Consider the following 56542-nt stretch of genomic DNA (forward strand, 5'->3'; position numbering starts at 1 on the left):
GTTTGAAACCAAAAAACGGAAAAACGGAACGTAGAATTAATAAGTGTACTATGTTGTGTTGTTAGTCGGTTCCGGTTCGGTACGGTAAAGGGGTTAAGAACCGACCCGTTCCCTTTTACCGACCGGGTAACCGGTAACCGGTACCGGGGTTAACGAACCGTTACCCCGGGTAACCGGTACTATTAATTACGTCCCGGACAAGTAGCCTACGTAGGGTTTAGGGTTAAGGTACGGCCGACTAGTACGTACGTTAAGTTAACTACTAAGTAGTAAGTTCGGTTACGGGTTACGGGTTACGTACGTACCTACGCGGACGGTTAAGGTTAAGTAAAACTAAAAGAAGAATTACTTTCTCGTGTTTTTTATGTTTTAAAACGAGGATAACATGCAACAAGAATAATCAATTAGTACATGACAATAAATTTAAAGAAACAAATACCGAACAACGTCCAAGAAAACTAGGATCTTTGATAGATTAATAGGTGAGGATATATCCTCTAAAACCAAAAGAAAGGACAAGTCAATGAAATTTGAGGAGGTATACAAACAAGTTGAAGGGATAGTCAAGCGCTGTTATAAAGATTATTATCTGCACTTATGGGAGTATGCAGATTGGAGGCAGGAAGGAATGTTGGTGTTGTACGAATTATTAAAAAGTCATCCCAACCTACTGGAAGATCATCCACGCCTGTACCGTTACTTCAAGACCAAGTTTCGGAACAGAATTCATGATTTGATTCGCCGACAAGAGAGTCAAAAACGCAAATTGGACAGGCAACCCTATGAAGAGGTCAGCGAGATAGGCCATCGATTAAGAATGAAGGATCTTTATCTAGATGAACTGGTAGCCTTTAGAAGTGCCATGACAGAGTATAGAAGCCGTCTCAGTCCAGAAGAGACAAAACAATACGAGAGGCTGATGGCAGATGAAAGATTCAAAGGACGTAAGGCAATGCTCAAAGATTTGTCCTATCACTTAAGGGATTTCAATCCCCGTTTAGATTAAAAAGAAGGGAGAGGCAATCTCCCTTTCGTTCTGTAATCACGTTTCACGCTCAAAAAAAGACTAAGAAGAGAATCGGAATAAAAAAAGCTAAAAAAAGTTAAAAAAAGTAGTTGACAGGAGAGGTAGTAGATGATATACTAAGATAGTTGTCTCGGAGGGAGGCAAAGACCTTTGAAAACTGAACAAGACGAACCAAGTGCAGGGTGACATAGAGATATGTGACCTGTCAAAGAACGAAAAATAAATCTGTCAGTGGACAGAAATGAGTAAGACTCAAACGCTTAAATGAGAGTTTGATCCTGGCTCAGGACGAACGCTGGCGGCGTGCCTAATACATGCAAGTAGAACGCACAGTTTATACCGTAGCTTGCTACACCATAGACTGTGAGTTGCGAACGGGTGAGTAACGCGTAGGTAACCTGCCTGGTAGCGGGGGATAACTATTGGAAACGATAGCTAATACCGCATAATATTAATTATTGCATGATAATTGATTGAAAGGTGCAAATGCATCACTACCAGATGGACCTGCGTTGTATTAGCTAGTAGGTGAGGTAACGGCTCACCTAGGCGACGATACATAGCCGACCTGAGAGGGTGATCGGCCACACTGGGACTGAGACACGGCCCAGACTCCTACGGGAGGCAGCAGTAGGGAATCTTCGGCAATGGACGAAAGTCTGACCGAGCAACGCCGCGTGAGTGAAGAAGGTTTTCGGATCGTAAAGCTCTGTTGTAAGAGAAGAACGGGTGTGAGAGTGGAAAGTTCACACTGTGACGGTATCTTACCAGAAAGGGACGGCTAACTACGTGCCAGCAGCCGCGGTAATACGTAGGTCCCGAGCGTTGTCCGGATTTATTGGGCGTAAAGCGAGCGCAGGCGGTTAGATAAGTCTGAAGTTAAAGGCTGTGGCTTAACCATAGTACGCTTTGGAAACTGTTTAACTTGAGTGCAGAAGGGGAGAGTGGAATTCCATGTGTAGCGGTGAAATGCGTAGATATATGGAGGAACACCGGTGGCGAAAGCGGCTCTCTGGTCTGTAACTGACGCTGAGGCTCGAAAGCGTGGGGAGCGAACAGGATTAGATACCCTGGTAGTCCACGCCGTAAACGATGAGTGCTAGGTGTTAGGCCCTTTCCGGGGCTTAGTGCCGCAGCTAACGCATTAAGCACTCCGCCTGGGGAGTACGACCGCAAGGTTGAAACTCAAAGGAATTGACGGGGGCCCGCACAAGCGGTGGAGCATGTGGTTTAATTCGAAGCAACGCGAAGAACCTTACCAGGTCTTGACATCCCGATGCCCGCTCTAGAGATAGAGTTTTACTTCGGTACATCGGTGACAGGTGGTGCATGGTTGTCGTCAGCTCGTGTCGTGAGATGTTGGGTTAAGTCCCGCAACGAGCGCAACCCTTATTGTTAGTTGCCATCATTCAGTTGGGCACTCTAGCGAGACTGCCGGTAATAAACCGGAGGAAGGTGGGGATGACGTCAAATCATCATGCCCCTTATGACCTGGGCTACACACGTGCTACAATGGCTGGTACAACGAGTCGCAAGTCGGTGACGGCAAGCTAATCTCTTAAAGCCAGTCTCAGTTCGGATTGTAGGCTGCAACTCGCCTACATGAAGTCGGAATCGCTAGTAATCGCGGATCAGCACGCCGCGGTGAATACGTTCCCGGGCCTTGTACACACCGCCCGTCACACCACGAGAGTTTGTAACACCCGAAGTCGGTGAGGTAACCTTTTAGGAGCCAGCCGCCTAAGGTGGGATAGATGATTGGGGTGAAGTCGTAACAAGGTAGCCGTATCGGAAGGTGCGGCTGGATCACCTCCTTTCTAAGGAAAAACGGAATGCACGATGGAGTCTTGTTTAGTTTTGAGAGGTCTTGTGGGGCCTTAGCTCAGCTGGGAGAGCGCCTGCTTTGCACGCAGGAGGTCAGCGGTTCGATCCCGCTAGGCTCCATTGGAACGGAAGTTCCAAACTAGTCCATTGAAAATTGAATAACTATATCAAATAGTAACAAGAAATAAACCGAAACGCTGTGAATATTAATGAGTTTAAGACTGAAAGGTCAAAAATAAGGTTAAGTTAGTAAGGGCGCACGGTGGATGCCTTGGCACTAGGAGCCGAAGAAGGACGTGACAAACGACGAAATGCCTCGGGGAGCTGTAAGTAAGCGACGATCCGTGGATGTCCGAATGGGGGAACCCAACAGGTAGATGCCTGTTACCCATATCTGTTAAGGATATGAGGAGGAAGACGCAGTGAACTGAAACATCTAAGTAGCTGCAGGAAGAGAAAGCAAAAGCGATTGCCTTAGTAGCGGCGAGCGAAGAGGCAGGAGGGCAAACCGAAGAGTTTACTCTTCGGGGTTGTAGGACTGCAATGTGGACTCAGAATTTATAGAAGAATGACTTGGGAAAGTCAGCCAAAGAGAGTAAGAGCCTCGTATTTTAAATAGATTCTGTACCTAGCAGTATCCTGAGTACGTCGGGACACGAGAAATCCCGTCGGAATCTGGGAGGACCATCTCCCAACCCTAAATACTCCCTAGTGACCGATAGTGAACCAGTACCGTGAGGGAAAGGTGAAAAGCACCCCGGGAGGGGAGTGAAATAGAACCTGAAACCGTGTGCCTACAACAAGTTCGAGCCCGTTAATGGGTGAGAGCGTGCCTTTTGTAGAATGAACCGGCGAGTTACGTTATGATGCGAGGTTAAGTTGAAGAGACGGAGCCGTAGGGAAACCGAGTCTGAATAGGGCGCATTAGTATCATGACGTAGACCCGAAACCATGTGACCTACCCATGAGCAGGTTGAAGGTGCGGTAAAACGCACTGGAGGACCGAACCAGGGCACGTTGAAAAGTGCTTGGATGACTTGTGGGTAGCGGAGAAATTCCAAACGAACTTGGAGATAGCTGGTTCTCTCCGAAATAGCTTTAGGGCTAGCGTCGACATAAAGATTCTTGGAGGTAGAGCACTGTTTGGGTGAGGGGTCCATCCCGGATTACCAATCTCAGATAAACTCCGAATGCCAATGAATTATGGTCGGCAGTCAGACTGCGAGTGCTAAGATCCGTAGTCGAAAGGGAAACAGCCCAGACCACCAGCTAAGGTCCCAAAATAATTGTTAAGTGGAAAAGGATGTGGGGTTGCACAGACAACTAGGATGTTAGCTTAGAAGCAGCTATTCATTCAAAGAGTGCGTAATAGCTCACTAGTCGAGTGACCCTGCGCCGAAAATGTACCGGGGCTAAAACAATTTACCGAAGCTGTGGATCCCTTAGGGGATGGTAGGAGAGCGTTCTATGTGTGGAGAAGGTGTACCGTGAGGAGCGCTGGAACGCATAGAAGTGAGAATGCCGGTATGAGTAGCGAAAGACAGGTGAGAATCCTGTCCACCGTAAGACTAAGGTTTCCAGGGGAAGGCTCGTCCGCCCTGGGTTAGTCGGGACCTAAGGAGAGACCGAAGGGTGTATCCGATGGCCAACAGGTTGATATTCCTGTACTAGAGTATGAAGTGATGGAGGGACGCAGTAGGCTAACTAAAGCAGACGACTGGAAGAGTCTGTCTAAGCAGTGAGGCGTGGTATGAGTCAAATGCTTATACCTATAACGTTGAGCTGTGATGGGGAGCGAAGTTTAGTAGCGAAGTTAGTGATGTCACACTGCCAAGAAAAGCTTCTAGCGATGTATCATACTCTACCCGTACCGCAAACCGACACAGGTAGTCGAGGCGAGTAGCCTCAGGTGAGCGAGAGAACTCTCGTTAAGGAACTCGGCAAAATGACCCCGTAACTTCGGGAGAAGGGGTGCTGATTTAGGTCAGCCGCAGTGAATAGGCCCAAGCAACTGTTTATCAAAAACACAGCTCTCTGCTAAATCGTAAGATGATGTATAGGGGGTGACGCCTGCCCGGTGCTGGAAGGTTAAGAGGAGTGCTTAGCGGTAACGCGAAGGTATGAATTGAAGCCCCAGTAAACGGCGGCCGTAACTATAACGGTCCTAAGGTAGCGAAATTCCTTGTCGGGTAAGTTCCGACCCGCACGAAAGGCGTAATGATTTGGGCACTGTCTCAACGAGAGACTCGGTGAAATTTTAGTACCTGTGAAGATGCAGGTTACCCGCGACAGGACGGAAAGACCCCATGGAGCTTTACTGCAGTTTGATATTGAGTGTCTGTGCCACATGTACAGGATAGGTAGGAGCCTATGAGATCGGGACGCCAGTTTCGATGGAGGCGCTGTTGGGATACTACCCTTGTGTTATGGCCACTCTAACCCGGATAGGTGATCCCTATCGGAGACAGTGTCTGACGGGCAGTTTGACTGGGGCGGTCGCCTCCTAAAAGGTAACGGAGGCGCCCAAAGGTTCCCTCAGACTGGTTGGAAATCAGTCGCAGAGTGTAAAGGTATAAGGGAGCTTGACTGCGAGAGCTACAACTCGAGCAGGGACGAAAGTCGGGCTTAGTGATCCGGTGGTTCCGTATGGAAGGGCCATCGCTCAACGGATAAAAGCTACCCTGGGGATAACAGGCTTATCTCCCCCAAGAGTTCACATCGACGGGGAGGTTTGGCACCTCGATGTCGGCTCGTCGCATCCTGGGGCTGTAGTCGGTCCCAAGGGTTGGGCTGTTCGCCCATTAAAGCGGCACGCGAGCTGGGTTCAGAACGTCGTGAGACAGTTCGGTCCCTATCCGTCGCGGGCGTAGGAAATTTGAGAGGATCTGCTCCTAGTACGAGAGGACCAGAGTGGACTTACCGCTGGTGTACCAGTTGTCTTGCCAAAGGCATCGCTGGGTAGCTATGTAGGGAAGGGATAAACGCTGAAAGCATCTAAGTGTGAAACCCACCTCAAGATGAGATTTCCCATAACGCAAGTTAGTAAGAGCCCTGAGAGAAGATCAGGTTGATAGGTTAGGAGTGGAAGTGTGGTGACACATGGAGCGGACTAATACTAATAGCTCGAGGACTTATCCAATTTTCATTGAGCGCAGCGTTCGCAAAGTCTTGTTAGAAATGAGTAGTTATTCAATTTTGAGTAGATTAGATACTCAATAGTTAAGTGACGATAGCCTAGGAGATACACCTGTACCCATGCCGAACACAGCAGTTAAGCCCTAGAACGCCGGAAGTAGTTGGGGGTTGCCCCCTGTGAGATATGGTAGTCGCTTAGCAAGGATAGGAAGTTAGGATTAACTTCCTTTTTGGGAGTTTAGCTTAGTTGGAATTGAGAGGCATTCGAGATTCCAATCGGCGGATAAGAGAAACGCAGTTTCTCACCGTTGGCTGAGTTAAACGACCTCTTGGGAGTTTAGCTCAGCTGGGAGAGCATCTGCCTTACAAGCAGAGGGTCAGCGGTTCGATCCCGTTAACTCCCATAGGTCCCGTAGTGTAGCGGTTATCACGTCGCCCTGTCACGGCGAAGATCGCGGGTTCGATTCCCGTCGGGACCGTTGGAATCGGAAGAAGATTTCAAAGAAGACTCGTTAGCTCAGTTGGTAGAGCATTTGACTTTTAATCAAAGGGTCACTGGTTCGAGCCCAGTACGGGTCATAAGCGCGGGTTTGGCGGAATTGGCAGACGCACCAGATTTAGGATCTGGCGCTTAACGGCGTGGGGGTTCAAGTCCCTTAACCCGCATAAGAAATAGGCCGGCTTAGCTCAGTTGGTAGAGCATCTGATTTGTAATCAGAGGGTCGCGTGTTCAAGTCATGTAGCCGGCATTAAGAGAGTAGAGGCGTATGCGAACGTAGTTCAGTGGTAGAACACCACCTTGCCAAGGTGGGGGTCGCGGGTTCGAATCCCGTCGTTCGCTTAGAGGCCGGGGTGGCGGAACTGGCAGACGCACAGGACTTAAAATCCTGCGATTGGAAACGATCGTACCGGTTCGATTCCGGTCCTCGGCATATATAATAATGAGCACCCTTAGCTCAACTGGATAGAGTACCTGACTACGAATCAGGCGGTTAGAGGTTCGACTCCTCTAGGGTGCATATAGTGATAGGAGATATTCGATCACGACGGGAAGTAGCTCAGCTTGGTAGAGTACTTGGTTTGGGACCAAGGTGTCGCAGGTTCGAATCCTGTCTTCCCGATTGTATGGCGGTGTAGCTCAGCTGGCTAGAGCGTCCGGTTCATACCCGGGAGGTCGGGGGTTCGATCCCCTTCGCCGCTATAATGATCTTGTTGGACCTTTAGCTCAGCTGGTTAGAGCTCTCGGCTCATAACCGAGTGGTCGTAGGTTCAAGTCCTACAAGGTCCATGTTTTTTTGTATACTGGAGGATTACCCAAGTCCGGCTGAAGGGAACGGTCTTGAAAACCGTCAGGCGTGTAAAAGCGTGCGTGGGTTCGAATCCCACATCCTCCTTTTTGTTGAATAATAGTATCGCGGGATGGAGCAGCTAGGTAGCTCGTCGGGCTCATAACCCGAAGGTCGTAGGTTCAAATCCTGCTCCCGCAATAAGGCTCGGTAGCTCAGTTGGTAGAGCAATGGATTGAAGCTCCATGTGTCGGCGGTTCGATTCCGTCTCGCGCCATATTATTGAATAAGCGGGTGTAGTTTAGTGGTAAAACTACAGCCTTCCAAGCTGTTGTCGCGAGTTCGATTCTCGTCACCCGCTTTGAACGAAAGGTTCATACCAAGTTTGTAATAACTTGGGCGCGTAGCTCAGGTGGTTAGAGCGCACGCCTGATAAGCGTGAGGTCGGTGGTTCGAGTCCACTCGTGCCCATTTTATAGTTGGAGAATTACTCAAGAGGCTGAAGAGGACGGTTTGCTAAATCGTTAGGTCGGGTAACTGGCGCGGGGGTTCGAATCCCCCATTCTCCGTCAATAGGGAGTTTAGCATTTGCTATCTCCTTTTCTTGTATTTTGTTGTGATTTTGTAGGTATTGTGATGAAAAAATTTAAAAAATCAAGATTAATTGTAATGATCATTGTTTTAATTTTAACTGCTTCAGCTTTGTTACTTTCTACCTATTCTACTTGGTTTGTAAATGGGACATCAAATGCTTTAAGCCTTGTTGATAATGTTTTGTCAAAGCCATTCCACTTACTTACTGATGTGAAAAGTGATTTGGAGCATTTGGTTAATACTTATCATGAAAATGAAGAGTTAAAAGCTACTTTAAATGAAATTGATTCAGCGTCAAATGAGGTTTCTGATTTAAAAGAAGAAAATGCCCAACTTCGAGAAATGCTGGATATGAAGAATTCTATTAATAGTAATGTGAAACTATCTGCTGATGTTATTGCTCGCACTCCTGCTTCATGGTCTAATGAGTTGACAGTTAATGTAGGATCAGAAAATAAAGTAGCTTCAACCATGCTTGTTGTTGGCAATGGTGGCTTGATTGGGAGTGTTGATCAAGTGAATGAACATTCTAGTAGAATTAGTCTATTAACGAATAAAAAGAATAGCGAAAATATATCTGTTAGAATACAAAGCGGCTCAAAAACTATTTATGGTATTATTGTAGGGTATAGTGAAAAAAAGTCAGCCTTTATTGTTAGTCAGCTGAATACTTCTGATGAGATTAAAGAGGGATCAAAAGTTGTTACAAGTGGCTTAGGATCTTATCCCGTTGCAAATATTTCTGTTGGGAAAGTATCTTCTGTAGCTTCAAGTAGTGACTATTTGACAAAAGAAGTATATATTAAACCAAGTGCTGATTTTTCTGACATTCGTGTGGTAACTTTGGTGGGGAATTGATATGCGACTTTTTAAACAATATGTGGGAATACCGTTGTTATTGCTTTTTTTAATGTTATTAGATGGCCAGATTTCAACCTTAATTGCTTCCTTTTTACCTATAAGTTTCCATTTAGTTTGCCATTTGGTGTTGATCTTTCTGCTATTTATTTCAGTAGAAGTGTCTGATGTAACAGCATTTACAATATTCTTAGTGATAGGTATTCTTTATGATGCTTACTATTTTCATGTAATTGGAATTGCCACATTATTACTTCCTCTATTGAGTGTATTAGTCAATAAATATAATACAATTATGATGGGCAATAAAATCACTAGATTCTTGTCCGTTTTAATACTGGTATTCTTGTTTGAATTTGTTTCTTTTTTATTAGCTAATCTAGTTTCTTTAACTAGTATGGAAATAAGTAGTTTTATAGTGTATAGTTTAGCTCCGACAATGGTTCTTAATTCCCTGCTTTTACTAATTTTGCAACCAGTTTTGGAAAAAGTTTATTTATGATAAAAAAGAAGAAATAAAAATGTAATAAAGGCGTAACATATTCTACGTCTTTTTCTGTTATACTTATTATTGTCTTATTGGATAGGAGTAGAATTATTTATGAAGAAAAAAATTATCACTTCGATGTTATTAAGTGCTTTGGTTCTTACTCAAGGTGCTAGTCTAGTGAATGTGCATGCCGATACAACAGATGACAAGATCGCTGCACAGAACAATAAAATTAATAGCTTAAATGCTCAACAACAAGCTGCACAAGCTCAAGTTGATCAAATTCAAAGTCAAGTATCAGCAATTAAATCACAACAAGAAAAGCTTCAGGCTGAAAACGAAAAGTTAACAGCAGAATCTGAAAAACTTTCAGCTGAAATCGATGAATTGTCAAAAAACATTGTAGCACGTAATGAGTCATTAGCAAACCAAGCTCGTAGCGCTCAAACAAGTGGAACTGTTACAAGCTATATTAATACGATTGTTAACTCAAGCTCTATCACTGAAGCAATTTCACGTGTGACAGCTATGAATGAAATCATCTCCGCAAACAATAAAATGTTGGAACAACAAAAAGCGGATAAAGAAGCAATTGCTGAGAAACAAATTGCTAATAACGAAGCAATCAACACAGTTATTGCTAACCAACAAACCTTGGCTGATGATGCTCAAGCGTTGTCAACTAAAGAAGCTGAACTGAAGGTTGCACAAATCAATCTTGCAGCTGAAAAAGCAAGTGCCGAAGGTGAGAAAAATTCTCTTTTAGAACAAAAAGCAGCAGCACAAAAAGCAGCTGAAGCAGCGGCAGCAGCTGAAGCTGCTTACCGTTCACAACAAGCTTCTCAACTTCAAGCAATTCAAGCATCTGGTAATACAAACCTCTCAGCACAAATACAAGCTGTTTCTGGAGGTACTCCTGCTGCAGCAGCACCTGCACCAGCAGCGACGGTGTCTAATGTATCTTATTCTTCAGACGCTTCTACTTACCCTGTTGGACAGTGTACTTGGGGAGCTAAAACATTGGCACCTTGGGCTGGTAACTACTGGGGTAATGGTGGTCAATGGGCAGCAAGTGCAGCAGCGGCAGGCTTCCGTGTAGGTTCTCAACCACAAGTTGGAGCGATTGCATGTTGGACTGATGGTGGTTATGGACACGTGGCTGTAGTAACAGCAGTTCAGTCTTCAACTAGCATTCAAGTATCAGAAGCTAACTATCTTGGTCAACAATCAATTGGTAACTACCGTGGTTGGTTTGACCCAACAACTGCACAAGGTACAGTAAGTTACATTTATCCAAATTAATAAATTTAGAAGGTTGGAATTTCCAACCTTTTTATATTTAGCACAAGATTAAGTATTTGTAAGACTATTCAAATATTTTTTGTAAAACGCTTTATTCTAAATTGAAATATTCCTTAAAAAGGGTTAAAATGTAAATGGAATAAATTTTCGGAGGCAAACATGTCATTTTCTGATTTAAAGCTCTTTGCTCTTTCTTCTAACCAAGAGTTGGCCAAGCGGGTAGCCAAAGGGATAGGAATGGAGCTTGGAAAGTCGACGGTACGTCAGTTTTCGGATGGGGAGATTCAAGTAAATATTGAAGAATCAATTCGAGGCAAGCATGTTTTTATTTTGCAGTCTACGAGTTCGCCTGTTAACGATAATTTGATGGAGATTTTGATTATGGTGGATGCACTTAAACGAGCAAGTGCAGAATCTATCAATGTGGTTATGCCTTACTATGGTTATGCTAGACAAGACCGTAAGGCCCGTGCTCGTGAACCAATTACTTCAAAATTAGTAGCAAATATGCTAGAAATTGCTGGTGTTGATCGTTTGCTGACAATTGATTTACATGCTTCACAGATTCAAGGTTTCTTTGACATTCCAGTCGATCATTTAATGGGAGCGCCTCTCATTGCTAATTACTTTGAACGTCGTGGAATGATTGGAAGTGACTATGTTGTTGTGAGCCCTGACCATGGTGGTGTCTCACGTGCTAGAAAATTAGCGGAATTTCTAAAAACACCGATTGCTATTATTGATAAACGTCGTAGTGTAGATAAGATGAACACTAGTGAAGTCATGAATATTATTGGTAATGTTAAGGGCAAAACCTGTATTTTGATCGATGATATGATTGATACTGCAGGAACCATCTGTCACGCAGCAGATGCTTTAGCTGAAGCAGGTGCAGTTGATGTTTATGCTAGTTGTACTCACCCAGTCCTATCTGGTCCTGCAATGGAAAATATTCAGAAATCTGCTATCAAGAAATTAGTTGTTTTGGATACAATTTATCTTCCGCAAGAACGTTTAATAGATAAGATTGAGCAGATTTCTATTGCTGATCTTCTTTCAGAAGCAATTATTCGTATCCATGAAAAACGTCCACTTTCTCCTTTGTTTGAGATTGGAAAAAATTAATATTATAAAAGTGTTACAATGTTACACTTTTCTGAAATGCTTCCCCCTGACCACAAGATAAGGGGGATTTTTTATTGAAACGAAGCCGTTTCTACCATATGATGAATTTCAAAATAATAAAAAAAACTATTGACAAAAATAGGGCAAATATATATAATATAGGTAGTAACTCCGAGTTACGAATAATTTTTTTAAAAAGAAAAAGGAGATAAAACGATGAAAAAAGTTTTATTGTCAAGCGTGGTAGCACTTACATTATTTGCAGCTGCAGCACCAGTTTTCTCTGCTGATGAAGCTACTGATGCAGCTCGTAACAACGACGGCGCATACTACCTTCAAACTCAATTCACAAATGCTGATAAAGTAAACGAATACTTGGCTCAACATGATGGTGAAATCCGTGCAGAAGCTGCTGCAGATCCAGCAGTAGTAGCTGCTAAAGCTGCTCTTGATGCAGTTGAAGGTGGAAGCCACAATTATGGTGAAGTTAAAGCAGCTTATGAAGCAGCATTCAACAACGCTTTCAACGCTGTACGTAACAAATATGTACAACAATTCCAAGCTACATACAACAACGCTACAGAACAAGAAGGCAAAACATACATCCAAGGTGAAACTCCTGAACAAGCTAACGCTCGTTACTTGAAACGTGTTGGTGCAGCTAACAACCAAAACCCAGCTGCAGAAGACAAAGGAGCTACTACTCCTGCTTCTAAAGAAGAAGCTAAAAAATCAGAAGCTGCTGCTAAAAACGCAGGTAAAGCTGCTGGTAAAGCACTTCCAAAAACTTCAGCAGTTAAATAATTCTTTATTGATACTGATGTAAACAATATCACTGGGCCATTGGTTCAGTGATATTTTCTTAGAAAAAATGGGGAATACTTAAATATTATGAGTCAAAATGCAAAAAGACAAACTAAGAAGGCTCCAAATAAGAATTTAAAACTATTTGGTGCTTTATTAGGTATCATTGTTGTTGCTGTTGCAACTGCAATGCTGATTTTTAATCCATTTAAGTCAGCGCCTAAGTCGAATACGACTTCTTCTACTAGTCAAGTAACAAAAAGTTCTACAAAGAATACTTATCAACCAAGCAAGGAAGAAAAAGAGTATTTAGCCAAGCGCTTTGCAGATTTAAAGGCTATTAATAGTGAAGCTATTGCTTATGTTTATGCTCCAGGTACAAAATTAGATGAACCTGTTGTACAGACGAAAGACAATTCTACTTATCTTGATAAAACCTTTGAAGGCGGGAATGAGCCTTACATGGGGACAGTCTTTATGGACACAGATAATAAGAAAGATTTTAGTGATCGCTTGACTTGGCTCTTTGGTCATGCTCGTGGAAGTAAAGTAGCGGACAATCGTATGTTTAACGATGTCAACTTCTATGATAATCAGGAATTTTTCGATCAGCACAAGTATGTTGTTGTTGAAACACCTGAGCGTAAGTTCTACTATGAAGCAATGGGCTTGGTTATTGTACCAGAGGAGACTGCTTTTTATAGAACTAGCTTCGATGGAGATAAGGACTTTACAGATCAGCTGAGCAGTATCTATGAAGCGTCTAGGACAAAGAATAAGGACATTAAGGTAAAAGCAAGCGACAAATATCTTGTGCTATCAACCTGTCGTGAAGAGGATGAGACAATTCGTTCTAACCTCTACTTACGTCAGATTCCAGATTCTGAAATGAGTGATTTCCTTGCGAAACATGGGTCAGAATTGACATATACTCCTACTAGATAGGCTATTAAAGAGGCGGAATTTGTTTTCGCCTTTTTTATATTTTTTAAACATGTTATAATGAAAGCAGAGGTGGACACTATGATTAAAAATTTGGTTTTTGATTTAGGAAATGTTTTGATTGAGTGGAATCCAGATAAGATATTCAGGCATTTTGAAGCGGATGAAATGCGACGACAATCCCTGAGAGAAGCGATTTTTGATTCACACCTATGGCACCAAACGGATTGGGGGTCCTTGTCTTTGTCGGAAGCTTGCAAATTAGCTCAACAGAATCTAGATCCATCTTTTGAAGCTGTAGTTGAAACAATATTTTTTCACTGGTATGAGGCTGTGGATGTCTACCAAAATTTGCAAGAAAAAATAGAGCAATGGTCAAAGTTAGGCTATCATATTTACATTTTATCAACAACCTGTGAGATATTTTATAGGATTGAACAGGCAGGATTATTGCCAATTTTTCCTCTTTTGTCAGGTTATATTCTCTCTTCAGAAGTTAAAGTAGTAAAACCTTACAAAAAAATATACCAGGAACTCCTTGAGAAATATAATCTTAAACCAGAAGAGTCGGTCTTTATGGACGATATTCAGGTCAATCTAGATACGGCAAGGGAAATGGGCTTTGAGACAATATTGGCCAAGAGCGAATTGGAAAATATTGAGGCGCTGGATTGTTTATTAGTTTCTAAGGGGATGTTTGGTTCAGTGGGATTAAGCACAAATCTTGACATAGAGTCCTGATTGCGCTATCATAATATACATATATGGGAGTCTGTGTACAGTCTGAGAGGAAGTGTAAACTTCGACCGCACCTGATCTGGGTAATGCCAGCGTAGGGAAAAGTATTTGTAAAAACCTTGTGGTTTTACTAAAAGTGGCGAGCGATTCGCCTATCTTTAGGATACTGATGCATGCTACACCTTTTCCATATTGGAGAAGGTGTTTTTGTATGAAGTGCAAGGTTTTTATAAAGAGAGCTTGCGATCTCTTTCATTAGGGAAAGAACGGTCTGGTTAGTAAATGGAATCGTATCTGTATGCATCATTCTCAGATAGAGTTTGAATGCAGGGAGGTGAAGAGATGAAAGCGAGCATTGCTTTGCAAATTCTGCCTTTGTCAATTGATAAAGGAAGGTTGGCAGTCATTGAAGACGTGATTGAGTATCTGCAGAAACAGCCCGTGAGGCAGTTGGTAACTCCTTTTGAAACAGTTTTAGAAGGAGAATGGGAAGATTTGTTTCCTATATTGGGAAAGGCAATAGAATTGGCTGGCAGTCAAGCAGATAATGTATTTGCAAATGTTAAGATAAATTATGGAGAGATTTTGTCTATTGATGAGAAACTTGAAAAATATTCTGCGCCAGCAGATTAGTCTTTTAGGGATGGTGGGTTTACTTGCCGTTTGGCAGGTCATGGGCTGGCTCAAGCTCTTGCCTAAGTTTATTCTGCCAACACCTCTGGAAATATGTCAGGCTTTTGTTAGGGATGCAGAATTGTTGGCTATACACAGTTGGGCGACCTTAAAAGTAGCCTTGTTGGGTTTGCTGCTAGGAGTTATTATAGCTTGCTTGCTGGCAGTGCTCATGGATAGTCTGAGCTGGCTCAATGATTTGATTTATCCCATGATGGTTGTGGTGCAGACGATTCCGACCATTGCGTTAGCGCCAATTCTGGTTCTCTGGCTGGGTTATGGGATTTTGCCCAAGATTGTGCTCATTATTCTGACGACAACTTTCCCAATTATTGTCAGTATTCTGGATGGTTTTCGGCATTGCGATAGAGATACCTTGACTCTCTTTGAACTCATGCAGGCCAATCGATGGCAGATTCTTTGGCATTTTAAGATTCCAGCTAGTTTACCTTATTTCTATGCGGGTCTGAGGGTCAGTGTTTCCTATGCTTTTATCACGACCGTAGTTTCCGAATGGCTGGGTGGTTTTGAAGGTCTGGGTGTCTATATGATCCAGTCTAAGAAGCTTTTCCAGTACGACACCATGTTTGCCATTATCGTTTTAGTATCAGTTATCAGTCTTCTGGGTATGAAGCTGGTGGCTATTAGTGAAAAATTTGTCATCAAGTGGAAATAGGGGCTTAGCTCTGCTATTTTCCAAAAAAGAAAAGAGGATTATGATGAAAAAAAGTTGTAAATTGTTCCTTGCAGGTTTGGCTGCAGTATCACTCTTTGGTCTAGCGGCCTGCGGTCAGTCGAAATCTACGTCTGAGAGCAAGGACAAAAAGATTGATTTTATTCTGGATTGGTCACCCAATACCAATCATACAGGGCTTTATGTAGCTAAGGAGAAGGGTTACTTTAAGGAAGCAGGTGTGGATGTTGATATTAAGTTGCCACCAGAAGATAGCACTTCTGACCTGATTATTAATGGCAAGGCTCCTTTTGGAATTTATTTCCAAGATTCTATGGCTAAAAAACTGGATAAGGGCGCAGAAATCACAGCTGTTGCGGCTATTGTAGAACACAATACTTCAGGTATCATTTCTAAGAAATCTGCAGGGATTAATGGTCCCAAGGATCTGGCTGGGAAGAAATATGGCACCTGGAATGACCCTGTGGAGTTGGGCATGCTGAAGACATTGGTAGAAAGCCAAGGTAGCAAGTTTGATGATGTAGAGAAGGTTCCAAATAACGATTCCAACTCTATCACACCAATTGAAAATGGTTTGTTTGATGCGGCATGGATTTATCATGGCTGGGATGGTATCATGGCACAGACTCAGGGCATGGACACTAATTTCTTTTATATGAAGGACTATGTCAAGGAGTTCGACTATTATTCTCCAGTCATCATTGCTAATAATGACTATCTGAAGAAGAATCCGGACGAGGCAAAAAAGGTCTTGCAAGCTATTAAAAAAGGCTACCAATATGCTATGGAGCACCCTGAAGAAGCAGCAGACATTTTAATTAAGAATGCACCAGAGCTAAAAAACAAACGTGACTTTGTCTTGGCTTCTCAGAAATATCTGTCTGAGCAATATGCATCAGATAAGGATAAGTGGGGTCAGTTTGAGGCTAGCCGTTGGAATGCCTTTTACAAATGGGCCAAGGATAACGGTCTTGTAAAAAATGACTTGAGTGACAAGGGATTTAGCAACGATTATATAAAATAATGACAGTAATTAAACTTGAAAATATAAGCTATGCTTATGATGAACAGCAAATTTTAAAAGATATCAACCTAGAGGTGGAAGCTAGCCAAGTAGTGGCAATCTTGGGTCCTAGTGGCGTTGGGAAATCGACTCTTTTTAACCTCATTGCTGGGATTTTGGAGGTCCAGTCGGGCAGGATTGTCCTAGATGGGCAGGAAAATCCTAAGGGTCAGGTGAGTTATATGCTACAGAAGGACTTGTTGCTGGAGCATAAGACGGTGCTGGGTAATGTCATCTTGCCCCTATTAATCCGAAAAGTATCCAAAAAGGAAGCGATGGAGCAGGCAACTCAGATTTTGAAGGAGTTCGGGCTCTTTGATGTGGCAGACAAGTATCCACATGAGCTGAGTGGGGGGATGCGGCAGCGCGTGGCTCTGTTACGGACCTATATGTTCGGCCACAAGCTATTTCTTCTAGACGAGGCTTTTAGTGCTTTGGATGAGCTGACCAAGATGGAGCTGCACGCTTGGTATCTGGACATTCATCGTAGGCTGGGTCTGACGACTCTTCTCATCACGCATAGCATTGAGGAGGCTCTGGCTCTCAGTGATCATATCTATATTCTGAAAAATCGTCCAGGGCAAATCGTTGCGAATCTCCAGCTTATCTGGTCAGACAGCGAGGATAAAGAACTGCAGAAGCTGCGATACAAGCAGGAGATTTTGAAGATTTTGGGAGTGTGAAGTAGCCACCTGAATTCCTTTACTTTCAAGAAACAACCTCAATCAAGCCTTTTGGCTTGATTTTTTGTATGAGGCCCTTTACTTTTGACTTTATTCATGGTACAATAGCCTTTGTGTGAAATAGCAGCAGGAAAGCATGAAGCTCGTCAACAGGTGTCTTATGACAAGTAACCTTGGCTGTTTAGGCGAAGGGCATCTGCACGAATCAGGGCTTTCTAAGTGACTATTTCCACCGAAATATTATTTATATCAGGAGGACATACACATGTCACGTTATACAGGACCATCTTGGAAACAAGCTCGTCGTTTGGGTCTTTCTCTTACTGGTACAGGTAAAGAATTGGCTCGCCGTAACTATGTACCTGGTCAACATGGACCAAACAACCGCAGCAAATTGTCAGAATATGGTTTGCAATTGGCTGAAAAACAAAAACTTCGTTTCACTTACGGTGTAGGTGAAAAACAATTCCGTAACTTGTTCGTTCAAGCTACTAAGATCAAAGAAGGAATTCTTGGTTTTAACTTCATGCTTCTTTTGGAACGTCGTTTGGATAACGTTGTTTACCGTCTTGGTCTTGCGACTACTCGTCGTCAAGCTCGTCAATTCGTAAACCACGGTCACATCCTTGTTGACGGCAAACGCGTTGATATCCCATCATACCGCGTAACTCCAGGTCAAGTGATCTCAGTTCGTGAAAAATCATTGAAAGTGCCTGCAATCCTTGAAGCTGTTGAAGCAACTCTTGGACGTCCAGCATTCGTATCATTTGATGCTGAAAAATTAGAAGGTTCACTGACTCGCTTGCCAGAACGCGATGAAATCAACCCAGAAATCAACGAAGCACTTGTCGTTGAATTCTACAACAAAATGCTTTAATTTTAAGATATATCTTACGAAAAGCCTACTACAGTGGGCTTTTTGTTTTGTCTTAAATCCTTGATTCCTGGGTTTGTTCCCCTTTTTGCTCCCCTTAGAGTGCTTTTAGTGCCGTTTCGTAGAAAGATACGGCTTTTTGGGTTCTCTTTTGAGAGGTATGTATCCATAGTCATGGGTAAGGTGAGGTTACCTATAAATGGATGTTTAAGAAGCATTTCCATTAGCTGATAAATGTGTTAGGAGTCGAGTCATGCCGGAGTGATTTTTAAGAATCTAGTGAGAAAGCCAGCTGTCATCTGACAAAAAGCTCATGACATTTTAAAAAAGAGCAATTAAAAATGAGGAACATCTGAGAAAAAAAGTTTGGCAAGTCGCCAATAGACTATCATTCAGGTAGGTTTTTTTATTATCATAAATTCATCAAGTATAAATGCATATGGAGAAATGGTTTTAATGAAATTTAGGAAACAGCATTACAGAGCACAAGTTGACACTAGGGATTGCGGTGTTGCAGCTCTGGCTATGATTTTTGGTTATTATGGATCGTATTTTTCCTTGGCTACACTACGAGAAAAGGCAAAAACGACTAATGATGGGACAACTGCTTTGGGTTTGGTAAAAGTTGCTGAAGGACTGAACTTTGAGACGCGAGCTTTTAAAGCAGATATGAGCTTATTTGATCTGGAAGAGGTCTCTTATCCTTTTATAGCGCATATCCTTAAGGATGGGAAGCTTCTGCATTATTATGTTGTAACGGGACAAGATAAACACACGATTCATATTGCAGACCCAGATCCTCAAGTTAAGATGACAAAGATTTCGCGAGAGCGTTTCGAACAGGAGTGGACAGGAATTACCATTTTCCTGGCTCCTAGTCCGGCCTATAAGCCTAGTCAGGAAAAGAAAAATGGGCTTTTAGATTTCATTCCCTTATTGATCAAGCAGAAGGGATTGATTGCTAATATTGTACTTGCAACTTTGCTGGTAACGGTAATCAATATTGTTGGATCCTACTACCTTCAATCGATTATTGATACTTATGTGCCTGATCATATGAAAACGACGCTGGGTATGATTTCTATCGGCTTGATTATTGTCTATATTTTGCAGCAATTTTTGTCTTACGCCCAAGAATATTTGCTTTTGGTTTTAGGGCAGCGCCTATCGATTGATGTGATCTTATCCTATATCAAGCATGTTTTTCAGCTACCTATGTCATTTTTTGCGACAAGGCGGACAGGAGAAATCGTCTCTCGTTTTACGGACGCCAATCGGATTATTGATGCCTTGGCCAGTACAATCTTGTCTATTTTCTTGGATGTATCGATTGTGTCGATCATTGCAATTGTTCTTTTTTCACAAAATAGCAGTCTTTTCTTTTTGACCTTGCTAGGAATCCCAGTTTACGCTCTCATTATTTTTCTCTTTATGAAACCTTTTGAAAAGATGAATCATGAGACGATGGAAGCAAACAGTCTGTTGTCGTCTTCCATCATTGAAGATATCAATGGGATTGAAACGATCAAGTCTTTGACCAGCGAAAAACAACGTTATCAGAAGATTGACAAGGAATTTGTGACTTATCTGAAAAAGTCTTTTGCTTACGGGCGTTCTGAGAGCCTACAAAAAGTCTTGAAAGCAGCAGCTCGTTTGATTTTAAACGTCTTGATTTTATGGCTAGGAGCTACACTTGTCATGGATCAAAAAATCAGCCTTGGTCAGCTCATTACTTATAACACACTTCTAGTCTACTTTACTAATCCTTTAGAAAATATTATCAATCTGCAAACGAAGTTACAGTCTGCACGAGTGGCCAATGAGCGTCTCAATGAGGTCTATTTAGTCCAGTCTGAATTTGAAGAAGAGAAGCTTATTAAAGACTTGAGCCACTTTCAGGCTGACATTGATTTTCGTGGAGTCAGTTATAAGTATGGCTATGGGGCCAATGTATTGTCAGAAATTGACTTGCATATTCCTGCTGGAAGTAAGACCAGCTTTGTTGGTGTATCCGGTTCAGGAAAAACAACCTTAGCCAAGATGATGGTGCATTTCTACGCACCAAATCAAGGAGATATTTGTCTGGGTGGAGTCAATCTCAATCAGCTGGATAAGCAGGCACTGCGCCAATATATCAACTATCTTCCCCAGCAACCTTATGTTTTTAATGGAACTATTTTGGAAAATTTACTCTTAGGCGCGCGTGAAGGCACGACTCAAGAAGATATTCTGCGGGCGGTAGAGTTGGCGGAAATTAGGTCGGATATTGAGCAGATGCCCCTCAATTATCAGACAGAGTTGTCTGCAGATGGTGCAGGAATCTCGGGTGGTCAACGTCAGCGTATTGCTCTAGCAAGGGCGCTCTTGACAGATGCGCCAGTGCTTATCTTGGATGAAGCAACAAGTAGTCTGGATATTCTAACGGAGAAGCGGATCATTGATAATCTGATGGCGCTTGATAAGACGATTATTTTTATTGCGCATCGTTTGACTATTGCGGAACGTTCGGAGCAGGTGGTTGTTTTGGATCAAGGTAGGATTGTCGAGAGTGGAAGTCATAAGGAGCTGATCGAAAGAGAAGGCTTTTACCACCATTTGGTCAATAGTTAGGGAGAAAATATGAATGAACAATTTTTAGAAAGTGCAGAGTTTTATCAGAAACGTTATCATAATTTTGCTAGTTGTTTAATTGTGCCAAGTCTTATTTTACTAGTATTTCTAGTTGGCTTTTCCATGCTGGCTAAAAAGGAAATTACGATTTCTAGCCGTGCTTCTGTAGAAGCTAGCCGAGTGCTAGCTCAGATTCAGTCGACTAGTAACCAGCCTATCATTGCGAATCATTTGTCAGAAAACAAGGAGGTCAAAAAAGGGGACCTGCTAATCCAGTATGCAGTAGAAGGAGAGGGGGCTCAGGAACAGAAGTTTTCCAGCCAACTTGACTTACTCAAAGATCAAAAGGGCAAACTAGAAACTTTGCGTTCCAGTTTAGAAAGCGGGCGTAATCAATTCACTGAACCAGATAGTTATGGCTATGAACAAAGCTTTAAAGACTACCAGAATCAAGTAGCGAGTATGACTAGTTCTGTGAATCAGCAAAATGCTACGATTGCTTCACAAAATGCAGCGGCCAGTCAGTCTCAGGCGGAACTGGGCGGTGTTATCAGTGATGTGGATAGCAAACTAAATGACTATCGAAACTTGAAAAATGCCATTCAAAGTGGGGTAGGTATAGATGCATCGCACCCTCTTTACTCCTTGTATCAGTCCTATCGTGATCAGTTGAGTTTGGCAGAGGATAAGACTACAGCTCAAAGTCAGATTGTAGCTCAATTAGATGGGCAAATCTCTCAATTAGAAGCAACAGCTGCGACTTATCGTGTCCAATATGCTGGTGCAGGCGCCCAACAAGCCTATGCTAGCAATTTATCCAGTCAGTTAGCTTCACTGAAAGCCCAGTATCTGGTCAAGGTAGGACAAGAATTGACCACTCTGACTCAGCAAATTTTGGAAGCCGAGAGCAATCTTAAACTTCAAGAAACAGTCTCTAAGCGAGGTCAGATTTTGGCTGAAATGGATGGCTTGCTTCACTTAAATCCAGAAGTACAAGGATCTACTCTGGTGGCAGAAGGAACTGCTTTGGCTCAGATTTACCCCAAAATCACTAATGAAAGAAAAATCAAAATTGTCACATATGTTTCTTCCAAGGATGTATCTACTATTAAAAATGGAGACAAGGTGCGCTTTATTACTGCTGATGACGCTAACAAACAAATGATTTTGACATCCCAAATTTCCAGTATTGACGCCAATGCTACTCAGACCAAGCAAGGAAATTTCTTTAAAGTAGAATGCGAAATGGCTGTTAGTAAAGATCAAGCTAAGAAGCTCCGCTATGGCTTGGAAGGTAAATTCGTCATGGTAACTGGGCAAAAGACTTATTTCAGCTATTATATGGAGAAGTTTTTTAATCTTGGTTGAAGAACGCAGTTTAGTTTATGATAAAAGATGGGCGAAAGCCCTTTTTTGTGCTTAGCTGGATGTTTTACAGTAATATAAAAAAGCCCTCCGAAATAAGGGAGGTGCTAAATGATAGGGTTAATTTGGGTAGATATAGGAAACCGTGCCCTGAGCGATGGTTGGGTCAAACCAGCCACGGAAATTAGCGATATAGCGCTGTCCAGCGTAGTTGGATTCCTGAATTTGGATACGCTTATGTGAATCAACATGCGTGACGACGCCGACATGTCCGTATCCACCATCAGTCCAGCAGGCAATAGCTCCTACCTGAGGTGTGGATCCTACACGGAATCCTGCTCGGCGGGCACTGTCTGCCCAGTCTCCACCATTTCCCCACCAGTTTCCTGCCCAAGGAGCGAGAGCCTTGGCGCCCCATGTACATTCGCCAATAGGGTAGGTGTTACTTGGGTCGCTTGTATGGTTAAGAGGTTTTCTCACAGCTACTGTTGGGCGTGTTACTTGAAAATTAGAGGCCATGACCCCAGTTACTTTCCCACCAGATTGTCGATAGACATGGACATGATAGAGACCGTCACCGATATGATTATTGGCGTTGAAATCTAACGAATAGCGCCCATTACCAAGAGAGTTGGCTGTATACCAGCGGAGGTCGTCTTGGCCATTAGTATCTGACCAGATGGGGAAGAGAATATGGCCGTCACCGAAACTATTTTGTAAGATAACTTGATAGTTTGATTGACCTTTATGGACCACTTGCAGACTCGGAGTTAGTGGTTGGGGTGCTGGCTGAGGAAGATTGACATTTTCAGCGACATAGCCAATTCGGCTACCGTCTTCATAGGTAATATAGACGTGATTGATATAGTTGCCGTAAATCTGCTGGTGATTTCGGATATCGAATTGAACGGAAAAGCTTCCGTTGCCTGTTTTTGAAGCCTCATACCATTTAAGATTGCTTTGATTTGCGGTGCTCCAAATAGGTACCTGTACACTTTTAATTCTCTTGGAATAAGGACTTTCTTGGACCCTTACGGTATAGGTTCCATTTTCCTTATTAATGTTGGTAATACTGATGAGTGGTTTGCTGTCTCTGACAGGTTCTGCCGGTACTCTGGCAGTTGAAGCTTGCAGAGGTTTGTTATTGCTTGGCTTTGCCTGAGGGGGCGTCGCCTTTGGGTCAGCTACTTTTTGAGGAGGAAGAGATTTGTTTCGATCTTCGACTTTTTGATAGGAGTTCCGAGGATTTTCAACTCTATTGGTCGCGGGGGCCGGAGCTGGAGTAGGTGCTGGGTTAGTTGGTTTTGGCTCAGCCGGTGCTTGAGGTGTGGCATTGTTAGACGAAGTGCTATTTTGCTGTTCAGGGACATTTTTTTCGGCTGATTGAACCGGCTTGTTTAGAAAGATCGATTTACTACTCAAGTGGTATTTAACACCATTCACATTGAGATAAGTCTCGATGTGAAATTTGCCCTGGCCCTTGTGCTGAGACAAGTCAATCCTGGCCGTGCCTTGATTAGCTGAATACCAGACAATATCGTCTTGGCCACCCTCCTCAGACCAGACAGCATGTTGGATGGGATAAGCTTCTTGCGCAGCGGTCGGCTGGTACTGAACAATCGCCGTTTGTCCTTCAAGCTGAACGGAAACTTCGCTGGTCATAGCCGTCAGTTGGGATGGGCTAAACTGCTCATTCGCTGCAGCTAAGGGAGCAGATAGTGAGGTCAACAAGGTTGCTGAAAGCAGTAAGAAATTTTTGTATTTTTTCATACATCTCCTTTACAATATTTTTTTTGGAAAACTCCACTTATATTATTCGGGAAATTTATTGGAAAAATCAAAGTTTCGAAATTATAGAGGTTCTTCTAGCATATTTCTTTCGTTTCAAATGGCATAAAACGAACGATTGTGATATAATTTAGATAAATAATTCGTAAAAATGGCAATGATTTTTACGTGATGTGTTAGCTTGGTGCATAAGCACCTATGATATTGGATATTGAGGTATCTTAGCTATGAAGCTTTTGGTTGTTGGTTCAGGCGGTCGTGAGCATTCGATTGCCAAGAAGTTATTGGAGTCTAAGGATGTGGAGCAGGTGTTTGTCGCTCCTGGAAATGATGGCATGACCTTGGATGGGTTGGATTTAGTAAATATTGGAATTTCCGAACATTCTAAACTGATAGAATTTGCCAAGGAGAATGATATTGCTTGGACCTTTATCGGTCCGGATGATGCCCTAGCAGCTGGAATTGTAGATGATTTTAACCAAGCTGGGCTCAAGACTTTTGGTCCATCTCGTTTAGCAGCGGAGCTGGAGTGGTCCAAGGATTTTGCTAAGGAAATCATGGTTAAATACGGTGTGCCGACAGCAGCCTATGGCACATTTTCCGACTTTGAGGAAGCCAAGGCCTATATCGAAAAGCAGGGAGCACCTATCGTGGTCAAGGCGGACGGCTTGGCTCTGGGCAAGGGTGTAGTCGTAGCGGAGACCGTGGAGCAGGCAGTTGAGGCAGCTCACGATATGCTCTTGGACAATAAGTTCGGCGACAGCGGTGCGCGCGTGGTTATCGAAGAGTTCCTGGACGGCGAAGAGTTCTCCCTTTTTGCTTTTGTCAATGGCGACAAGTTTTACATCATGCCGACAGCACAAGACCACAAGCGGGCCTATGATGGGGACAAGGGTCCCAATACAGGAGGTATGGGAGCTTATGCGCCAGTGCCTCACCTGCCACAAAGCGTGGTGGACCAGTCAGTTGAGTCGATTATTAAGCCCGTTCTCAAAGGCATGATAGCTGAGGGACGGCCTTATCTGGGCGTGCTCTACGCTGGGCTAATTCTGACAGCCGATGGCCCTAAGGTTATCGAGTTCAACTCGCGCTTTGGTGACCCAGAAACCCAGATTATCCTGCCACGCTTGACGTCTGACTTTGCGCAGAACATCACGGACATTTTGGACAAGAAGGAGCCTGTTATCACTTGGTTGGATGAAGGCGTGACCCTTGGCGTGGTTGTCGCCTCAGAAGGATACCCGCTGGACTATGAGAAAGGCCTACCTCTGCCAAAGAAGACAGACGGCGACATCATCACCTACTATGCTGGGGCTAAATTTGCGGAAAATAGCAGAGCACTGCTGTCGAATGGTGGCCGAGTGTACATGCTGGTCACCACAGCAGATACCGTCTCAGCTGCGCAGGAAAAAATCTACGACCAACTAAAAAAACAAGATACAACAGGACTTTTTTATAGGCATGATATTGGTGGTAAGGCTTTGTAAATCAAATCTATGAAACTTTTAGCCGTGAGACTTAAAAATAGATTTCAGGTGTTTGAAAAATGAAAAATAGGTTGCTATTTTTAGAAGGTTCAAGCTTGACCTCACGAGAAACTTTGACAGTTTTGTTGAAAGAAGGCTATAAAATTGATGTGTTATCTCCTAGAAGATTTTCCATTGCATACTTCAGTCGTCTAACCCATAGAGTTCCGATAGTTGATGTGAATCGTTTTCCTGTAGATTATCTGAGACAGGTTAGTCAGTTGCTTCATAAAACCAATTACAAGGCCATTTTGCCAACACATGAAGAAGGCTGGTTATTGGCAAATGGGAAACAATTTTTGCCTCGATCGTTACCAATCGCCCTTGCTGATAAAGAGCAATTTAAAAAGTTGGCTGGAAAGATTGCTTTTGCTGAAACTGCGGATTTGTTAGGACTGCCTACACCTAAGTGGGAGTACGTGAAAGATGCAGACTCTATCCTGCTAGACTATCCTTATTGGCTGAAAACAGATTATGGTACTGCCGGTCGCTCGGTTTATAAGATTTCAAGTAAGAAAGATTTGGCTGAAGTGACGAGCAAATTAACAGCGAGTGATGAGGAATGGATGGTTCAGCAAGACATAGTTGGAGACTATGGTCAGGTTCAAGCAGTGTTTGATCATGGAGAATTACTCGCAGTGCATTCTAGCGTAAAAGTAGGTTCTGGCGCGGGTGGTTCGGCTGCGGCAAGATTAAGCATAGAATCTAAAAGAACGAGAGATCATGTTGAAAAATTAGGACAATATATACAATGGCATGGTTGCCTAACCCTAGATTTTATACGTAGGGGAGACCAATTTTACTATATAGAGTGTAATCCTAGAATGGTAGAGCCTGCTAACGCCTATAAAGCAGGAGTTAATTTTCCAAAAATCATGATAGAACTAGCTAGTCACAGCTATGCTAAATCTGAGGTCATTCTTGGTCAAGCAGGCGTTGAGACGCATAGTCTGATGGCTTTGATTATTGGAACAGCTGAGAAGACGAAAAGTAGAAGAAAAATATTGCAGACAATAAAGTACTGGCTTTTAAGACGTGATAGTGAAGAAGTGTTGACACCTGTCTGGAAGGATTTGCCGAGCATTATACCTCTTGTGACAATTATACTTCGTTTATTGATAAAACCTAAGAGCGTTGAAAATCTGGTTAATCAGACTGTTAAACATTATAGTGTTGAATCAGCCACTGTAAAAAATATTGAGCAAAAGAATTAGTTTATTCAGAGGAGAAAATATGAAACCAATTATTTCCATCATCATGGGCTCCAAATCCGACTGGGCAACCATGCAAAAAACAGCTAAAGTTCTGGATCGCTTCGGTGTTGCTTACGAAAAGAAAGTCGTCTCTGCCCATCGCACGCCAGACCTCATGTTTCAGCATGCCGAAGAAGCCCGCAGTCGCGGTATCAAAGTCATTATTGCAGGTGCTGGTGGTGCCGCCCATTTGCCAGGAATGGTAGCAGCCAAAACCACCTTGCCTGTCATCGGTGTACCAGTCAAATCACGCGCGCTCAGCGGTCTGGACTCTCTTTATTCGATTGTGCAGATGCCGGGCGGTGTGCCAGTTGCAACTATGGCTATTGGGGAAGCAGGAGCGACAAATGCGGCTCTCTTTGCCCTCCGCCTTCTTTCAGTAGAGGACCAGGCCATTGCGACAGCTTTGGCGGATTTTGCAGAAGAACAAGGAAAAATCGCTGAGGAGTCTACAAATGAGCTCATCTAAAACAATCGGAATTATCGGCGGTGGCCAGCTGGGGCAGATGATGGCCATTTCTGCTATCTACATGGGGCACAAGGTCATCGCGCTTGATCCTGCTGCGGGTTGCCCTGCCTCTCGCGTGGCAGAAATCATCGTAGCCCCTTATAATGATGTGGATGCCCTCCGTCAGTTGGCGGAACGTTGCGATGTCCTGACCTATGAGTTTGAAAATGTCGATGCGGACGGTTTGGATGCCGTTATCAAGGATGGTCAGCTCCCTCAAGGAACGGACCTACTCCGCATTTCTCAAAATCGGATCTTTGAAAAGGACTTTCTCTCAAACAAGGCCCAAGTCACCGTGGCACCCTACAAGGTCGTGACTTCTAGTCAAGACTTGGCAGATATGGACCTGTCGAAAAACCATGTTCTCAAGACTGCGACTGGTGGCTACGATGGGCATGGGCAAAAGGTCATTCGCTCAGAAGCAGACTTAGCAGAAGCCTATGCGCTAGCCGATTCAGCAGACTGCGTTTTGGAAGAATTTGTCAATTTTGACCTTGAAATTTCTGTCATCGTGTCAGGAAATGGCAAGGAAGTTACGGTTTTCCCAGTTCAGGAAAATATTCACCGTAACAATATTCTTTCAAAAACCATTGTGCCAGCTCGCATTTCAGAAAGTCTGGCTGACAAGGCCAAAGCTATGGCAGTGCGAATCGCAGAACAGCTCAAGCTGTATGGAACCCTTTGTGTGGAAATGTTTGCGACAGCTGATGACATCATTGTCAATGAGATTGCCCCACGGCCACACAACTCGGGGCATTATTCTATCGAAGCCTGCGAATTTTCTCAGTTTGATACCCATATCTTGGGTGTTCTCGGAGCACCATTGCCAGCTATCAAACTGCATGCGCCAGCCGTTATGCTCAACGTTCTCGGCCAACACGTCGAGGCTGCTGAGAAATATGTCGCAGAAAATCCAAGCGCCCACCTTCATATGTATGGTAAAATAGAAGCAAAGCACAACCGCAAGATGGGACACGTGACATTGTATAGTGATGTGCCAGATGAGGTGGTTGAGTTTGGAGAAGGGATTGATTTTTAGGTGAGAATAGCAATTTTAGGTCTTGGGGTTATCGGGACCATTTATGCCTATGCTTTTCAAAAAGCAGGTCATCAGGTAGAGCACGTGCTGAGAGAAAGTAAGAAAAGTACAGCACCAGACGTTTTGAAAGTTGATTTGCTAGATGGCCGTTATGTTTCCAAAGGTGAAAATAAACAGGATACCTATGCGGTTCATGTGGCGGAAGCTCATGCGGAATATGATTTTATTTTTATCAGTGTGCGTCATGGTTTTGTAAAAGAAGCCGTGGAAACCTTGCGAGAAAATCAGATTAAAGGAACTCTCGTTTTCTTCTGTAATTTCTGGAATACGCGAGAGGAAGTAGAGAAATGGGCAGGGGAGTATGACTATATTCTCGCATTTCCTACAGCTGGTGGTCATATGAATAAGGATCATTTAGATGGCGTCTTGTTCGACCATTTAATGTTAGAAGGGGAGAAAAAAGCACACATCCCCAATTATGCTGATTTGACGGATTTGCTGACTTCAGCAGATTTGAAGTGGGAGGTTCCCCATGATATGGTCGAGTGGATTTGGATTCACATGGCGATTAATGCGGGTGTTACCTCGACAGCTGCACGCTCGGGAAATCTAGAAAATCCAGAAAAATTGGCTTTGAACTTGATGAACAGTTCTTCGGAATTATCATTAGCCATTAAGACCATTCGAGAGGCTTTGAAAGTCGTAGAAGTGCGTGGTGTGAATTTGAAACTTTACAAAGCAGAACTCTTGCCTTATAAAATTCCCGCTTGGATTGCAGGGAAGGCCATGAAAGCTATGTTTGCGAAAAATGAGCTGACCCGAAAAATCATGACCTTGCATAATGACAAACAAGATATCTTTTACTGTTGTCAAAGTGTCTATCTGACAGGTCAGGAGTTGGGTGTTGAGATGCCTATTCTAGAAGCCAATATAAAGGGGATTTCGCTGTAGGAAGTTTTATGATTCAAATCATTGTTAATGCATTTGTAGAAGATAGTAAGGAAAATGCTGTTGTGGAAGTTGTTTTTGCAAGTGCTGATCACGACAAAGTTCAAGAAAAGTACCAAGAACTTATAGCTCAATTTCCTAACAACTATCTCGTAATCTACGACTTACCACTGGATACCAACTTGAATGAACTTGGACACTATCCGTCGGTGGCGATAAGTAAGGAGGAGTTTGAGTAGCCTATGAAAACTATCGGTCTGATTGGTGGCATGAGTTGGGAAAGCACCACATCTTACTACCAAATTATTAATGAAACCATCAAAAAAGAGCTGGGTGGCCTGCATTCTGCTAAGATTCTACTTTATAGTGTTGATTTTGCAGAGATTGAGCATTATCAGGCAGTTGGAGACTGGGAGAAAAGCGGTCAACTTTTGGCAGATGTTGCTCAGCGCTTGGAGCAAGCAGGTGCAGATTTCATTGTTATTTGCACCAACACCATGCACAAGGTTGCTCCGCAGATACAAAAAAAGATTACGATTCCAATCTTGCATATTGCACAGGCAACTGCGCAGGCCTTGTTGGCTGACGGTATTCAAAAAGTCGGTCTTCTAGGGACTAAGTACACCATGACCCAAGATTTTTACAAGGAGAAATTAATAGAGTCTGGGTTAGAAGTGCTGATTCCAGACCAAGCTGGTATTACAGAGGTCAATCGGATCATTTATGATGAACTCTGTCTAGGGGATATCAAAGAAAGCTCAAAGCAGACTTATCTTACCATTATAGATGATTTGAAAAAAGCTGGCGCAGAAGCTGTTATCTTGGGTTGTACCGAGATAGGTCTCCTCGTCAAGCAATCCGACACTGACTTGCCACTCTATGACACAACGGTGATTCATGCAGAGAAAGCAGCAGAGTGGGCGGTAAATAAGTGACCATAGAAGACAAGTGCAACTGCAAGCTAGGCATGTAATTTTGTTCAGTGATGTGCCGGATAGTGTGATTGAGTTTGGGGAAGGGATTGATTTTTAGGTGAAGCCTAGGATTCAAATAATCGTAAATGCATTTGTTGAGAAGGATAAGACTGGGGCAGTTGTTGAAGTTTTGTTTGTAAGTGCAGACCATGACAAGGTACAAGCTAAATACGAAGAGCTAGTTGGTCAATATCCCGAAAATTATTTGGCGATTTATAACTATTATTAAATGTGAAACGGAGCGTAAGTCATGGTTGAGCGAGCGTATAGTTTAGAATTGAGAGAGACTATTAATGCATTGATAGCGCAAAAGTATTCCCTTGAAGGAAGATTAAATTTTGAAAAAAATTTTAGGTGCATTGATAAAGATTGCCAAATTCCTTTAACATGTACAAACTGGAAAAAGAAAGATGGGAAAAGGTTTTATTTTAAACCATCTCACAACGACGAACTACATGTTGAAGGTTGTACTTGCATATCGCCACAAGAAGTTAAGGACCAGGTGAGCAAGGAGTTTATAGGAGCTAAAGGAACAGTTTCAGATGGTGGAATAATATCTGTTAAGAAGTCATTGAGTAAAGCGAGAGTAACTGGAGATACAGTTGTTGGTTCGCTTGATATTGCTGAGCAGTCAAGAAGTTCATCTAGAACAAATATTTCTAGGAATCAACTACAGGATAGACAATTTTCGTCAGTAGCTACGTTTGTGGAACTTTATGAAGATCCACAAATTGATAATAATGTAAGAAATATTAGAATAGAAGGCGAGTTGATTTCCCTTAATGAGTATTTTGTGGATACTACAGGACAAATTGTGGAAGATAAACAGAGAATATTTTATGGTCTAGCAAGGGTTTCTATTGCAGATTTCAATCCTGATATGCTTCAAATAGAGTTTATAGGCTCCGATTATCCGAAGGTATACTCAAGTGTAGAGAGAATTAAAGAACGCTCTAACACGAAAAATATTGCTGATTTAATAGGTAAAGATCCAGAATATATTTATTTTAGGGGTAAACTGGATAGCCAGAATAATAAGTTCAAATCTTTTAATGATAAGTTTTATAAGGATTTGTATTCACCAAAAGAATAAGGATAAGGAGAACTAAAAATGATCAACCGTTACTCTCGCCCTGAAATGGCGAACATTTGGACTGAGGAAAATAAGTACAAGGCTTGGCTGGAGGTAGAGATTCTGGCTGATGAGGCCTGGGCTGAGCTGGGTGAGATTCCCAAGGAAGATGTGGCCTTGATTCGTGAAAAGGCTGGCTTTGATATTGACCGCATCTTGGAGATTGAGCAGGAGACGCGCCACGATGTAGTGGCTTTCACGCGGGCGGTTTCTGAGACGCTGGGTGAAGAGCGCAAGTGGGTGCACTATGGCCTGACCTCGACCGACGTGGTGGATACAGCCTACGGCTACCTCTACAAGCAGGCCAATGACATCATTCGTGAGGATCTGCGTCGCTTCACCGACATCATTGCAGAGCGGGCGCGGGAGCACAAGTTCACCATAATGATGGGTCGTACCCACGGGGTGCATGCGGAGCCGACGACTTTCGGTCTTAAGCTCGCGACTTGGTACAGCGAAATGAAGCGAAATATCGAGCGTTTCGAGGTTGCGGCTGCCGGTGTGGAAGCCGGGAAAATCTCTGGTGCGGTTGGGAACTTTGCCAATATTCCGCCATTTGTGGAAAGTTATGTCTGTGAGAAATTAGGCATCCGTTCGCAGGAGATCTCGACTCAAGTCTTGCCACGTGACCTCCACGCTGAATACTTTTCAGCTCTAGCCTTGATTGCGACTTCTATCGAGCGCATGGCAACTGAGATCCGAGGTCTGCAAAAGTCTGAGCAGCGCGAAGTCGAAGAGTTCTTTGCCAAGGGTCAAAAAGGCAGTTCTGCTATGCCTCACAAACGCAATCCAATCGGCTCTGAAAATATGACTGGTCTGGCACGTGTCATTCGCGGCCACATGGTGACAGCCTTTGAGAATGTCTCTCTCTGGCATGAGCGCGACATTTCCCACTCATCAGCTGAGCGGATTATCGCACCGGACACGACCATTCTCATCGACTACATGCTCAACCGCTTTGGTAATATCGTCAAGAACCTGACCGTCTTCCCAGAAAACATGAAGCGCAACATGAACTCGACCTTTGGTCTCATCTTCAGCCAGCGGGCTATGTTGACCTTGATTGAAAAAGGCATGACGCGGGAGCAGGCTTATGACTTGGTACAGCCAAAGACTGCCCAGTCCTGGGACAATCAAGTGGACTTCAAGCCTCTGCTTGAAGCGGACCCAGAAGTCACTTCTCGTCTGACTCAGGAAGAGATTGATGAAATCTTCAATCCTACTTACTACACCAAGCGCGTAGATGAAATCTTCAAACGCGTAGGCTTAGATTAAATATAGAAATAGGCGCTTCTTAGGAAGTGCCTATTTGCTTGTTCTTAAATTTGACTGGCCAGTTGTCCGATTTTCTTGAGCATTTCTTGACGTTGTTGGTCTGTTTTGCGTTCTACTCCGTTGAGCTCGGTCAGTTTGACTGGAGAAATTCCACAAAGTTTCAAGATTTGATTTTTAAGTACCTTGCCGTAGTCTTGGACAAAAGGCAGGGCAAAACCTGGTGTATTATGGCTGACGATAATCCAGCCGGACTTGCCTTGCAGGTGGCCTTGCATGCCGACTTTCTTATAAGAGTAGGCAAAGTCAGCCGCAAAGACACGGTCGATAAAGCCTTTGAGAATGGCCGGCATACCGCTCCACCAGATAGGAAAAATGAAAATCAGGTGGTCTGCCCAAGTAATCAAATCTCGGTATTTGGCCATTTCAGGGTCTTTATGCAGGTCACGGCGTCTATGTTCTTGGTCAAAGCGCAAAATCGGGTCAAAATTTTCAGCATACAAGTCCAAGGTTTTCACCTCGTGCTTCGTAGAAAGGTTGCTTTGAACTTCTTTGAGAATAGCAGCATTGAAGCCAGTTGGGCTGGGGTGAGCGTAAATAATCAAGGTTTTCATGATCGTTCTCCATTGATATAAATGTCAAGCATGTGCTCGATCGTGCTTTGGATAGCTTGAGGGTCAAGGTCTTGTCCGATAGGACTGTTGGCCAGAACGGCTAAACCCGTGATAAAGCTCCAAAAGTGAAAAAGACTTTCCGCTTCGCCATTGCTAAAATTTTCCTCCCTGCGAAGTTTTAAAACAAGCCCCTTAAATTTATCAAATCCAGGCAAGTCAGACTCCAAGAGAATGGTGTCCTGAGTCACCTTCATATATTTAAAAGGAAATTTGATAAAAAGTGCTTCGAAAAAATAAGGGTAGGTCTTGGCAAAAATAATGAAATTAAGTCCAAGCTGGGTCAGCTGATCACGCGCAGAACCTGTCGCGTCAATATTTTCATTGATTTCCTGATTGAGAAACAGCGAAAGCCGGGCCAAAACGATCTTGAGGTAGCCTTCCTTGCTCTCAAAATGGCGGTATGGAGTACCGTGAGTTACACCACAGGCCTTGGAAACAGTCCTGAGCGAGAGCTGTTCAATCCCATGTTTTCCGATTTCGGCAATCCCCGTTTGAATGAGTTGTTCTTTCAGCTGGCCAGTATTGCGTTTCATTTATCTCCTTCAAAAGTATACACTGTCTACTTATCTATCTTTAGTATACACTGTCTACTTTTTCTTGTCAAATAAAAATAGGCAAGACTATCACGCTATCTAAAATCTACAATGAACCTCTTGCTGCCTATCTTTTAAAAAATGAAAAGTTGCTGTGATACAAGTTCATATTACTAGTAGTAAGACAAGAGAGCATAAAAAGACACCCTTCTGAGTCCTAGCTCAATGTGCTAAAGGGTGTCTTTTGATTTTTATTCTTTATCTTTAGTCTCTGGGACTTTCTTGAATTTCACTTTGAAATAGGCGGTTACATCATTTACCTCATCTCGTGATTCTAAAGTCAATGTAAGAATGTCGCCTTCAATACTATAGTTGTACGTTTTTTCATTTTTAACATCTGCAATAGAAAGTACGACTAATTGCAAAATATTTGGTGTTTCAGGGAAGGTAATCGTATGATTCTTAGTATCGATCTTACCATTTCTAAGTAAAGAATGGACCGTGTAATCATTGTCGTTAGAATCATAAGTAGTGTATTTCATATGGGATTGATAAGTTGCTAAATCTGTTTTTAACTTGCGAAATCTTGCCTTTATAAAACCGTCTTTAGAAATAGTTGACGCAGAGTATTTCTTTAGGTAGTAATCGTAGAAATTGCCGAGACAAGTTCGCATAGGAGCTGTATATTCAAATTCAACCTTATTGTTAGAAATATTCAATGTAGGTGCTAGATCTTTCCAGCCGTCAGAATAGCTTAGCCGCGTAGCCTTTTCTTCATCAAAGTCTTGATAGCCTAAACTACGTTCAACTGAACTTCTAAAGTCAACAGCTTTCCATTTTCCATCAAGGGTAGAGGTTTTGGCAGTGCTAGAGCTAGAGTTAGAATTATTTCCGCATCCTGTGAGTACAAAGAGAGAGCAACAAGCGATTAAGAATGCTTTCATATATTTTTTAAACATCTTTGCTTCTCCTTTCTATTTCTTCTCTTGTTTTTGAACTTGTTTGAAACGGAATTCAAAGTGAGCAGGGAGTCCTTCCTTTGTGGTGGTACCGTCTGCATAGAGATAGAGAATACCATCCTTGATCTCATAATTGTAAACGACTGGATCTAATTTATCGCCTACAGAAGCAGGGAAGGAATTAAGAATTGACAACCCTTCTTTAAATGAGATGGTTTGTTTGCTTTTATCAATATCTCCTGTTGCAGAATATCTGAAAATGCCACTGTCATTATCCATGCTTACTTTATATTGTTTGAATTCTTCAGAAAAACTTGACTCGCCTTTATAAACTTCTTTAACGAAATCAGCTTCTGTTGTTTTATCTTTATCTCTGTAAATTGAATAAAAGGCTTTTGCAAAAGGTGTGACATCGTAATCATAACTTAGGTTAACAGTATTTCCGTCAACTTTTAGTGCCATTTTAAAGTCTTTGAAAGCTTCAATGAATCTTGCAAAAGTGATGCCCTTCATACCTTTGGGAATGAACACTTTTTGAATCGATTCAAGTTCGTCTACAGATTCCCATTCTCCAGACAGGGTGGCCGTTTTCTGATCAGATTGAGCGACATTTTTGTCTGTCTTTTGGTTTTGTCCGCAGCCAGCAATCACGAAGAGTGCTAGGAGAGTGAAGAGAGTAAGAATCAATTTCTTCCATTGTCTAGACATTGTAATTCTCCTTTCTAGTTATAATTTTTTATTACTTTTTTGGCCTTGATTTTACCTTATTATTCCAAATGAGTCTGTCTTGTTTTATAAAACATAATCTCGCCACCACATGTGCCATTATTTGGCTTCATTATAGCGTAATTCCTATAATTAAGCTAGTTAGAATCTACATTAAAAGTAAAAATTGATGAATTTCTGTTATCTAGATAAATTGAATAGCAAAAAACTGTAGCTATTATAAAAGTTTAAATTAATTTTTCGGTTTAGAATAGATAATATAAAATTCAGATATTTTGTTAAAATCAAAAAAAGCCCATAAAATATTGATTTCATAAGCTTTTTCGTTTTTTCAAACACTCTATCACTGACCATTTACTGCCTAATATAACGGAACACTCCTAAATGATATTAATTTTATGGGATGTTAAGTCCTTTAAAAACAAGATTTCTAGTCATGTAGATGCTTTAAGGCTCTAAAATAAGTCTTGCATATTCATCATTTTACACTTTTTATTTCTATCTACTAGGAGATTGGTAGGGTAAAAATCGGAGTTTTCGAGAAGAAATTTTTTTGATTATTGACCTATTGGGGGTCGTAGTAACCCCAATAGGTCATGGCGGAGCAGAGTATAAAAAAAGGGGCTGTTTGGCTCCTGCTTCGCAAGCCACAGCCCCTAGGATTAACGCTTTTGACCCGTGAACCATAATTGGTTACGAACTCGAACAGGAGAAGAGAAATAATAATCGCTGTGTTGGCTGACAATCTCTTCTTTCAGTTGTGCTTCCATCTCTTTTAGGATTTTCTGTCCCTGTTGGTCTCTAGGAACTTTTAGAAAAATAGTGATGATATCTTTTCGTATATCGACGACACATTTACGAACAGCTTTGTTAAATCCATTATAGATTGGATTGATAGTGATAACAGTTTGGTGTTCAAGGTTGCCTTCCTTTTGCACTCGTTCACGTTGGAACAAGAAGTGTCGTAACAGAAAAGTATGATGGACAGACTGGATATAGTTCCAAAGGCTATCTTTTTTCAATCGATTGATAATTTCTATTCCAGTCAATAATAAGGCTAGAAGGAGGCTGACAAGAGCGAATCCATAACCAAACGAAGCCATTGTATCTGTAATTGTTTCGATAGTCTCCAAATTGATAATTGTGACAGTAGACAATTGAACTGAAATAAACTTGAACAGGTAGCTGAATAAGTATAAGATAGGAGCGCTGAGCAATATTGATAAAATGAGATTGAAACTTCTAATGAAGTAGGTTTTAGTTGTCATAGGCAATTCCTCCTGTATTATAGAAAATAATGTGAATGCGACAGGCTCGGTTTTTGTCATGAGCTGGACTTGATTATTTGCTTTGTTTTACTACCTCCTTATTACTAAGGAGAATGGGAGAGCTAAATGTAAAGCTTTTTTGAAATTTTTTTAAGTTCTGTAAAAAATAATCCAGTGCCAAGTGACACTGGACTGTAGGTATTAACGATAGTCTTCCAATAGGGGAGCTAATTCTTTAAGTGCTTTAAGATAATGGTTTTTGACGGTTACACGAGTCATATTTTTATAATGTTTGGAGATGTATTGAGCTATTTCTACATATCTTAATTCTTGTTCAACTACCATTTCGACAATTTCACGGTCAATCGGGTGTAAGACTTCTTTGGCTTTATGAATAGCTTGTTTTAAATCCTTTAGTTCTAAGGCTTCTTCAGGATTCAAATCACAACTAGCAACCAAATCATGTCGTTCACGCTGTTTCCCATCATTGCGAGAAACATTCTCTTCGAGACTTCTTTTATGATGATAACGGTCACGGCGTTCAGCGTTATATTGTTCTTGTTGGAGGAGACGGTCAACTTCTTTCCAGTTTTCAGCCTCAACTGCTTTTGCTATTTTAGCTTCTCGGCGTTCTTTAACTTTGTTGCTCATAGTGAGCCTTCCTTTCCGTCCTTGGACAGAAAGAAACGTATATGAGCTATTGAACGCTAAGCATGACAAAAGGCACACCAAAGAAACGGCGAAAAAATTTAATGAAAAATTCGACCATTGTCGTCATATCATCATATTTGTTTCAATCCGTCCATTTGATGGCCATCAATTAGGACTATTTAATATTTTTATCAAGAAGTTTTCTTGATGTACTCAGTATAAAGCATAATGTTCTTTTATTTTTTACTTCATTTTTTACTTTAATAGGCTAATTTGTAAAACGAAGCGCAAAAAAAGACTAGGCGATTTACCTAGTCTCTAAAGAGCAAATTTTCGTATTTCCTCTTCGCTTAATAGTTTAATAAATGCTTGTTGAACTTTATCTAAAGCCGAAGCCATTGCGAGTAATTCCTTGTTTAATTGTTCTTGGAAATAGTATGTTACTTGGGTGTTATTAGTCAATAACCCCACAATATGGCGATTGACGCTTGTATTGTCTAAATTAATATCATATAGGTCAACTAAATCAATAAGGTCGATTTCGCTTAGTCCTTGAGCTGCAGCTTCTTCAATTCTTTTCTTATCCTCTAGTGAAAATCTTGTTGGCTCTAATTGAATAGTGTGCCTTTCTTGAATTGGTCTTGTTGCATAAGGGTTGGAAACCCAACTGATAATTTCATCAAAAGTTCTTTCCTCAGTCCTTTCTATATCATTGGATTGATAAATATTAATGCCTAGATTTGCTAACTCTTCTTTAGAATATTTTTGATATAACTCTGTGATATCCTTACCTTGACTGAGTAATTTCATATAGTCCTCAGATATCTGTTTGAATTTTACCTCATCTATTTGTTGACCACCAGTCATACTAAACGAAGAGGTTGTTCTTCCCTTTTGAGAAATAACTAACGGGACGGATGTAAGGTAAGATTTTGGAATATTCTCTTTATACATTCGTTCTAATATATCATTTACCATAAATCCGATATTAAACAAGGGATTTTCTCTAAGTTTTTTTATGAGGTTGGGTATTATCTCTGTTGAGACATTCTCAGACCACCACTTGTTGATTATTGAGTCAATTTTATCTAGATTAAATGTTTTCGGTGCACCATTTTTATCTAATTCGAACAGTGTGTTGCAGACATTAATTTCAAACGACCTAATTAGTTTATCTCTCAACATCAACAAAAGAATATCAGCCATTTCTTCAAAATCAATAACAGTTAATTCATTTATTGGATTATTCCTAAAACTCCTAGCGAGGTTATAACTTTTTCCACCAACCCAGATATCAATGTCATCTTTCTTGTGAAAAGTATCCATTTCAGTTTCAGTAGAAATCATAAATCTTTTTCTTTGAATATTGAAATTTGCAAATGTCTTGGCAATACTTAGACAACTTGATTGGATTGAAATTAAATCATCACTCATGAAAGAATATAGATTTTCATCTACAGTCTCTAAATCTCTATATAAAATAGAACTGAAAAAATAATGAAACAGATTCTCAATAAACTCATCTAACTCTCCAAAAACGATATACGTATAGCTCGAAGCGGTTAGAGCATTTAAATAAACTAACATCGAACTTGTAATTGGTCGCTTCCCACTTTCAACTTGACTAACTTGACCTGCATTACCTAGATCACTTTGTGTAAAATTATATTTTTTTCTTAAGTTTTTGATACGGATAGATATTTTTTGTGAATAATGTTTTTCAAAAAAATTCATATATAATCCCCCTATAATCATGGAAAAGTAGAAAGTAGTAGAAATAGTTGTTATCCTAGTTGATTAAAAAAATCTCTGATTTCCTCATCTTTTATAAAATAATATATAATTTTCCCCTCTCTTCTAGTGTCCAAGATGTTTTGATTGGCTAGTTTACGAAGATGGTGGGAGGCAGATGCCATACTGAGATTTAATAAACAGGCTATATCGCAGACACAGAGTTCTTCGACGGCAAGGAGATAAAAGATGATATTTATCTGTTTATTATCGGTAAATTTTGATAAAATGCGAAGTGATTTTTGGACTTTTTCCTTTTCAAGGTAGTTCGTTGCGGTTGTAACATTTTGTTGATTTATAACATCCACTTGACAGATACTATCTTTTTTCATAATTTTTTCTCCTAGCCTAACACAGCCCATAGCATGTCAAAGCTGTTGTTTTCAATCAGGATATACATCCCCAATCCTAAATAGACAACGGCAATAAACCATCTGCTATATTTTTCCAAAGTTTCTCCAACAGAAGGGACTTGTGCTAATTTTTGTGCAGAAAAAACCAAGAGATAAATCATGACTAGAAAAGTAAGTAAAGTCACTATCAAATTCGCTAAATTTAAGGTGGTAAAATATGGGACAAAGACACCAATATTGTCAGCGCCACAACTTGCAAAAGTAATCATAGCGACTAGAAAAATCAGGTTTTTATTGTCTTTTCGCAAACCATCTTTTGCAATAGCTTCTCCATCAGAATCTCCTAAAAGCAAAACTTTTAGGCCTAGGAAAATTGGAATCAAACCGAGTAAACCTAAAATCTCTTTACTAGGAATATAATTTAAGACAAATGCAAAAAGCAAACTTAGGAATATTAGACTAACAGAGCCTAGAAATTGTCCTAAATAGATGTTAATGATGTCTTTTCTGCTTTTTCTTTTGGCAAAAAATAACATTAGGATAATAAGTAAGTCTACGGCTGTCCCAGAATACAGGATTATTGAAGTAACAACATTTTGAATCATAAAATACCTCATTCAAATATATTTTTGAATGTATTCTAACATTAAACTTTGTAGATGTCAACTTAAAATCCACCAAAATATAGATAAGAAGTTAGTGTACCAAATATTAAAAAGCCCTGCCATCGAAATGATAGCAGGGCTTAACTTCAATATCCAGATGATATATTTATCTAAAAAAGGTAGAGTAAAAGGTAGAGTTTTTATTGATTTGTAGTGCGATATAATGAGTTTCAAAAAATCAAAAATCGCTTAAAATCAATATTTTGACGTCTATTGACGTGTACTGAAACCCTTACTTAACCTCTGTAAACACAACGTGTTTGCGAAGTTTTGGTGAGTATTTCTTCAATTGAAGACGGTCTGGAGTGTTACGTTTGTTTTTAGAAGTAAGGTACAAGCGTTCACCAGATTCTTTGTGTTCAAGTGTAATATTTACGCGCATGGTATCTCCCTTCTATTATTCGGCTGCAGCAGCTTTAGCGATCTTACGTCCTTTGTAGTATCCTTTAAGTGATACACGGTGAGAACGTGAGTAATCTCCAGTAGTTTCGTCAAAAGTTACAGATGGAGCTGTTACTTTATAGTGAGTACGACGTTTGTTTTTCTTCGCTTTTGAAGTGCGACGTGCAGGTACTGCCATTGTTTGTTTCTCCTTTTAGTTTATGATTTCGATTCAGTTTGATGATTTACATCAACTTTAACAGTATATCAAAAGTTTTTTGTAAAGTAAAGTTACTTGACAGATTTTTTTATTTAATTTGAAAATAGCAGAGCAATTATTTTTATAAAATTCTGAAAATTTAAAAATTTTCTCCTGTTCATTTGAGGGCAAGTGTGGTATAATATAGGACACAAAGACCACTGATAGGAAGGGAATAGACATGACAGATAAGCTAGAAAATCGTCATAGAAGTAAGATTTACGATAGCATGGTTAAATCACCAAACCGTGCCATGCTTCGGGCTACAGGAATGACGGATAAAGATTTTGAAACACCTATTGTAGGGGTGATTTCGACTTGGGCGGAAAATACCCCTTGTAACATGCACTTGCACGACTTCGGTAAGCTAGCAAAAGAAGGAGTTAAATCTGCTGGTGCTTGGCCAGTTCAATTTGGTACTATTACCGTTGCGGACGGGATTGCCATGGGTACGCCAGGTATGCGCTTCTCTTTGACCTCTCGTGATATCATTGCGGACTCTATCGAAGCTGCTATGGGCGGGCACAATGTGGATGCTTTTGTTGCCATCGGTGGCTGTGACAAGAATATGCCAGGCTCTATGATCGCCATTGCCAATATGGATATTCCCGCAATCTTCGCCTACGGTGGAACGATTGCACCTGGAAATCTTGACGGGAAAGACATTGACCTAGTTTCCGTATTTGAAGGAATCGGAAAATGGAATCACGGGGATATGTCCGAGGAGGACGTGAAACGTCTTGAGTGTAATGCCTGTCCTGGCCCTGGTGGCTGTGGTGGTATGTATACAGCTAATACCATGGCTACAGCTATTGAAGTTCTGGGTATGAGCTTGCCAGGCTCCTCTTCTCACCCAGCTGAATCAGCTGACAAGAAAGAGGATATCGAAGCAGCTGGACGTGCGGTTGTTAATATGCTCAAGATGGGGTTGAAACCTTCTGATATCTTGACGCGTGAAGCCTTTGAAGATGCAATTACAGTGACTATGGCTCTGGGTGGCTCTACTAATGCTACTCTGCATTTGCTAGCTATGGCTCATGCGGCTAATGTTGAGCTGACACTGGACGACTTTAATGTCATTCAAGAGAAGGTGCCACATTTGGCTGACTTGAAACCATCTGGTCAGTATGTCTTCCAAGACCTTTATGAGGTTGGTGGAGTGCCTGCTGTGATGAAATATCTCTTGGCGAATGGCTTCCTGCACGGTGATCGCATCACTTGTACTGGTAAGACGGTAGCGGAAAATCTGGCAGACTTTGCGGATCTGACACCAGGTCAAAAGGTCATTATGCCACTTGAAAATCCAAAACGTGCAGACGGTCCATTGATCATCTTGCATGGTAATCTGGCTCCAGACGGTGCTGTTGCCAAGGTTTCTGGTGTTAAGGTACGTCGCCACGTCGGACCAGCCAAGGTCTTTGACTCAGAAGAAGCCGCTATTGATGCAGTGTTGGCCGATGAAGTAGTCGATGGTGATGTGGTTGTAGTTCGTTACGTTGGACCAAAAGGTGGCCCTGGTATGCCGGAAATGCTGTCGCTTTCTTCTATCATTGTAGGGAAAGGTCAAGGGGACAAGGTTGCCCTTCTGACAGACGGTCGCTTCTCAGGTGGTACTTACGGCTTGGTTGTTGGACACATTGCTCCCGAAGCTCAGGATGGTGGCCCGATCGCCTACCTTCGCACGGGTGATATAGTAACCGTTGACCAAGACACCAAAGAAATTTCCATGGCTGTCTCTGACGAGGAGTTGGCGAAACGCAAGGCAGAAACAACGATTCCACCGCTTTATAGCCGTGGGGTACTTGGTAAATATGCCCATATGGTATCCTCTGCTGCTAAAGGTGCTGTTACGGACTTCTGGAAACCAGAAGAAACCGGAAAGAAATAGCCAATATATAACAAAAGAACCCGCTAGTTTTTCTAGCGGGTTCAATATTTTATTTCAATGATAGACGAAGTAGTCGTTTTTTTATTTAGGGCTGATCCCTAGTGCAATACGGCCAAAACGGCTGATGCGGGTGATTTTCCAAGCAGGAGACCAAGTGACTTCGACAGAGACACTTTCGATCTCATCAATCTTCTTAAGAGAGTCCATGATGGCGATGGGGAGGCTCTCAGCACAGTCACAGGCTGTGTCCGTAAAAGTCATGACAATCTTGCAGTGGCCGTTTTCGTCTAGGTTGATTTCATAAATCAGGCCTAGGTTGTATACATCTAGCTCGACGTCTGGGTCGTAAATGCGTTCGAGTTTTTCTACTAGTTTATCCTGAATGGCAGCTGCTCGTTCGTTGATTTTGATATCGTCTCTCATAGGTATCTCCTTCTATACTAGCTGGAATTGTTTTTATTTTCTCACAATTCTGACATTTTTTCAAGATATTTTCCATAATGAAAACGGATTTACTTCTTACTGTTGGAAAATGCCATTTGTACTCCTAAAAATGCTGGACTTGTGGTAAAATATAGGTACTAAAGAAGACAGAGGTGAGAAGATGAAATTACAAAAACCAAAGGGAACTCAAGATATTCTCCCACAAGAGTCTGCCAAGTGGCAATATGTCGAAGAATTTGCTCGTGAGACATTTAGGAAATACAATTATGCTGAGATTCGTACTCCTATTTTTGAGCATTATGAAGTTATCAGCCGTTCTGTTGGAGATACGACAGACATTGTGACCAAGGAAATGTACGATTTTTATGATAAGGGCGACCGCCACATCACGCTTCGTCCGGAAGGGACAGCCCCTGTCGTTCGATCTTATGTGGAAAACAAGCTCTTCGCACCGGAAGTTCAAAAGCCTGTCAAGCTCTACTATATGGGCTCTATGTTCCGCTATGAACGTCCTCAGGCTGGTCGTCTGCGGGAGTTTCACCAGATTGGAGCAGAGTGCTTTGGTTCTAGCAATCCTGCAACAGACGTAGAAATGATTGCTATGGCAGCTCAATTCTTCAAGGAAATTGGCATCACCAATGTCAGCTTGGAGCTAAATACACTGGGGAATCCTGAGAGCAGAGCGGCTTATCGTCAGGCTTTGATTGATTATCTGACTCCACTGAAGGCTAGTCTATCTGCAGATAGTCAACGTCGCTTGGAAGAAAATCCCCTGCGCGTGCTGGATTCTAAAGAGCCTGAGGATAAGGTGGCAGTAGAGGGTGCTCCGTCTATTCTGGACTATCTGGATGAGGAGAGCAGTGCTTACTTTGAGGCTGTTCGCTCTATGTTAGAGACTTTACAGATCCCGTATGTTATCAATACCAACATGGTCCGTGGTTTGGATTATTACAACCACACGATTTTCGAGTTTACGACTGAGGTGGCCGGTAGTCAGTTGACCATTTGTGCGGGTGGCCGTTATGATGGGCTAGTTGCTTACTTTGGTGGTCCTGAGACTCCAGGTGTCGGCTTTGGTATGGGCTTGGAACGTTTGCTTCTCGTCTTGGACAAGCAAGGTGTGGAGCTTCCGATTGAGATGGGTCTGGACGCTTATATTGCTGTTTTGGGAGCTGGTGCCAATGGCAAAGCTTTGGAATTAGTCCAATCTCTCCGAGCACAAGGTTTTGCGGCTGAACGGGACTATTTGGACCGCAAGATTAAGGCCCAATTTAAATCAGCGGATATCTTCCAAGCGAAGACCATTATTACCCTTGGCGAGAGCGAGCTAGAAAGTGGCGAGCTGACTGTCAAAAATAATGTGACGCGTCAAGAAGTGACAGTGGCACTCGAAGCTATTAAGACAGATTTTCAGGCTGTTTTGGCCCAAATTGGACTCTAAGCAAGTGAAAGCAACAGGTGCTGGAATTCTATTCCAGCCTTCTGTTTTTAGTTGAATAATTACAAACGATCATCTACAAAGGAATATTAAATGAAAAAAATAGTCATGCTCTCCCTTATTCAGGCAGTCGCTTTATTTATCATAACGGGTCTTCTGTGTTTATTTATTAGGGGAGATTTCTTTTTCCGCTATCTAGCTCCTATATTTGGCTTGGCGGCAGGTCTTTTTCGATTTTTAACAGCTATGGTCAGCAAGGCCTTGGCACCTGCTTTATTTGAAAAGGGCAAGAAGGAAGACTAGGCTTGAATTGACATTTTGTAAGGCCTGCTATTTAGCAAAAATGTTTTTTCTAAAAAAATACTGAGGGACAAGCTTATCCCTCTATCTTTATGGTAAAATAGAACAAGAATTAAAAGTTTGGAGAAAAATAATGAAACGTTCGATGTATGCTGGACGTGTTCGCAAGGAGCACGTAGGTCAAGAAATCACTTTGAAAGGCTGGGTCGCTCGTAGACGAGACTTGGGTGGCTTGATTTTCATTGATTTGCGAGACCGTGAAGGCATCATGCAGCTGGTTATCAATCCTGAGACTGTTTCAAAGGATGTGATGGAGACAGCAGAAAGTCTGCGCAGTGAGTTTGTCATCGAGGTGACAGGTCAAGTGGTAGCCAGAGAGCAAGCTAATGATAAATTGGCAACAGGTGCTGTAGAATTACACGTGCAAAGCCTAGAGGTTCTAAACACCGCTAAAACAACTCCTTTTGAAATTAAAGATGGCATTGAAGCCAATGACGATACACGTTTGCGTTACCGTTACCTTGACCTTCGTCGTCCAGAGATGTTGGAAAATCTCAAACTTCGTGCTAAGGTGACCCACTCTATCCGCAACTACTTGGATGAGTTGGAATTTATCGATGTGGAGACACCCTTCCTTTCCAAGTCAACACCAGAAGGGGCGCGTGACTATTTGGTGCCATCTCGTGTCAATAAAGGTCATTTCTATGCTCTTCCTCAAAGTCCTCAAATCACTAAGCAATTGTTGATGAATGCTGGGTTTGACCGTTACTATCAAATCGTTAAATGTTTCCGTGATGAAGACTTGCGTGGTGACCGTCAGCCTGAGTTTACCCAGGTCGACTTAGAAACTTCCTTCCTTAGTGAGCAAGAAATTCAAGATATCACAGAAGGATTGATTGCGCGCGTGATGAAAGAAACAAAAGGAATCGAAGTGACGCTTCCATTCCCCCGTATGAAGTACGATGATGCAATGGCCCTATATGGTTCTGACAAGCCAGATACTCGTTTTGACATGTTGCTTCAGGACCTGACAGAAGTGGTCAAAGGTGTAGACTTCAAAGTCTTTTCAGAAGCTCCGGCAGTAAAAGCAATCGTCGTCAAAGGCGCTGCAGACAACTATTCACGTAAAGACATCGACAAGATGACCGAAGTAGCTAAGCAGTATGGAGCTAAGGGCCTTGCTTGGGTTAAGGTTGTGGATGGAGAATTAAACGGACCCGTTGTTAAGTTCTTGACAGCTATCCAAGCAGACTTGATAACAGCACTTAGTCTTGAAGATAAGGATTTGGTTCTATTTGTGGCGGATACGCTTGAAGTGGCGAATGCAACGCTTGGTGCCCTTCGTGGACGTATCGCCAAAGAACTTGGCTTGATTGATAACGGTAAATTCAACTTCCTTTGGGTGGTTGACTGGCCAATGTTTGAATGGTCTGAAGAAGAAGGCCGCTACATGAGTGCCCACCATCCATTCACTCTTCCACAGGCAGAGACCGCTCACGAATTAGAAGGTGATTTGGCTAAGGTCCGCGCTATTGCTTATGATATCGTCTTAAACGGTTATGAGCTTGGTGGTGGTAGCCTTCGTATCAACCAGAAAGACCTTCAAGAACGCATGTTCAAGGCTCTTGGTTTCTCAGCTGAGGAAGCAAATGACCAGTTTGGGTTCCTTCTCGAAGCTATGGACTATGGTTTCCCACCCCATGGTGGTTTGGCTATCGGGCTTGACCGCTTTGTGATGCTCTTAGCAGGAGAAGAAAATATCCGTGAAGTGATTGCCTTTCCTAAGAATAACAAGGCGACAGATCCAATGACACAGGCTCCGAGTCCTGTGGCTACAAAACAGTTAGATGAACTGAATTTACAAGTGGAAGTAAATGAAAAAGACTAAGTTTTATAAGATCCTACGTTATAGGATTCGCCGATTGGCCTATAATTTTCGGCTTTTAAAAGTGTTACAGAGCATTTCTAAGGAAAAATATGATGAGAAAATCTCGGCTTCGATTGTCTATGGTTTTCTCTCAGCTATTGCTGTGAATTTCTTTTTTCAACCTGGGCATGTTTATTCTAGTGGGGCAACAGGTCTAGCTCAGATTTTTTCTGCCTTGAGTGAGAGATTTATTGGGATGACAATTCCAGTTTCCCTTACCTTCTATTTAATCAACATTCCGCTGATGATTGTGGCCTGGTATCAAATTGGGCATAAGTTTACAGTTTTCACCTTCATAACCGTCAGTATGAGTTCCTTTTTTATTCAGATTGTTCCAGAGGTGGTTTTAACGCAAGACCCAATTATCAATGCTCTTTTTGGGGGCGTCGTGATGGGGACAGGTGTTGGTTTTGCTTTGAAAAATAATATTTCTAGTGGCGGAACGGATATTGTCAGTTTGACTGTTCGTAAGCGGACGGATCGTAATGTCGGCAGTATTTCTTTCATGGTGAATGGGATGATTATGCTGATTGCGGGTCTGACTTTTGGCTGGACCTATGCTCTTTATTCGATGATTACTATCTTCGTGTCCAGTCGGGTAACGGATGCTGTGTTTACTAAGCAAAAGAAAATGCAGGCCATGATTATTACCAGTTGTCCAGATAAGGTTATTGAGAAAATCCACAACCGCTTGCATCGGGGAGCTACTATGATCAATGGTGCAGAAGGGACCTATAATCATCAGGAAAAGGCAATTCTGATTACAGTAATAACTCGGGCTGAGTACAATGAGTTTAAATATATTATGCGTAAGACTGATCCGCAAGCCTTTGTCTCTGTATCCGAGAATGTTCATATCTTAGGACTTTTTGTGGAGGAATAAACAAATAATTGTTGCTTGGTTATAACATCACAAATGCACCTTTTTAGGAGGTGCATTTGTTTTACAAATAAAAATAAGACGAATGAAGCAGTAGATTATTCTATGGTTGCTCTTTAATGATACAGCTAGAAAATGCTGTAAAAAAATGCTAAATCAAGCCGGATGAGTTAGAATACGACTAGTTGAACAAATTAAAAATGCGCCCTTTAGAGCGCATTTTTAGCTTCTTACATTTTTTCTGGAGCATCAACACCAAGCAGGCGGAGAGCTTCTTTTAGGACTACGGCTGTAGAGTAGCTGAGTGCCAAACGGCTATCGCGTTCTGGGCTTTCGTCCAAGATCCGTGTGTGTGCGTAGTATTTGTTGAAGGCTTGAGCCAAGCTGATAGCATACTTAGCGATCAATGATGGCTCATAGTTATCTGCAGCACGCTTAACAACACGGCCGAAGTCTTGGAGGAGCTTGATGATTTCCCAGCTTTCAGCATCGTTTAGACGGTAGTCAGCATTTGCATCAGGTGTGAAGTCTGCCTTACGAAGGATAGATTGAATACGAGCATAAGCGTATTGGATATAAGGTCCTGTTTCTCCTTCAAAGGATACCATGGCTTCCAAGTCAAAGTCATACCCATTGCGACGGTCTGTCTTCAAATCATAGAATTTAACCGCACCGACACCAACTGCATGAGCAACAGCTTCTTTGTTTTCAAGTTCTGGATTCTTGTCTTCAATTTGAGATTTTGCACGGCTGATCGCTTCTTGCAAGGTTGGCTCAAGAAGAATGATATTTCCTTTACGTGTAGACAGTTTTTGGCGGTTCTTAGTAACGAGACCGAAATCTACGTGAGTCATATCATCGCTCCAGTCAAATCCCATCTTCTTAAGTACAGCTTTGAGCTGGCGGAAGTGGTTAGACTGTTCTTGTCCTACGACATAGATACTTTTGACGAAGTTGTAGGTACGAGCCCGGTACATGGCAGTTGCAATATCACGAGTGATGTAAAGCGTAGCTCCGTCAGATTTTTTGATCATAGCTGGAGGAAGGTTGACATCATCAAGATTGACAATGCTAGCACCTTTTGATTCTTCCAAAAGGCCTTTTTCTTCAAGGATTTTAATTCCTTCATCCATCTTGTCGTTGTAGAAGGCTTCCCCGTTTAAGCTGTCAAACTCAACCCCGAGAAGTTCATAGATACGGTTGAATTCCACCAAGCTTTCGTCACGGAACCATTGCCAAAGTTCAGTTGCTTCTGGATCACCATCTTCTAGCTTTTTAAACCAAAGGCGTCCTTCGTCATCCAAGGCGGGGTCGTTTTCGATTTCGGCATTGATACGAACATAGAGTTGTAGCAGTTCGTCGATAGGATTTGCTTCGACAGCTTCCTTGCTTCCCCATTTTTTATAAGCGACCATGAGGAGACCGAATTGTTTACCCCAGTCACCCAAGTGGTTGATTTTGATGGTATTGTAGCCCATTTTGCGGAAGATGTTAGAAAGAGCATCTCCGATAACGGTAGAGCGTAAGTGACCAACTGAAAAAGGCTTGGCGATGTTTGGACTTGAAAGGTCGATAGTAACATTTTCGCCCTTGCCTTCATTTTGTTGTCCGTAGTCAGCCCCTTCTTTAACTACTTCTTTAATAACTTGACCAGAAATCTCAGCTTTGTTTAAGAAAAAGTTGACATATGGTCCAGTTGCAACAACCTTGTCAAAGTGAGTTGTGTCAATCTTTTCGACAATATCAGCTGCAATAGCTTGAGGAGCCTTGCGTTCTACTTTGGCCAATGAGAAAGCAGGAAAGGCGATATCTCCTAAATCAGAACTTTTTGGCTGTTCGAGTAAATTTAAAATAGCGTCTTGGTCCAGGCTGTCAATCACCTTGGCCAATTCGCTGGCAATGATTTGTTTATTATCCATAGGTGCTCCTTTGAGTCTTTTAATATTACTATTTTATCACATTTTTAAAGGAATCTTCAAATTTTTTGGGTATCATAACAATTTTTTGGTATAATCTAGAGTATAAATATACAACTATCGAGGGGAAAATGAAAAAGAAGAAACGTCATGACTTAATCAAGAAAATGATTAAAGAGGAGAAGTTAGGGACACAAAAGGATATCCAGACTCGTCTGGAAGAAGAGGGTATTTATGTAACTCAAACGACTTTATCCCGCGATTTGCGAGAAATTGGTCTAATTAAAGTCAAGAAAAACGGCCAGCTCTATTATGTTTTAGCGCAAGAAACGGCTCGAATTGATTTGACTGAGGTTTTGTCTTACCATCTTAGAGGGGTAGCCCGTGCGGAATTTACTTTGGTTTTGCATACACGCTTGGGAGAAGCTGCAGTGCTGGCTAACATCATTGATGAAAATAGGGATGAGAGGATTTTAGGTTCCTTAGCAGGTGCCGATACACTCCTATTAATTTGCCGTAACCAGGATACTGCCAAAGAAATCGAAGAGCAGATTTTGGCAAAGATGTAAATTGAAGAATGAAATAGGGCTGAGACAAAAGTTTCAACCTTTTTCTATTTATGGTAAAATCAGGTAAGATGATTCTTGGGTAACCATTAGAGTTCATGGTATAGCAAAAGGTGCTCAGGATTTAAGTGACTAGAGAGTTGGAGCCTACAGGCCTAACTTGTCAACGAGAGAGGAAACTATGGCAACAGAAAAAATATCGCCAGGTATGCAGCAGTACTTGGATATTAAAAAAGACTATCAGGACGCCTTCCTGCTGTTTCGTATGGGGGATTTCTATGAGTTGTTTTACGAGGATGCTGTTAATGCGGCACAGATTCTCGAGATTGCCCTGACTAGCCGTAATAAGAATTCAGAAAATCCCATTCCAATGGCGGGTGTACCTTATCACTCTGCCCAGCAATATATTGATGTTTTGATTGAGTCTGGTTATAAGGTTGCCATTGCAGAGCAGATGGAAGATCCTAAACAGGCCGTTGGAGTGGTCAAACGCGAAGTGGTCCAGGTTATTACGCCGGGTACAGTAGTGGATTCTAGTAAGCCAGTCGGAGAAAATAACTTTTTGGTTGCTTTAGATAGGCAGGAGCAAGCTTATGGCTTGGCCTATATGGATCTGGCTACGGGAGAATTTCAGGTAACCAGCCTATCAGATTTTGACCAAGCTTGTGGAGAAATTCGAAATCTCCGAGCTCGGGAAGTGGTCGTGGGTTATTGCTTGTCAGAAGATGAGCAGCAGGTTTTGTCAAAACAAATGAGTTTACTCCTGTCAGAAGTCGAGGAAGCAATGGAGGACGTTCAGCTCTTAGGAGATGAGTTGTCATCTTTAGAAAAGCAGACGGCAGGGAAGCTTTTGGCCTATGTTTTTCAGACGCAGATGCGGGAGCTCAGCCATCTCAAAAAGGCCCATCATTATGAGATAAAAGATTTTCTTCAGATGGACTATGCGACAAAGACCAGTCTGGACTTGACTGAAAATGCCCGGACGGGCAAGAAGCATGGTAGTCTTTTTTGGCTCATGGATGAAACAAAAACAGCCATGGGAGGACGCTTGCTTCGTTCTTGGATCCAGCATCCCTTGATTGATAAGGGACGAATCATCAAGCGTCAAAATGTCGTTCAGGTCTTTCTGGATTATTTCTTTGAGCGGAGTGATTTGGCAGATAGTCTCAAGGGCGTCTATGATATTGAACGCCTGGTAAGTCGTGTGTCATTTGGCAAGACCAATCCCAAGGACCTCCTGCAATTATCTTCTACTCTGAGCCATGTTCCTCAGATTCGGTCAATTTTAGAAACGATTGAAAGCCCAGCTTTGGAGAGTTTGGTGGCAAGGCTAGATGCAATTCCTGAGCTGGAAAATCTAATCAGCTCTGCTATTGACCCAGATGCTCCACAAGTAATTACTGAGGGCAATATCATTCGAACTGGTTTTGACGAGACCTTGGACCAGTATCGTTTGGTCATGAGAGAGGGGACTAGCTGGATTGCAGACATTGAATCCAAGGAGCGAGAGGCAAGTGGTATTGCTAATCTGAAAATTGATTATAACAAGAAAGATGGTTACTATTTCCATGTCACCAATTCTCAACTAGGCAATGTTCCTAGCCATTTTTTCCGCAAAGCAACCTTGAAAAATTCTGAGCGTTTTGGTACGGAAGAGCTGGCGCGCATTGAAGGCGAGATGTTGGAGGCGCGTGAGAAGTCTGCTAATCTGGAATATGAGATCTTCATGCGCATTCGTGAAGAGGTCGGAAAATATATTCAACGGCTACAAGCCTTAGCTCAAACCCTAGCTACGGTCGATGTTTTACAGAGCTTTGCGGTTGTGGCTGAAAGTCAACACTTAGTCCGTCCAAGTTTTACAAGCAGTCGTAGTTTGCAGATTAAAAAAGGCCGTCATGCGGTTATCGAAAAAGTCATGGGAGCCCAAAGCTACATCCCAAATAGTATCGAACTGGATCAAGAAACAGATATTCAGCTGATTACTGGACCAAATATGAGCGGGAAGTCAACCTACATGCGACAGCTGGCAATGATTGTCATCATGGCTCAAATGGGGTCGTATGTACCAGCAGAAGTGGCCAGTCTTCCAATTTTCGATGCTATCTTTACACGAATAGGTGCGGCAGATGATTTGGTGTCTGGTCAATCGACCTTTATGGTTGAAATGATGGAGGCTAATCGGGCCATTCGACAAGCAAGTGACCACTCTTTGATCCTTTTTGATGAACTGGGACGGGGGACTGCGACTTATGATGGGATGGCTCTGGCGCAAGCAATTATTGAGTATATTCATGATCGCACCAAGGCCAAGACTCTTTTTGCAACCCATTATCATGAGTTGACAGGCCTGTCAAGTAGCTTGACGCGATTAGAAAACGTCCATGTGGCAACTCTAGAAAAAGATGGCCAAGTGACATTTTTGCATAAGATTGAAGCAGGACCTGCTGACAAGTCCTATGGGATTCATGTTGCAAAAATTGCTGGTTTGCCAAAAGATTTGCTGACAAGGGCAGATGCGATTTTGACAGATTTGGAAAATCAAGAGAAAAGAGAGGCTTCTCTTCCAGCGTCTAGAACGGACTCCCAAAAAGTGTCTGAGCAGATGTCGCTTTTTGTAGAAGAAACGGAAAATCCAGTCCTGACTGAACTACGAGACTTGGACATCTACAATATGACTCCCCTGGAAGTCATGGCAGCAGTGGCTGAGTTGAAGAAGAAGTTGTAAAAACAAAGAACAGACTTGTTAATGCCTCAAGTCTGCTCTTTTTATTTCTCACGATTTGCTAGACAAACCGCTATTGATTTTTTGAATGTTGCGGTAAGTGTGGTAGTAGATGGCGCCTGAAATGATTAGATAGATAAGGGTGAATTCCCCGACAGCAGTCAGTGTCAGGCTAATTATTTTTTCTCTTGGGAAAAATCCGGCTAGATTTGCCAAAAGTGCAAAGGTCAGAATCATCACGCCATAGTGGCTGACGACGGAGCGCAGGATGCTCCAGTCTCTTTGGAAGAAGCTTCCGCTCCATCTGAAAATAGCTCCCATGATAAACCAGATAAGCAGGCAGTAGAGCATAATGAGGGAAACATGGACATGCTGGCTCAAAAAGAAGTGGCCGATAGGAGAGCGAGGGTGCAGCGGTAGATAAGCTGGATTGTAAAAATAAGAAACAATCATGGAGAAGAAGAGACCGATGAAAATCCCTCCAATCCCTCCGAAAAAGAGTTCTTTAAGACGAGTTTTCATAATTGCAACCTTTCTTTGATAGATTTAAGATAGCGGCGGGACGAGTATGTCTGATCACCGTTTTTCAGAAATATTTGAATCAGACCATTTGGAGTCAGCTTGAGGTGGCTGATTTGTCGGCTGTTGATAATCTCCGACTGAGAAATCTGCAGGAAATAGTCCGGCAGGACCTGCAGCAACTGATAAAGAGCTTGTTGAACTCGATAGCCATCTTTTGCTGTTCGAACCTGAACCTGGCGATTTTCTGTATAGATTCGGTGGATTTCCTTAGCATCCAGCAGATAGATTTCATCTTCTTTTTTGACATGAATCTTGTCTTCTTTGCCTAGATGTTGAGCAAAGTGGACCAATTCCTGAATGCTTTCTGTCATGAGGCGAGCCTCAATGCTGACGGAGTCTTCGGTGACTTGAGAATCGATTCTTAGCTTAACTTTCATAACTTCCTCCTTTCACCTTTATTAAACCGCAACTTGGCAGCGAAAACAAGCCCCTTTGTCTATGTGGCAGCTATTTGTGTCTATCTGGTTTGTCTTGTGAGCAGAGTGGTTGAGAAAAGGCTGCCTTCTGATAGAAAGAGCCCAATGTGTTATAATAGATAGCAGAACAAATACGGAGAAAATGATGTCAAAAATTATCGAACTTCCAGAAATTCTAGCCAATCAGATTGCGGCCGGTGAGGTCATTGAGCGACCTAGCAGCGTGGTCAAGGAGCTGGTGGAAAATTCACTTGATGCGGGTGCTAGCCAAATTACCATCGAAATCGAGGAGGCCGGACTCAAGACTATCCAGGTGACGGATAATGGCGAGGGCATAGATCACGAAGATGTCCCTCTGGCCCTTCGCCGCCATGCTACCAGTAAAATCAAGAAACAGGCGGATCTCTTTCGGATTCGGACACTGGGTTTTCGCGGCGAGGCCATTCCTTCCATTGCTTCTGTCTCGCGTTTTACCATTGAGACTGCAACAGAAAATGGCCAGCACGGGACTTTGCTAGTTGCCCAAGGCGGTGAGATAGAAGAGCACGAGCCTACCAGCAGTCCAGTGGGAACGAAAATCAAGATAGAAGATCTTTTCTTCAATACTCCCGCCCGGCTCAAGTATATGAAGAGCCAGCAGGCTGAGCTATCCCATATCGTTGATGTGATTAATCGGCTTAGTCTGGCCCATCCAGAAGTGGCTTTCACCCTTATCAGCGACGGCCGAGAAATGACACGGACTGCCGGCAGTGGTAATCTGCGTCAGGCTATTGCAGGCATCTATGGTCTGGCAACAGCTAAGAAAATGGTGGAAATCTCTGCTTCAGACTTGGACTTTGAGGTGAGTGGCTATGTCAGTCTGCCTGAACTGACTCGCGCGAATCGGAATTATATTACGATTCTCATCAACGGCCGCTACATTAAGAATTTCCTACTCAATCGGGCTATTTTGGACGGTTACGGCAGCAAGTTGATGGTAGGCCGTTTTCCACTAGCGGTCATCAATATTCAAATTGATCCTTACCTAGCCGATGTCAATGTCCATCCGACCAAGCAAGAGGTGAGGATTTCTAAAGAGCGGGAACTCATGGCCTTGATTTCGCAAGCCATTGCGACCAGTCTCAAGGAGCAGGACCTTATCCCAGATGCTTTGGAAAATCTAGCAAAATCAACTGTTAAGCGTGCGACTAAGCCCGAACAGACCAGCCTTCCGTTGAAAGAAAATCGCCTCTACTACGATAAGGAGCAGAATGACTTCTTCCTTAAGCCACAGGTGGCCGAGCAGCAAATATCCTTTGAAAAATCAGCAAAGCCTGTTCATGAAGCGACAAATGAAAAATCAGAACCGCCACAGTCAACTTCGGTCAAATTCGCAGAGAGAAAGCTAGTCAGCTATGACCAACTAGACCATCCAGAGCTAGACCAGGCTAGTCTGGAGCGGGCTGTGGATAAGCTAGAGCAGGAAGAGAAATCAAGCTTCCCAGAGTTAGAATATTTCGGTCAGATGCATGGCACCTATCTCTTTGCTCAAGGCAAGGGTGGTCTTTACATTATTGACCAGCATGCTGCCCAAGAGCGGGTCAAGTATGAGTATTATCGGGAGAAGATTGGGGATGTGGACAATAGCCAGCAACAGCTCTTAGTGCCCTATATCTTTGAATTTCCAGCAGACGATATGCTGCGAATCAAGCAGCGGATGGAGCTGCTAGAAGATGCTGGCATCTTTTTAGAAGAGTATGGAGCCAATCAGTTCATCCTCCGTGAGCATCCCATTTGGTTTAAGGAAGAGGAGATTGAGGCAGGTATCTATGAGATGTGTGATATGCTTCTCCTGACCAAGGAAGTTTCTATCAAGAAATATCGAGCAGAGCTAGCCATTATGATGAGCTGCAAACGCTCCATCAAGGCCAATCACAGTCTGGATGACTACTCTGCGCGTGACTTGCTCTTTCAGCTGTCCCAGTGTGACAATCCTTACAACTGCCCACACGGCCGACCGGTCTTGGTCAACTTTACCAAGTCGGATATGGAAAAAATGTTCCGCCGCATTCAGGAAAATCATACTAGCCTGCGGGAGTTAGGGAAATACTAAACTTTATAGAAAATCAAACAGCCCTAGTTATAGAACTAGAGCTGTTTTGAATTTTTAAGCTGAACTTGTGTTCCAGTAAGTAAATCAGCTGGATGGCGTTTGTCCTTGCGAAACAGTCCCATCAGCAGAAAGATTAAGAAGAGAATCCCTGCTGAAGTTGACAAGAAAATTGACAGAGCATCTGCTTGATAAGCACTACGGATAGCTCCCATGTGTCCCAGCTGCCAAGGGAAAAACTTGATAGCAGAGCGCAAAAGGCTGTGGGAAAGATTCTTATGTTTGTAAATCAACTGTAAACCTGCCCAACGTTTCCCAAAACTTCCCTTTCTATAGTCTAGCCAAGCAAAGATGATAGTTAGGGGCAGGACTGAGGTAGAAAAAGCCAGAAGCTGGCTCTGGACTTCAGTGAATGCAGGAATGCCTCCTAGAATAAGATTGTAAAAGGCCATAGCTAGTAAAAAAAGAGCAATGAGGTAGCCTGAGATGAAGAGCCAGTCACCAATCAGCTCTTTCAGACGAGTTTTGACAGGTATGGGATTGTCAGTTTTTAGTTTCATCTTGAGCCCCTTCTTTCTTAGAATCATC

Annotated in this window: 51 protein-coding genes, 18 tRNA genes, 3 rRNA genes, 1 pseudogene and 1 riboswitch (1 of these 74 running past the window's edge); of the genes and pseudogenes, 55 read left to right on the plus strand and 18 right to left on the minus strand. The window is 42.3% G+C overall.

Annotated features, from left to right (window positions below; genetic code table 11):
* The first annotated feature begins 523 nt into the window (after positions 1 to 523).
* The 36 genes from HMPREF0847_RS07060 to comB all read left to right on the plus strand — a co-directional run bounded on the left by HMPREF0847_RS07060 (position 524) and on the right by comB (position 22089).
* A complete protein-coding gene (locus HMPREF0847_RS07060; RefSeq protein WP_008810085.1) occupies positions 524 to 1006 on the plus strand; it encodes a transcriptional regulator in 483 nt (160 codons plus the stop codon).
* Positions 1007 to 1287: 281 nt separating this feature from the next.
* Positions 1288 to 2844 (plus strand): 16S ribosomal RNA (locus HMPREF0847_RS07065).
* A 54-nt stretch (positions 2845 to 2898) separates the two neighbouring features.
* Positions 2899 to 2971, plus strand: a tRNA-Ala gene (locus HMPREF0847_RS07070).
* Between the two features lie 119 nt (positions 2972 to 3090).
* Positions 3091 to 5990 (plus strand): 23S ribosomal RNA (locus HMPREF0847_RS07075).
* Between the two features lie 80 nt (positions 5991 to 6070).
* Positions 6071 to 6186 (plus strand): 5S ribosomal RNA (rrf, locus tag HMPREF0847_RS07080).
* Together the 16S, 23S and 5S rRNA genes with 18 tRNA genes alongside form the textbook arrangement of a ribosomal RNA operon.
* A 131-nt stretch (positions 6187 to 6317) precedes the next feature.
* Positions 6318 to 6390, plus strand: a tRNA-Val gene (locus tag HMPREF0847_RS07085).
* A gap of 2 nt (positions 6391 to 6392) precedes the next feature.
* Positions 6393 to 6465, plus strand: a tRNA-Asp gene (locus tag HMPREF0847_RS07090).
* A gap of 27 nt (positions 6466 to 6492) precedes the next feature.
* A tRNA-Lys gene (locus HMPREF0847_RS07095) sits at positions 6493 to 6565 on the plus strand.
* 5 nt (positions 6566 to 6570) lie between these two features.
* Positions 6571 to 6652: transfer RNA gene (locus tag HMPREF0847_RS07100), tRNA-Leu, on the plus strand.
* A gap of 10 nt (positions 6653 to 6662) precedes the next feature.
* Positions 6663 to 6735 (plus strand) — tRNA-Thr (locus HMPREF0847_RS07105).
* A 20-nt stretch (positions 6736 to 6755) separates the two neighbouring features.
* A tRNA-Gly gene (locus tag HMPREF0847_RS07110) sits at positions 6756 to 6827 on the plus strand.
* 5 nt (positions 6828 to 6832) lie between these two features.
* Positions 6833 to 6918, plus strand: a tRNA-Leu gene (locus HMPREF0847_RS07115).
* Positions 6919 to 6931: 13 nt separating this feature from the next.
* Positions 6932 to 7005: transfer RNA gene (locus HMPREF0847_RS07120), tRNA-Arg, on the plus strand.
* A gap of 28 nt (positions 7006 to 7033) precedes the next feature.
* A tRNA-Pro gene (locus HMPREF0847_RS07125) sits at positions 7034 to 7107 on the plus strand.
* 6 nt (positions 7108 to 7113) lie between these two features.
* Positions 7114 to 7187 (plus strand) — tRNA-Met (locus tag HMPREF0847_RS07130).
* Positions 7188 to 7200: 13 nt separating this feature from the next.
* A tRNA-Ile gene (locus HMPREF0847_RS07135) sits at positions 7201 to 7274 on the plus strand.
* Positions 7275 to 7290: 16 nt separating this feature from the next.
* Positions 7291 to 7380 (plus strand) — tRNA-Ser (locus tag HMPREF0847_RS07140).
* A gap of 19 nt (positions 7381 to 7399) precedes the next feature.
* A tRNA-Met gene (locus HMPREF0847_RS07145) sits at positions 7400 to 7473 on the plus strand.
* A gap of 3 nt (positions 7474 to 7476) precedes the next feature.
* Positions 7477 to 7549: transfer RNA gene (locus tag HMPREF0847_RS07150), tRNA-Phe, on the plus strand.
* A 13-nt stretch (positions 7550 to 7562) separates the two neighbouring features.
* Positions 7563 to 7633: transfer RNA gene (locus tag HMPREF0847_RS07155), tRNA-Gly, on the plus strand.
* 36 nt (positions 7634 to 7669) lie between these two features.
* Positions 7670 to 7743: transfer RNA gene (locus HMPREF0847_RS07160), tRNA-Ile, on the plus strand.
* Positions 7744 to 7753: 10 nt separating this feature from the next.
* A tRNA-Ser gene (locus tag HMPREF0847_RS07165) sits at positions 7754 to 7841 on the plus strand.
* A gap of 67 nt (positions 7842 to 7908) precedes the next feature.
* A complete protein-coding gene (mreC, locus tag HMPREF0847_RS07170) occupies positions 7909 to 8724 on the plus strand; it encodes a rod shape-determining protein MreC (RefSeq protein ID WP_020992755.1) in 816 nt (271 codons plus the stop codon).
* 1 nt (position 8725) lies between these two features.
* Entirely contained in the window at positions 8726 to 9226 is a 501-nt protein-coding gene (gene mreD / locus HMPREF0847_RS07175) for a rod shape-determining protein MreD (RefSeq protein WP_008810023.1), read from the plus strand.
* Positions 9227 to 9325: 99 nt separating this feature from the next.
* The gene (gene pcsB / locus HMPREF0847_RS07180; RefSeq protein WP_008810022.1) at positions 9326 to 10516 is read left to right on the plus strand and encodes a peptidoglycan hydrolase PcsB; all 1191 of its coding nucleotides are present in this window, start codon (positions 9326 to 9328) and stop codon (positions 10514 to 10516) included.
* A 159-nt stretch (positions 10517 to 10675) separates the two neighbouring features.
* Entirely contained in the window at positions 10676 to 11641 is a 966-nt protein-coding gene (locus HMPREF0847_RS07185; RefSeq protein ID WP_008810021.1) for a ribose-phosphate diphosphokinase, read from the plus strand.
* Positions 11642 to 11857: 216 nt separating this feature from the next.
* Positions 11858 to 12445 carry an amylase-binding adhesin AbpA gene (gene abpA, locus HMPREF0847_RS07190; RefSeq protein WP_008810020.1) on the plus strand — a complete coding sequence of 196 codons (588 nt, stop codon included), beginning with the start codon at positions 11858 to 11860 and terminating at the stop codon, positions 12443 to 12445.
* A gap of 87 nt (positions 12446 to 12532) precedes the next feature.
* Positions 12533 to 13390 carry a class B sortase, LPKTxAVK-specific gene (gene srtB, locus HMPREF0847_RS07195; RefSeq protein WP_008810019.1) on the plus strand — a complete coding sequence of 286 codons (858 nt, stop codon included), beginning with the start codon at positions 12533 to 12535 and terminating at the stop codon, positions 13388 to 13390.
* 78 nt (positions 13391 to 13468) lie between these two features.
* Positions 13469 to 14128: an HAD family hydrolase gene (locus HMPREF0847_RS07200; RefSeq protein WP_008810018.1), complete on the plus strand. Its 660-nt coding sequence runs from the start codon at positions 13469 to 13471 to the stop codon at positions 14126 to 14128.
* A gap of 13 nt (positions 14129 to 14141) precedes the next feature.
* A riboswitch (TPP riboswitch) is annotated at positions 14142 to 14243 on the plus strand.
* A gap of 224 nt (positions 14244 to 14467) precedes the next feature.
* The gene (locus HMPREF0847_RS07205; RefSeq protein ID WP_008810017.1) at positions 14468 to 14758 is read left to right on the plus strand and encodes a thiamine-binding protein; all 291 of its coding nucleotides are present in this window, start codon (positions 14468 to 14470) and stop codon (positions 14756 to 14758) included.
* Complete coding sequence (locus tag HMPREF0847_RS07210; protein WP_020992756.1) at positions 14721 to 15473, plus strand: ABC transporter permease; 753 nt, start codon at positions 14721 to 14723, stop codon at positions 15471 to 15473. The genes HMPREF0847_RS07205 and HMPREF0847_RS07210 overlap by 38 nt, the downstream gene beginning before the upstream one ends.
* A 43-nt stretch (positions 15474 to 15516) precedes the next feature.
* The gene (locus tag HMPREF0847_RS07215) at positions 15517 to 16515 is read left to right on the plus strand and encodes an ABC transporter substrate-binding protein (RefSeq protein ID WP_012131061.1); all 999 of its coding nucleotides are present in this window, start codon (positions 15517 to 15519) and stop codon (positions 16513 to 16515) included.
* Positions 16515 to 17237: an ABC transporter ATP-binding protein gene (locus tag HMPREF0847_RS07220; protein ID WP_008810014.1), complete on the plus strand. Its 723-nt coding sequence runs from the start codon at positions 16515 to 16517 to the stop codon at positions 17235 to 17237. The genes HMPREF0847_RS07215 and HMPREF0847_RS07220 overlap by 1 nt, the downstream gene beginning before the upstream one ends.
* Before the next feature lie 265 nt (positions 17238 to 17502).
* Positions 17503 to 18114, plus strand: a complete 612-nt coding sequence (gene rpsD, locus HMPREF0847_RS07225) for a 30S ribosomal protein S4 (RefSeq protein WP_008810013.1) — start codon at positions 17503 to 17505, stop codon at positions 18112 to 18114.
* Between the two features lie 453 nt (positions 18115 to 18567).
* Positions 18568 to 20721, plus strand: coding sequence for a peptide cleavage/export ABC transporter ComA (gene comA, locus HMPREF0847_RS07230; RefSeq protein WP_008810012.1), 2154 nt, complete (start codon positions 18568 to 18570; stop codon positions 20719 to 20721).
* 9 nt (positions 20722 to 20730) lie between these two features.
* Positions 20731 to 22089 carry a competence pheromone export protein ComB gene (gene comB, locus HMPREF0847_RS07235; RefSeq protein ID WP_008810011.1) on the plus strand — a complete coding sequence of 453 codons (1359 nt, stop codon included), beginning with the start codon at positions 20731 to 20733 and terminating at the stop codon, positions 22087 to 22089.
* A gap of 117 nt (positions 22090 to 22206) precedes the next feature.
* Here the strand turns inward: comB and HMPREF0847_RS07240 are convergent, their stop codons facing one another.
* Positions 22207 to 23856: a GBS Bsp-like repeat-containing protein gene (locus HMPREF0847_RS07240; RefSeq protein ID WP_008810010.1), complete on the minus strand. Its 1650-nt coding sequence runs from the start codon at positions 23854 to 23856 to the stop codon at positions 22207 to 22209.
* Between the two features lie 245 nt (positions 23857 to 24101).
* Here HMPREF0847_RS07240 and purD point away from each other — a divergent pair, with 245 nt between their 5' ends.
* The 10 genes and pseudogenes from purD (at position 24102) to purB (ending at position 32529) form a co-directional block, all read left to right on the plus strand.
* Positions 24102 to 25361, plus strand: a complete 1260-nt coding sequence (purD, locus tag HMPREF0847_RS07245) for a phosphoribosylamine--glycine ligase (RefSeq protein WP_008810009.1) — start codon at positions 24102 to 24104, stop codon at positions 25359 to 25361.
* Between the two features lie 59 nt (positions 25362 to 25420).
* Positions 25421 to 26614 carry a carboxylate--amine ligase gene (locus tag HMPREF0847_RS07250; protein WP_008810008.1) on the plus strand — a complete coding sequence of 398 codons (1194 nt, stop codon included), beginning with the start codon at positions 25421 to 25423 and terminating at the stop codon, positions 26612 to 26614.
* A 19-nt stretch (positions 26615 to 26633) separates the two neighbouring features.
* Positions 26634 to 27122 carry a 5-(carboxyamino)imidazole ribonucleotide mutase gene (gene purE / locus HMPREF0847_RS07255; RefSeq protein ID WP_008810007.1) on the plus strand — a complete coding sequence of 163 codons (489 nt, stop codon included), beginning with the start codon at positions 26634 to 26636 and terminating at the stop codon, positions 27120 to 27122.
* Positions 27109 to 28200 (plus strand): 5-(carboxyamino)imidazole ribonucleotide synthase, encoded by a 1092-nt coding sequence (purK, locus tag HMPREF0847_RS07260; RefSeq protein ID WP_020992757.1) that lies wholly within the window; start codon positions 27109 to 27111, stop codon positions 28198 to 28200. The genes purE and purK overlap by 14 nt, the downstream gene beginning before the upstream one ends.
* Complete coding sequence (locus HMPREF0847_RS07265) at positions 28201 to 29151, plus strand: ketopantoate reductase family protein (RefSeq protein WP_020992758.1); 951 nt, start codon at positions 28201 to 28203, stop codon at positions 29149 to 29151. It abuts the gene before it with no gap.
* An 8-nt stretch (positions 29152 to 29159) separates the two neighbouring features.
* Entirely contained in the window at positions 29160 to 29387 is a 228-nt protein-coding gene (locus HMPREF0847_RS07270; protein WP_008810004.1) for a hypothetical protein, read from the plus strand.
* 3 nt (positions 29388 to 29390) lie between these two features.
* Positions 29391 to 30083 (plus strand): aspartate/glutamate racemase family protein, encoded by a 693-nt coding sequence (locus HMPREF0847_RS07275; RefSeq protein ID WP_008810003.1) that lies wholly within the window; start codon positions 29391 to 29393, stop codon positions 30081 to 30083.
* Positions 30084 to 30192: 109 nt separating this feature from the next.
* Positions 30193 to 30342, plus strand: a pseudogene (locus HMPREF0847_RS07280) (phosphoribosylaminoimidazole carboxylase); the annotation flags it as partial.
* 30 nt (positions 30343 to 30372) lie between these two features.
* Positions 30373 to 31215, plus strand: coding sequence for a hypothetical protein (locus HMPREF0847_RS07285; RefSeq protein ID WP_008810001.1), 843 nt, complete (start codon positions 30373 to 30375; stop codon positions 31213 to 31215).
* A gap of 18 nt (positions 31216 to 31233) precedes the next feature.
* The gene (gene purB, locus HMPREF0847_RS07290; RefSeq protein WP_008810000.1) at positions 31234 to 32529 is read left to right on the plus strand and encodes an adenylosuccinate lyase; all 1296 of its coding nucleotides are present in this window, start codon (positions 31234 to 31236) and stop codon (positions 32527 to 32529) included.
* 44 nt (positions 32530 to 32573) lie between these two features.
* Here the strand turns inward: purB and HMPREF0847_RS07295 are convergent, their stop codons facing one another.
* The 9 genes from HMPREF0847_RS07295 to HMPREF0847_RS07335 all read right to left on the minus strand — a co-directional run bounded on the left by HMPREF0847_RS07295 (position 32574) and on the right by HMPREF0847_RS07335 (position 40086).
* The gene (locus HMPREF0847_RS07295) at positions 32574 to 33140 is read right to left on the minus strand and encodes an NAD(P)H-dependent oxidoreductase (protein ID WP_008809999.1); all 567 of its coding nucleotides are present in this window, start codon (positions 33138 to 33140) and stop codon (positions 32574 to 32576) included.
* Positions 33137 to 33733, minus strand: coding sequence for a TetR/AcrR family transcriptional regulator (locus HMPREF0847_RS07300; protein WP_008809998.1), 597 nt, complete (start codon positions 33731 to 33733; stop codon positions 33137 to 33139). Before HMPREF0847_RS07300 ends, HMPREF0847_RS07295 begins: the two co-directional genes overlap by 4 nt.
* Before the next feature lie 251 nt (positions 33734 to 33984).
* Entirely contained in the window at positions 33985 to 34692 is a 708-nt protein-coding gene (locus tag HMPREF0847_RS07305; RefSeq protein ID WP_008809997.1) for a hypothetical protein, read from the minus strand.
* Between the two features lie 15 nt (positions 34693 to 34707).
* A complete protein-coding gene (locus HMPREF0847_RS07310; protein ID WP_008809996.1) occupies positions 34708 to 35400 on the minus strand; it encodes a hypothetical protein in 693 nt (230 codons plus the stop codon).
* Between the two features lie 680 nt (positions 35401 to 36080).
* Positions 36081 to 36686 carry a hypothetical protein gene (locus HMPREF0847_RS07315; RefSeq protein ID WP_008809995.1) on the minus strand — a complete coding sequence of 202 codons (606 nt, stop codon included), beginning with the start codon at positions 36684 to 36686 and terminating at the stop codon, positions 36081 to 36083.
* A gap of 201 nt (positions 36687 to 36887) precedes the next feature.
* A complete protein-coding gene (locus HMPREF0847_RS07320; RefSeq protein ID WP_008809994.1) occupies positions 36888 to 37337 on the minus strand; it encodes an RNA polymerase sigma factor in 450 nt (149 codons plus the stop codon).
* A 318-nt stretch (positions 37338 to 37655) separates the two neighbouring features.
* The gene (locus HMPREF0847_RS07325; protein ID WP_008809993.1) at positions 37656 to 39071 is read right to left on the minus strand and encodes a helix-turn-helix domain-containing protein; all 1416 of its coding nucleotides are present in this window, start codon (positions 39069 to 39071) and stop codon (positions 37656 to 37658) included.
* Between the two features lie 50 nt (positions 39072 to 39121).
* Positions 39122 to 39460, minus strand: coding sequence for a Cd(II)/Zn(II)-sensing metalloregulatory transcriptional regulator CadX (cadX, locus tag HMPREF0847_RS07330; RefSeq protein ID WP_000711078.1), 339 nt, complete (start codon positions 39458 to 39460; stop codon positions 39122 to 39124).
* An 11-nt stretch (positions 39461 to 39471) separates the two neighbouring features.
* The gene (locus tag HMPREF0847_RS07335; RefSeq protein WP_000615736.1) at positions 39472 to 40086 is read right to left on the minus strand and encodes a CadD family cadmium resistance transporter; all 615 of its coding nucleotides are present in this window, start codon (positions 40084 to 40086) and stop codon (positions 39472 to 39474) included.
* Between the two features lie 28 nt (positions 40087 to 40114).
* On the opposite strand from HMPREF0847_RS07335, the gene HMPREF0847_RS11460 reads away from it, so the two are divergent.
* Positions 40115 to 40300, plus strand: coding sequence for a hypothetical protein (locus tag HMPREF0847_RS11460; protein ID WP_002892741.1), 186 nt, complete (start codon positions 40115 to 40117; stop codon positions 40298 to 40300).
* A 78-nt stretch (positions 40301 to 40378) separates the two neighbouring features.
* Here the strand turns inward: HMPREF0847_RS11460 and rpmG are convergent, their stop codons facing one another.
* Both rpmG and rpmF read right to left on the minus strand, forming a co-directional pair.
* A complete protein-coding gene (rpmG, locus tag HMPREF0847_RS07340; RefSeq protein WP_001265622.1) occupies positions 40379 to 40528 on the minus strand; it encodes a 50S ribosomal protein L33 in 150 nt (49 codons plus the stop codon).
* Positions 40529 to 40543: 15 nt separating this feature from the next.
* A complete protein-coding gene (gene rpmF, locus HMPREF0847_RS07345) occupies positions 40544 to 40726 on the minus strand; it encodes a 50S ribosomal protein L32 (RefSeq protein WP_008809991.1) in 183 nt (60 codons plus the stop codon).
* A gap of 241 nt (positions 40727 to 40967) precedes the next feature.
* Between rpmF and ilvD the strand changes: the two genes are divergently transcribed.
* Entirely contained in the window at positions 40968 to 42674 is a 1707-nt protein-coding gene (gene ilvD / locus HMPREF0847_RS07350; protein ID WP_008809990.1) for a dihydroxy-acid dehydratase, read from the plus strand.
* 81 nt (positions 42675 to 42755) lie between these two features.
* Here ilvD and HMPREF0847_RS07355 read toward each other — a convergent pair whose 3' ends face one another.
* Positions 42756 to 43097 carry a metal-sulfur cluster assembly factor gene (locus HMPREF0847_RS07355; RefSeq protein WP_008809989.1) on the minus strand — a complete coding sequence of 114 codons (342 nt, stop codon included), beginning with the start codon at positions 43095 to 43097 and terminating at the stop codon, positions 42756 to 42758.
* 181 nt (positions 43098 to 43278) lie between these two features.
* On the opposite strand from HMPREF0847_RS07355, the gene hisS reads away from it, so the two are divergent.
* The 4 genes from hisS (at position 43279) to HMPREF0847_RS07375 (ending at position 47666) form a co-directional block, all read left to right on the plus strand.
* A complete protein-coding gene (gene hisS / locus HMPREF0847_RS07360; protein ID WP_008809988.1) occupies positions 43279 to 44559 on the plus strand; it encodes a histidine--tRNA ligase in 1281 nt (426 codons plus the stop codon).
* Positions 44560 to 44649: 90 nt separating this feature from the next.
* The gene (locus HMPREF0847_RS07365) at positions 44650 to 44859 is read left to right on the plus strand and encodes a hypothetical protein (RefSeq protein ID WP_008809987.1); all 210 of its coding nucleotides are present in this window, start codon (positions 44650 to 44652) and stop codon (positions 44857 to 44859) included.
* Between the two features lie 130 nt (positions 44860 to 44989).
* Complete coding sequence (aspS, locus tag HMPREF0847_RS07370; protein ID WP_008809986.1) at positions 44990 to 46744, plus strand: aspartate--tRNA ligase; 1755 nt, start codon at positions 44990 to 44992, stop codon at positions 46742 to 46744.
* The gene (locus HMPREF0847_RS07375) at positions 46731 to 47666 is read left to right on the plus strand and encodes a YitT family protein (protein ID WP_008809985.1); all 936 of its coding nucleotides are present in this window, start codon (positions 46731 to 46733) and stop codon (positions 47664 to 47666) included. The genes aspS and HMPREF0847_RS07375 overlap by 14 nt, the downstream gene beginning before the upstream one ends.
* A gap of 227 nt (positions 47667 to 47893) precedes the next feature.
* Here the strand turns inward: HMPREF0847_RS07375 and argS are convergent, their stop codons facing one another.
* The gene (gene argS / locus HMPREF0847_RS07380; RefSeq protein WP_008809984.1) at positions 47894 to 49582 is read right to left on the minus strand and encodes an arginine--tRNA ligase; all 1689 of its coding nucleotides are present in this window, start codon (positions 49580 to 49582) and stop codon (positions 47894 to 47896) included.
* 128 nt (positions 49583 to 49710) lie between these two features.
* Here argS and argR point away from each other — a divergent pair, with 128 nt between their 5' ends.
* Together argR and mutS are read left to right on the plus strand one after the other, a co-directional pair.
* Complete coding sequence (gene argR / locus HMPREF0847_RS07385) at positions 49711 to 50148, plus strand: arginine repressor (RefSeq protein WP_008809983.1); 438 nt, start codon at positions 49711 to 49713, stop codon at positions 50146 to 50148.
* 178 nt (positions 50149 to 50326) lie between these two features.
* Positions 50327 to 52870 carry a DNA mismatch repair protein MutS gene (gene mutS / locus HMPREF0847_RS07390; RefSeq protein WP_008809982.1) on the plus strand — a complete coding sequence of 848 codons (2544 nt, stop codon included), beginning with the start codon at positions 50327 to 50329 and terminating at the stop codon, positions 52868 to 52870.
* 48 nt (positions 52871 to 52918) lie between these two features.
* Here the strand turns inward: mutS and HMPREF0847_RS07395 are convergent, their stop codons facing one another.
* Positions 52919 to 53389 carry a DUF3021 family protein gene (locus HMPREF0847_RS07395; RefSeq protein WP_008809981.1) on the minus strand — a complete coding sequence of 157 codons (471 nt, stop codon included), beginning with the start codon at positions 53387 to 53389 and terminating at the stop codon, positions 52919 to 52921.
* On the minus strand, positions 53386 to 53826 hold the full coding sequence (locus tag HMPREF0847_RS07400; RefSeq protein WP_008809980.1) for a LytTR family DNA-binding domain-containing protein: 441 nt from the start codon (positions 53824 to 53826) through the stop codon (positions 53386 to 53388). Before HMPREF0847_RS07400 ends, HMPREF0847_RS07395 begins: the two co-directional genes overlap by 4 nt.
* Before the next feature lie 184 nt (positions 53827 to 54010).
* Here HMPREF0847_RS07400 and mutL point away from each other — a divergent pair, with 184 nt between their 5' ends.
* Entirely contained in the window at positions 54011 to 55957 is a 1947-nt protein-coding gene (mutL, locus tag HMPREF0847_RS07405) for a DNA mismatch repair endonuclease MutL (RefSeq protein ID WP_008809979.1), read from the plus strand.
* Between the two features lie 35 nt (positions 55958 to 55992).
* On the opposite strand, the gene HMPREF0847_RS07410 is transcribed toward mutL, so the two are convergent.
* Complete coding sequence (locus HMPREF0847_RS07410; RefSeq protein ID WP_008809978.1) at positions 55993 to 56514, minus strand: RDD family protein; 522 nt, start codon at positions 56512 to 56514, stop codon at positions 55993 to 55995.
* Positions 56498 to 56542, minus strand: the end of a protein-coding gene (locus tag HMPREF0847_RS07415) for a helix-turn-helix domain-containing protein (RefSeq protein ID WP_008809977.1). It continues 459 nt past the right edge of the window; the window shows 45 of its 504 coding nt (coding positions 460-504); its start codon lies off the right edge, out of view; its stop codon occupies positions 56498 to 56500. Before HMPREF0847_RS07415 ends, HMPREF0847_RS07410 begins: the two co-directional genes overlap by 17 nt.

Source organism: Streptococcus sp. 2_1_36FAA, from assembly GCF_000161955.2.
Lineage (GTDB): Bacteria > Bacillota > Bacilli > Lactobacillales > Streptococcaceae > Streptococcus > Streptococcus gordonii.

Bases quoted from the DNA above. Each gene is read 5' to 3' on its own strand.
- HMPREF0847_RS07060 (WP_008810085.1), top strand. From the start codon at position 524: ATGAAATTTGAGGAGGTATACAAACAAGTTGAAGGGATAGTCAAGCGC.
- mreC (WP_020992755.1), top strand. From the start codon at position 7,909: ATGAAAAAATTTAAAAAATCAAGATTAATTGTAATGATCATTGTTTTA.
- mreD (WP_008810023.1), top strand. From the start codon at position 8,726: ATGCGACTTTTTAAACAATATGTGGGAATACCGTTGTTATTGCTTTTT.
- pcsB (WP_008810022.1), top strand. From the start codon at position 9,326: ATGAAGAAAAAAATTATCACTTCGATGTTATTAAGTGCTTTGGTTCTT.
- HMPREF0847_RS07185 (WP_008810021.1), top strand. From the start codon at position 10,676: ATGTCATTTTCTGATTTAAAGCTCTTTGCTCTTTCTTCTAACCAAGAG.
- abpA (WP_008810020.1), top strand. From the start codon at position 11,858: ATGAAAAAAGTTTTATTGTCAAGCGTGGTAGCACTTACATTATTTGCA.
- srtB (WP_008810019.1), top strand. From the start codon at position 12,533: ATGAGTCAAAATGCAAAAAGACAAACTAAGAAGGCTCCAAATAAGAAT.
- HMPREF0847_RS07200 (WP_008810018.1), top strand. From the start codon at position 13,469: ATGATTAAAAATTTGGTTTTTGATTTAGGAAATGTTTTGATTGAGTGG.
- HMPREF0847_RS07205 (WP_008810017.1), top strand. From the start codon at position 14,468: ATGAAAGCGAGCATTGCTTTGCAAATTCTGCCTTTGTCAATTGATAAA.
- HMPREF0847_RS07210 (WP_020992756.1), top strand. From the start codon at position 14,721: ATGAGAAACTTGAAAAATATTCTGCGCCAGCAGATTAGTCTTTTAGGG.
- HMPREF0847_RS07215 (WP_012131061.1), top strand. From the start codon at position 15,517: ATGAAAAAAAGTTGTAAATTGTTCCTTGCAGGTTTGGCTGCAGTATCA.
- HMPREF0847_RS07220 (WP_008810014.1), top strand. From the start codon at position 16,515: ATGACAGTAATTAAACTTGAAAATATAAGCTATGCTTATGATGAACAG.
- rpsD (WP_008810013.1), top strand. From the start codon at position 17,503: ATGTCACGTTATACAGGACCATCTTGGAAACAAGCTCGTCGTTTGGGT.
- comA (WP_008810012.1), top strand. From the start codon at position 18,568: ATGAAATTTAGGAAACAGCATTACAGAGCACAAGTTGACACTAGGGAT.
- comB (WP_008810011.1), top strand. From the start codon at position 20,731: ATGAATGAACAATTTTTAGAAAGTGCAGAGTTTTATCAGAAACGTTAT.
- HMPREF0847_RS07240 (WP_008810010.1), bottom strand. From the start codon at position 23,856: ATGAAAAAATACAAAAATTTCTTACTGCTTTCAGCAACCTTGTTGACC.
- purD (WP_008810009.1), top strand. From the start codon at position 24,102: ATGAAGCTTTTGGTTGTTGGTTCAGGCGGTCGTGAGCATTCGATTGCC.
- HMPREF0847_RS07250 (WP_008810008.1), top strand. From the start codon at position 25,421: ATGAAAAATAGGTTGCTATTTTTAGAAGGTTCAAGCTTGACCTCACGA.
- purE (WP_008810007.1), top strand. From the start codon at position 26,634: ATGAAACCAATTATTTCCATCATCATGGGCTCCAAATCCGACTGGGCA.
- purK (WP_020992757.1), top strand. From the start codon at position 27,109: ATGAGCTCATCTAAAACAATCGGAATTATCGGCGGTGGCCAGCTGGGG.
- HMPREF0847_RS07270 (WP_008810004.1), top strand. From the start codon at position 29,160: ATGATTCAAATCATTGTTAATGCATTTGTAGAAGATAGTAAGGAAAAT.
- HMPREF0847_RS07275 (WP_008810003.1), top strand. From the start codon at position 29,391: ATGAAAACTATCGGTCTGATTGGTGGCATGAGTTGGGAAAGCACCACA.
- HMPREF0847_RS07285 (WP_008810001.1), top strand. From the start codon at position 30,373: ATGGTTGAGCGAGCGTATAGTTTAGAATTGAGAGAGACTATTAATGCA.
- purB (WP_008810000.1), top strand. From the start codon at position 31,234: ATGATCAACCGTTACTCTCGCCCTGAAATGGCGAACATTTGGACTGAG.
- HMPREF0847_RS07295 (WP_008809999.1), bottom strand. From the start codon at position 33,140: ATGAAAACCTTGATTATTTACGCTCACCCCAGCCCAACTGGCTTCAAT.
- HMPREF0847_RS07300 (WP_008809998.1), bottom strand. From the start codon at position 33,733: ATGAAACGCAATACTGGCCAGCTGAAAGAACAACTCATTCAAACGGGG.
- HMPREF0847_RS07305 (WP_008809997.1), bottom strand. From the start codon at position 34,692: ATGTTTAAAAAATATATGAAAGCATTCTTAATCGCTTGTTGCTCTCTC.
- HMPREF0847_RS07310 (WP_008809996.1), bottom strand. From the start codon at position 35,400: ATGTCTAGACAATGGAAGAAATTGATTCTTACTCTCTTCACTCTCCTA.
- HMPREF0847_RS07315 (WP_008809995.1), bottom strand. From the start codon at position 36,686: ATGACAACTAAAACCTACTTCATTAGAAGTTTCAATCTCATTTTATCA.
- HMPREF0847_RS07320 (WP_008809994.1), bottom strand. From the start codon at position 37,337: ATGAGCAACAAAGTTAAAGAACGCCGAGAAGCTAAAATAGCAAAAGCA.
- HMPREF0847_RS07325 (WP_008809993.1), bottom strand. From the start codon at position 39,071: ATGAATTTTTTTGAAAAACATTATTCACAAAAAATATCTATCCGTATC.
- cadX (WP_000711078.1), bottom strand. From the start codon at position 39,460: ATGAAAAAAGATAGTATCTGTCAAGTGGATGTTATAAATCAACAAAAT.
- HMPREF0847_RS07335 (WP_000615736.1), bottom strand. From the start codon at position 40,086: ATGATTCAAAATGTTGTTACTTCAATAATCCTGTATTCTGGGACAGCC.
- HMPREF0847_RS11460 (WP_002892741.1), top strand. From the start codon at position 40,115: ATGTATTCTAACATTAAACTTTGTAGATGTCAACTTAAAATCCACCAA.
- rpmG (WP_001265622.1), bottom strand. From the start codon at position 40,528: ATGCGCGTAAATATTACACTTGAACACAAAGAATCTGGTGAACGCTTG.
- rpmF (WP_008809991.1), bottom strand. From the start codon at position 40,726: ATGGCAGTACCTGCACGTCGCACTTCAAAAGCGAAGAAAAACAAACGT.
- ilvD (WP_008809990.1), top strand. From the start codon at position 40,968: ATGACAGATAAGCTAGAAAATCGTCATAGAAGTAAGATTTACGATAGC.
- HMPREF0847_RS07355 (WP_008809989.1), bottom strand. From the start codon at position 43,097: ATGAGAGACGATATCAAAATCAACGAACGAGCAGCTGCCATTCAGGAT.
- hisS (WP_008809988.1), top strand. From the start codon at position 43,279: ATGAAATTACAAAAACCAAAGGGAACTCAAGATATTCTCCCACAAGAG.
- HMPREF0847_RS07365 (WP_008809987.1), top strand. From the start codon at position 44,650: ATGAAAAAAATAGTCATGCTCTCCCTTATTCAGGCAGTCGCTTTATTT.
- aspS (WP_008809986.1), top strand. From the start codon at position 44,990: ATGAAACGTTCGATGTATGCTGGACGTGTTCGCAAGGAGCACGTAGGT.
- HMPREF0847_RS07375 (WP_008809985.1), top strand. From the start codon at position 46,731: ATGAAAAAGACTAAGTTTTATAAGATCCTACGTTATAGGATTCGCCGA.
- argS (WP_008809984.1), bottom strand. From the start codon at position 49,582: ATGGATAATAAACAAATCATTGCCAGCGAATTGGCCAAGGTGATTGAC.
- argR (WP_008809983.1), top strand. From the start codon at position 49,711: ATGAAAAAGAAGAAACGTCATGACTTAATCAAGAAAATGATTAAAGAG.
- mutS (WP_008809982.1), top strand. From the start codon at position 50,327: ATGGCAACAGAAAAAATATCGCCAGGTATGCAGCAGTACTTGGATATT.
- HMPREF0847_RS07395 (WP_008809981.1), bottom strand. From the start codon at position 53,389: ATGAAAACTCGTCTTAAAGAACTCTTTTTCGGAGGGATTGGAGGGATT.
- HMPREF0847_RS07400 (WP_008809980.1), bottom strand. From the start codon at position 53,826: ATGAAAGTTAAGCTAAGAATCGATTCTCAAGTCACCGAAGACTCCGTC.
- mutL (WP_008809979.1), top strand. From the start codon at position 54,011: ATGTCAAAAATTATCGAACTTCCAGAAATTCTAGCCAATCAGATTGCG.
- HMPREF0847_RS07410 (WP_008809978.1), bottom strand. From the start codon at position 56,514: ATGAAACTAAAAACTGACAATCCCATACCTGTCAAAACTCGTCTGAAA.